General features: G+C 72.2%; 58 protein-coding genes and 1 tRNA gene (2 of these 59 cut by a window edge). 26 read left to right on the plus strand and 33 right to left on the minus strand.

Annotated features, from left to right (window positions below; genetic code table 11):
- The 6 genes from K1Y72_RS21980 to rarD form a co-directional block, all read right to left on the minus strand.
- On the minus strand, positions 1 to 231 hold the 5' portion of the coding sequence (locus K1Y72_RS21980) for a DUF742 domain-containing protein (RefSeq protein ID WP_220168297.1). The gene continues 219 nt to the left of window position 1, outside the view; only the first 231 of its 450 coding nucleotides appear in the window; its start codon is at positions 229 to 231; its stop codon lies beyond the left edge, outside the window.
- On the minus strand, positions 228 to 656 hold the full coding sequence (locus K1Y72_RS21985; RefSeq protein WP_220168298.1) for a roadblock/LC7 domain-containing protein: 429 nt from the start codon (positions 654 to 656) through the stop codon (positions 228 to 230). The genes K1Y72_RS21980 and K1Y72_RS21985 overlap by 4 nt, the downstream gene beginning before the upstream one ends.
- Entirely contained in the window at positions 656 to 1003 is a 348-nt protein-coding gene (locus K1Y72_RS21990; protein ID WP_220168299.1) for a hypothetical protein, read from the minus strand. Before K1Y72_RS21990 ends, K1Y72_RS21985 begins: the two co-directional genes overlap by 1 nt.
- 204 nt (positions 1004 to 1207) lie before the next feature.
- A complete protein-coding gene (locus K1Y72_RS21995; RefSeq protein ID WP_308287179.1) occupies positions 1208 to 2824 on the minus strand; it encodes a prenyltransferase/squalene oxidase repeat-containing protein in 1617 nt (538 codons plus the stop codon).
- A gap of 419 nt (positions 2825 to 3243) precedes the next feature.
- Positions 3244 to 3639, minus strand: a complete 396-nt coding sequence (locus K1Y72_RS22000; protein ID WP_220168300.1) for a hypothetical protein — start codon at positions 3637 to 3639, stop codon at positions 3244 to 3246.
- A gap of 122 nt (positions 3640 to 3761) precedes the next feature.
- Positions 3762 to 4649, minus strand: coding sequence for an EamA family transporter RarD (rarD, locus tag K1Y72_RS22005; protein ID WP_220168410.1), 888 nt, complete (start codon positions 4647 to 4649; stop codon positions 3762 to 3764).
- 122 nt (positions 4650 to 4771) lie between these two features.
- Between rarD and msrA the strand changes: the two genes are divergently transcribed.
- Positions 4772 to 5425 (plus strand): peptide-methionine (S)-S-oxide reductase MsrA, encoded by a 654-nt coding sequence (gene msrA, locus K1Y72_RS22010; protein ID WP_220168301.1) that lies wholly within the window; start codon positions 4772 to 4774, stop codon positions 5423 to 5425.
- Positions 5426 to 5472: 47 nt separating this feature from the next.
- A complete protein-coding gene (locus K1Y72_RS22015; protein WP_220168302.1) occupies positions 5473 to 6054 on the plus strand; it encodes a hypothetical protein in 582 nt (193 codons plus the stop codon).
- Positions 6055 to 6316: 262 nt separating this feature from the next.
- On the opposite strand, the gene K1Y72_RS22020 is transcribed toward K1Y72_RS22015, so the two are convergent.
- Positions 6317 to 7000: a group II truncated hemoglobin gene (locus K1Y72_RS22020; protein ID WP_220168303.1), complete on the minus strand. Its 684-nt coding sequence runs from the start codon at positions 6998 to 7000 to the stop codon at positions 6317 to 6319.
- 200 nt (positions 7001 to 7200) lie between these two features.
- On the opposite strand from K1Y72_RS22020, the gene K1Y72_RS22025 reads away from it, so the two are divergent.
- The 4 genes from K1Y72_RS22025 to K1Y72_RS22040 all read left to right on the plus strand — a co-directional run bounded on the left by K1Y72_RS22025 (position 7201) and on the right by K1Y72_RS22040 (position 9800).
- Positions 7201 to 8229: a phytase gene (locus K1Y72_RS22025; RefSeq protein ID WP_220168304.1), complete on the plus strand. Its 1029-nt coding sequence runs from the start codon at positions 7201 to 7203 to the stop codon at positions 8227 to 8229.
- A 31-nt stretch (positions 8230 to 8260) separates the two neighbouring features.
- Positions 8261 to 8791: an SMI1/KNR4 family protein gene (locus tag K1Y72_RS22030; RefSeq protein WP_220168305.1), complete on the plus strand. Its 531-nt coding sequence runs from the start codon at positions 8261 to 8263 to the stop codon at positions 8789 to 8791.
- Positions 8792 to 8880: 89 nt separating this feature from the next.
- Positions 8881 to 9474: a hypothetical protein gene (locus K1Y72_RS22035; protein WP_220168306.1), complete on the plus strand. Its 594-nt coding sequence runs from the start codon at positions 8881 to 8883 to the stop codon at positions 9472 to 9474.
- Positions 9471 to 9800 (plus strand): hypothetical protein, encoded by a 330-nt coding sequence (locus tag K1Y72_RS22040; RefSeq protein WP_220168307.1) that lies wholly within the window; start codon positions 9471 to 9473, stop codon positions 9798 to 9800. The genes K1Y72_RS22035 and K1Y72_RS22040 overlap by 4 nt, the downstream gene beginning before the upstream one ends.
- A 6-nt stretch (positions 9801 to 9806) precedes the next feature.
- Here K1Y72_RS22040 and K1Y72_RS22045 read toward each other — a convergent pair whose 3' ends face one another.
- Together K1Y72_RS22045 and K1Y72_RS22050 are read right to left on the minus strand one after the other, a co-directional pair.
- Positions 9807 to 10115, minus strand: coding sequence for an AzlD domain-containing protein (locus K1Y72_RS22045; RefSeq protein ID WP_220168308.1), 309 nt, complete (start codon positions 10113 to 10115; stop codon positions 9807 to 9809).
- Positions 10112 to 10792: an AzlC family ABC transporter permease gene (locus K1Y72_RS22050; protein ID WP_220168309.1), complete on the minus strand. Its 681-nt coding sequence runs from the start codon at positions 10790 to 10792 to the stop codon at positions 10112 to 10114. The genes K1Y72_RS22045 and K1Y72_RS22050 overlap by 4 nt, the downstream gene beginning before the upstream one ends.
- A 67-nt stretch (positions 10793 to 10859) precedes the next feature.
- On the opposite strand from K1Y72_RS22050, the gene K1Y72_RS22055 reads away from it, so the two are divergent.
- From K1Y72_RS22055 to K1Y72_RS22065, 3 genes are all read left to right on the plus strand, one after another.
- On the plus strand, positions 10860 to 11417 hold the full coding sequence (locus K1Y72_RS22055; protein ID WP_220168310.1) for a helix-turn-helix domain-containing protein: 558 nt from the start codon (positions 10860 to 10862) through the stop codon (positions 11415 to 11417).
- A gap of 82 nt (positions 11418 to 11499) precedes the next feature.
- On the plus strand, positions 11500 to 13305 hold the full coding sequence (murJ, locus tag K1Y72_RS22060; RefSeq protein WP_258573234.1) for a murein biosynthesis integral membrane protein MurJ: 1806 nt from the start codon (positions 11500 to 11502) through the stop codon (positions 13303 to 13305).
- A 53-nt stretch (positions 13306 to 13358) separates the two neighbouring features.
- On the plus strand, positions 13359 to 13754 hold the full coding sequence (locus K1Y72_RS22065; RefSeq protein ID WP_220168311.1) for a thioesterase family protein: 396 nt from the start codon (positions 13359 to 13361) through the stop codon (positions 13752 to 13754).
- Between the two features lie 519 nt (positions 13755 to 14273).
- On the opposite strand, the gene K1Y72_RS22070 is transcribed toward K1Y72_RS22065, so the two are convergent.
- The 8 genes from K1Y72_RS22070 to K1Y72_RS22100 form a co-directional block, all read right to left on the minus strand.
- Positions 14274 to 15161, minus strand: a complete 888-nt coding sequence (locus K1Y72_RS22070) for an ABC transporter permease (RefSeq protein ID WP_220168312.1) — start codon at positions 15159 to 15161, stop codon at positions 14274 to 14276.
- The gene (locus K1Y72_RS22075; protein WP_220168313.1) at positions 15158 to 17683 is read right to left on the minus strand and encodes an alpha/beta fold hydrolase; all 2526 of its coding nucleotides are present in this window, start codon (positions 17681 to 17683) and stop codon (positions 15158 to 15160) included. Before K1Y72_RS22075 ends, K1Y72_RS22070 begins: the two co-directional genes overlap by 4 nt.
- Positions 17684 to 17761: 78 nt before the next feature.
- A complete protein-coding gene (locus K1Y72_RS22080) occupies positions 17762 to 18550 on the minus strand; it encodes a SecDF P1 head subdomain-containing protein (RefSeq protein WP_220168314.1) in 789 nt (262 codons plus the stop codon).
- Positions 18551 to 18694: 144 nt separating this feature from the next.
- The gene (locus K1Y72_RS22085; RefSeq protein ID WP_220168315.1) at positions 18695 to 19780 is read right to left on the minus strand and encodes a 2-oxoacid:ferredoxin oxidoreductase subunit beta; all 1086 of its coding nucleotides are present in this window, start codon (positions 19778 to 19780) and stop codon (positions 18695 to 18697) included.
- Positions 19773 to 21614, minus strand: a complete 1842-nt coding sequence (locus K1Y72_RS22090) for a 2-oxoacid:acceptor oxidoreductase subunit alpha (protein ID WP_220168316.1) — start codon at positions 21612 to 21614, stop codon at positions 19773 to 19775. Before K1Y72_RS22090 ends, K1Y72_RS22085 begins: the two co-directional genes overlap by 8 nt.
- Positions 21615 to 21901: 287 nt before the next feature.
- Complete coding sequence (locus K1Y72_RS37600) at positions 21902 to 22012, minus strand: putative leader peptide (protein ID WP_372452954.1); 111 nt, start codon at positions 22010 to 22012, stop codon at positions 21902 to 21904.
- A 68-nt stretch (positions 22013 to 22080) separates the two neighbouring features.
- Entirely contained in the window at positions 22081 to 23364 is a 1284-nt protein-coding gene (locus K1Y72_RS22095) for a hypothetical protein (RefSeq protein WP_220168317.1), read from the minus strand.
- Positions 23365 to 23457: 93 nt separating this feature from the next.
- Positions 23458 to 24735: a hypothetical protein gene (locus K1Y72_RS22100; RefSeq protein WP_220168318.1), complete on the minus strand. Its 1278-nt coding sequence runs from the start codon at positions 24733 to 24735 to the stop codon at positions 23458 to 23460.
- 156 nt (positions 24736 to 24891) lie between these two features.
- On the opposite strand from K1Y72_RS22100, the gene K1Y72_RS22105 reads away from it, so the two are divergent.
- From K1Y72_RS22105 to K1Y72_RS22120, 4 genes are read left to right on the plus strand one after another with little or no spacing between them, the layout of a single operon-like run.
- Complete coding sequence (locus tag K1Y72_RS22105; protein ID WP_220168319.1) at positions 24892 to 25263, plus strand: NADH-quinone oxidoreductase subunit A; 372 nt, start codon at positions 24892 to 24894, stop codon at positions 25261 to 25263.
- 42 nt (positions 25264 to 25305) lie between these two features.
- A complete protein-coding gene (locus K1Y72_RS37730; RefSeq protein WP_220168320.1) occupies positions 25306 to 26349 on the plus strand; it encodes an NADH-quinone oxidoreductase subunit B in 1044 nt (347 codons plus the stop codon).
- Entirely contained in the window at positions 26346 to 26897 is a 552-nt protein-coding gene (locus K1Y72_RS22115; protein ID WP_220168321.1) for an NADH-quinone oxidoreductase subunit C, read from the plus strand. Before K1Y72_RS37730 ends, K1Y72_RS22115 begins: the two co-directional genes overlap by 4 nt.
- On the plus strand, positions 26890 to 27855 hold the full coding sequence (locus K1Y72_RS22120) for a complex I subunit 1/NuoH family protein (RefSeq protein ID WP_220168322.1): 966 nt from the start codon (positions 26890 to 26892) through the stop codon (positions 27853 to 27855). Before K1Y72_RS22115 ends, K1Y72_RS22120 begins: the two co-directional genes overlap by 8 nt.
- Positions 27856 to 27859: 4 nt before the next feature.
- Here K1Y72_RS22120 and K1Y72_RS22125 read toward each other — a convergent pair whose 3' ends face one another.
- Positions 27860 to 28675: a ComEA family DNA-binding protein gene (locus tag K1Y72_RS22125; RefSeq protein WP_220168323.1), complete on the minus strand. Its 816-nt coding sequence runs from the start codon at positions 28673 to 28675 to the stop codon at positions 27860 to 27862.
- Between the two features lie 182 nt (positions 28676 to 28857).
- On the opposite strand from K1Y72_RS22125, the gene K1Y72_RS22130 reads away from it, so the two are divergent.
- The 7 genes from K1Y72_RS22130 (at position 28858) to htpX (ending at position 36331) form a co-directional block, all read left to right on the plus strand.
- Positions 28858 to 29340, plus strand: a complete 483-nt coding sequence (locus tag K1Y72_RS22130; RefSeq protein ID WP_220168324.1) for a NuoI/complex I 23 kDa subunit family protein — start codon at positions 28858 to 28860, stop codon at positions 29338 to 29340.
- Positions 29337 to 29879: an NADH-quinone oxidoreductase subunit J family protein gene (locus tag K1Y72_RS22135; protein WP_220168325.1), complete on the plus strand. Its 543-nt coding sequence runs from the start codon at positions 29337 to 29339 to the stop codon at positions 29877 to 29879. The genes K1Y72_RS22130 and K1Y72_RS22135 overlap by 4 nt, the downstream gene beginning before the upstream one ends.
- Positions 29879 to 30241: an NADH-quinone oxidoreductase subunit NuoK gene (gene nuoK / locus K1Y72_RS22140; RefSeq protein WP_220168326.1), complete on the plus strand. Its 363-nt coding sequence runs from the start codon at positions 29879 to 29881 to the stop codon at positions 30239 to 30241. Before K1Y72_RS22135 ends, nuoK begins: the two co-directional genes overlap by 1 nt.
- Entirely contained in the window at positions 30238 to 32412 is a 2175-nt protein-coding gene (locus K1Y72_RS22145; RefSeq protein ID WP_220168327.1) for an NADH-quinone oxidoreductase subunit 5 family protein, read from the plus strand. The genes nuoK and K1Y72_RS22145 overlap by 4 nt, the downstream gene beginning before the upstream one ends.
- A complete protein-coding gene (locus K1Y72_RS22150) occupies positions 32409 to 33911 on the plus strand; it encodes a complex I subunit 4 family protein (protein ID WP_308287180.1) in 1503 nt (500 codons plus the stop codon). Before K1Y72_RS22145 ends, K1Y72_RS22150 begins: the two co-directional genes overlap by 4 nt.
- Entirely contained in the window at positions 33911 to 35407 is a 1497-nt protein-coding gene (locus K1Y72_RS22155) for an NADH-quinone oxidoreductase subunit N (RefSeq protein WP_220168328.1), read from the plus strand. The genes K1Y72_RS22150 and K1Y72_RS22155 overlap by 1 nt, the downstream gene beginning before the upstream one ends.
- A 72-nt stretch (positions 35408 to 35479) precedes the next feature.
- Complete coding sequence (gene htpX, locus K1Y72_RS22160) at positions 35480 to 36331, plus strand: zinc metalloprotease HtpX (protein ID WP_220168329.1); 852 nt, start codon at positions 35480 to 35482, stop codon at positions 36329 to 36331.
- A gap of 160 nt (positions 36332 to 36491) precedes the next feature.
- Here htpX and K1Y72_RS22165 read toward each other — a convergent pair whose 3' ends face one another.
- A complete protein-coding gene (locus K1Y72_RS22165) occupies positions 36492 to 36980 on the minus strand; it encodes a YajQ family cyclic di-GMP-binding protein (RefSeq protein WP_220168330.1) in 489 nt (162 codons plus the stop codon).
- A gap of 199 nt (positions 36981 to 37179) precedes the next feature.
- Here K1Y72_RS22165 and K1Y72_RS22170 point away from each other — a divergent pair, with 199 nt between their 5' ends.
- Both K1Y72_RS22170 and K1Y72_RS22175 read left to right on the plus strand, forming a co-directional pair.
- Positions 37180 to 38040, plus strand: a complete 861-nt coding sequence (locus tag K1Y72_RS22170) for a CHAP domain-containing protein (RefSeq protein WP_220168331.1) — start codon at positions 37180 to 37182, stop codon at positions 38038 to 38040.
- Between the two features lie 65 nt (positions 38041 to 38105).
- A tRNA-Tyr gene (locus K1Y72_RS22175) sits at positions 38106 to 38187 on the plus strand.
- Positions 38188 to 38398: 211 nt separating this feature from the next.
- On the opposite strand, the gene K1Y72_RS22180 is transcribed toward K1Y72_RS22175, so the two are convergent.
- The 10 genes from K1Y72_RS22180 to K1Y72_RS22225 form a co-directional block, all read right to left on the minus strand.
- A complete protein-coding gene (locus K1Y72_RS22180) occupies positions 38399 to 39805 on the minus strand; it encodes a site-specific integrase (RefSeq protein WP_220168332.1) in 1407 nt (468 codons plus the stop codon).
- On the minus strand, positions 39802 to 39996 hold the full coding sequence (locus tag K1Y72_RS22185; RefSeq protein ID WP_220168333.1) for a helix-turn-helix transcriptional regulator: 195 nt from the start codon (positions 39994 to 39996) through the stop codon (positions 39802 to 39804). The genes K1Y72_RS22180 and K1Y72_RS22185 overlap by 4 nt, the downstream gene beginning before the upstream one ends.
- On the minus strand, positions 39993 to 41612 hold the full coding sequence (locus K1Y72_RS22190; RefSeq protein WP_220168413.1) for a replication initiator: 1620 nt from the start codon (positions 41610 to 41612) through the stop codon (positions 39993 to 39995). Before K1Y72_RS22190 ends, K1Y72_RS22185 begins: the two co-directional genes overlap by 4 nt.
- Positions 41613 to 41698: 86 nt before the next feature.
- Entirely contained in the window at positions 41699 to 43216 is a 1518-nt protein-coding gene (locus tag K1Y72_RS22195; RefSeq protein WP_258573240.1) for an FtsK/SpoIIIE domain-containing protein, read from the minus strand.
- A gap of 314 nt (positions 43217 to 43530) precedes the next feature.
- The gene (locus K1Y72_RS22200) at positions 43531 to 43818 is read right to left on the minus strand and encodes a hypothetical protein (RefSeq protein ID WP_220168334.1); all 288 of its coding nucleotides are present in this window, start codon (positions 43816 to 43818) and stop codon (positions 43531 to 43533) included.
- A complete protein-coding gene (locus K1Y72_RS22205; protein ID WP_220168335.1) occupies positions 43815 to 44081 on the minus strand; it encodes a hypothetical protein in 267 nt (88 codons plus the stop codon). The genes K1Y72_RS22200 and K1Y72_RS22205 overlap by 4 nt, the downstream gene beginning before the upstream one ends.
- Positions 44078 to 44542, minus strand: coding sequence for a plasmid replication, integration and excision activator (locus K1Y72_RS22210; RefSeq protein WP_220168336.1), 465 nt, complete (start codon positions 44540 to 44542; stop codon positions 44078 to 44080). Before K1Y72_RS22210 ends, K1Y72_RS22205 begins: the two co-directional genes overlap by 4 nt.
- A 154-nt stretch (positions 44543 to 44696) precedes the next feature.
- Positions 44697 to 45422 carry a GntR family transcriptional regulator gene (locus tag K1Y72_RS22215; RefSeq protein WP_220168337.1) on the minus strand — a complete coding sequence of 242 codons (726 nt, stop codon included), beginning with the start codon at positions 45420 to 45422 and terminating at the stop codon, positions 44697 to 44699.
- A 117-nt stretch (positions 45423 to 45539) separates the two neighbouring features.
- Positions 45540 to 45941 (minus strand): hypothetical protein, encoded by a 402-nt coding sequence (locus K1Y72_RS22220; protein ID WP_220168338.1) that lies wholly within the window; start codon positions 45939 to 45941, stop codon positions 45540 to 45542.
- A 236-nt stretch (positions 45942 to 46177) separates the two neighbouring features.
- Complete coding sequence (locus K1Y72_RS22225; protein ID WP_220168339.1) at positions 46178 to 46483, minus strand: hypothetical protein; 306 nt, start codon at positions 46481 to 46483, stop codon at positions 46178 to 46180.
- Positions 46484 to 46955: 472 nt separating this feature from the next.
- Here K1Y72_RS22225 and K1Y72_RS22230 point away from each other — a divergent pair, with 472 nt between their 5' ends.
- A complete protein-coding gene (locus K1Y72_RS22230) occupies positions 46956 to 48233 on the plus strand; it encodes an NsdA family TPR-like regulatory protein (protein ID WP_258573243.1) in 1278 nt (425 codons plus the stop codon).
- Here the strand turns inward: K1Y72_RS22230 and K1Y72_RS22235 are convergent.
- The gene (locus tag K1Y72_RS22235) at positions 48214 to 48873 is read right to left on the minus strand and encodes an HAD family hydrolase (RefSeq protein ID WP_220168340.1); all 660 of its coding nucleotides are present in this window, start codon (positions 48871 to 48873) and stop codon (positions 48214 to 48216) included. The two genes, K1Y72_RS22230 and K1Y72_RS22235, sit on opposite strands and share 20 nt — an antisense overlap.
- A gap of 334 nt (positions 48874 to 49207) precedes the next feature.
- Between K1Y72_RS22235 and K1Y72_RS22240 the strand changes: the two genes are divergently transcribed.
- Positions 49208 to 49723, plus strand: coding sequence for a DUF6932 family protein (locus K1Y72_RS22240; protein ID WP_220168341.1), 516 nt, complete (start codon positions 49208 to 49210; stop codon positions 49721 to 49723).
- Positions 49710 to 50669 (plus strand): hypothetical protein, encoded by a 960-nt coding sequence (locus K1Y72_RS22245; RefSeq protein ID WP_220168342.1) that lies wholly within the window; start codon positions 49710 to 49712, stop codon positions 50667 to 50669. Before K1Y72_RS22240 ends, K1Y72_RS22245 begins: the two co-directional genes overlap by 14 nt.
- 711 nt (positions 50670 to 51380) lie before the next feature.
- On the opposite strand, the gene K1Y72_RS37610 is transcribed toward K1Y72_RS22245, so the two are convergent.
- From K1Y72_RS37610 to K1Y72_RS22260, 3 genes are all read right to left on the minus strand, one after another.
- Positions 51381 to 51740, minus strand: coding sequence for a DUF4282 domain-containing protein (locus K1Y72_RS37610; RefSeq protein ID WP_372452960.1), 360 nt, complete (start codon positions 51738 to 51740; stop codon positions 51381 to 51383).
- Between the two features lie 591 nt (positions 51741 to 52331).
- The gene (locus K1Y72_RS22255) at positions 52332 to 53204 is read right to left on the minus strand and encodes a hypothetical protein (RefSeq protein WP_220168344.1); all 873 of its coding nucleotides are present in this window, start codon (positions 53202 to 53204) and stop codon (positions 52332 to 52334) included.
- Positions 53205 to 53997: 793 nt separating this feature from the next.
- Positions 53998 to 54168, minus strand: a complete 171-nt coding sequence (locus K1Y72_RS22260; protein WP_220168345.1) for a hypothetical protein — start codon at positions 54166 to 54168, stop codon at positions 53998 to 54000.
- 123 nt (positions 54169 to 54291) lie between these two features.
- On the opposite strand from K1Y72_RS22260, the gene K1Y72_RS22265 reads away from it, so the two are divergent.
- Positions 54292 to 54729, plus strand: the 5' portion of a protein-coding gene (locus tag K1Y72_RS22265; protein ID WP_220168346.1) for an SMI1/KNR4 family protein. The gene runs 90 nt beyond the window's last position; 438 of the gene's 528 nt are visible here — the first part of the coding sequence; it begins with the start codon at positions 54292 to 54294; its stop codon lies off the right edge, out of view.

The following is a 54729-nucleotide window of genomic DNA, read 5'->3' on the forward strand; positions in this document are numbered from 1 at the left end:
CCCGGGGCGCGCCTCGGGCTCGGGGCCGGCGGCGACGACCATCGTGATGAGGTCGAAGTGGCCGCGGGTCGGTTCGATCCGCCCGCTGGTCATCACGTAGGGGCGGACCATGGGGCCGGCGGCCTCGGCCGTCCACGGGTCGGCCTGCTGCGCGGCCGGCCAGGGCTGCGGCTGCGGCTGCGGTTGCTCCTCCGGCCAGCGCTCCTGCGGCGGGTCCTCGGGCGGCATCATGACGTGGGACGGCTCTCCGGTGCGGCGGTCTCGGAACGCGTGGGGGTCGACAGGTGGTGGCCCATGCTGGTGACGAGCATGGCCATCTCGTAGGCGATCAGGCCGACGTCGGCCTCCTCGTCGCTCAGCACGGCGAGGCAGGCGCCCTTGCCGGCGACGGTGACCAGCATGAACGCCGACTGCATCTCCACGATGGTCTGGCGCACCGCGCCGCCGCCGAACCGGGTGCCGGCGCCCTTGGCGAGGCTTTGGATGCCCGCCGCGACGGCGGCCAGGTGCTCGCCGTCGTCCTGCGACATGGCCGCCGAGGAGGCCATCAGCAGGCCGTCGGCGGACAGCACGACCGCGTGGCGGGCGTGCGGGAGCCGGCCGATCAGGTCGTCCAGCAGCCATCCGAGATCGGCCGCCGAACCCGCCTTCTGCATCACTGCTCGTCCTCGCCTTCAGAGCGCTCGGCCGTCGCCTCGCGGCCGCGGCGGATGCCGCGCTGGTAGGAGCCCATGATCCGCTTGATGTCCGCGGGCGACCGGGCGGGCTCGGGGGGGTTCTCGGTCGCGGGGTCGTCCTCGCGCAGCGGCGGGGCGAGACTCGTCTGCGGCACCCGGACGGGCAGGCCGGACGGGGTCGTCGGGTCATCGGGCACGGGGTGCTGCTCCTCCGGCTGGTCGGGGGCGGGCGGCACGGCGGTGCGCGGCGGGCCGGGACGGGCCGCGCGCGCCTCGGACGGCGGGGCCGCGCCGTCCGTCCAGGGGCGGTCTCTGCCGCAGTGCATTCAACAACCGACCCAACAATTGGTAAGGAGAGTCCGCGAACTCGGCCGGGCCGTTTTCAGGGTCGCGGGACACTTCGCGTGCGGGGGGTGGGGAACCTACGAGAAGGCTCCGCACAACGAAGAACCCTACCAACGTGAACAAATACACTCAAGGCGAACGGATGACTCCGGGACGTTTGTCGAGTACCTTCGTTGTGGTTTATTTCACTTATCCATAAGTCCGCTTGCGGACTCCAGGAGATGCGCGGCGGCCACGACCGCGGCCCGGACGATCGCGGTCGGGCGGTAGAGGTCCTTGTCGTGCCACATGGCCGGCGCGCCGTCCGTGCCGTCGCCGTCCAGCGCGGCGGCGAGGACGGGCGCGGCGCGGCGCGCGGCGTCCGTGCAGGCGGGGTCGGGGCCGCCGGTCATGAGCAGGATCTGCACCGCGTACGCGGTCTCCTCGGCGGTGCCCTGCCAGTGCCCCCAGGAGCCGTCGGGGCGCTGGGTGTCGAGCACCCACCTGCGCGCGCGCTCGACGGCCCCGCCGGCCGCGGCGCCGCCGAAGCGTTCCAGGGCGAGGGCGCAGCAGACGGTGGCGTAGTAGGGGGAGGCGTGCCAGCGGTCGGTCCAGCTGCCGTCGTCGCGCTGCTGGAGGCGGAGCCAGCCGGCGGTCTTGACGACGGTGGCGGCGTAGCGCGGGTCGTCGTCGGCGCCGCCGCTCTCCAGGTAGCCGCCGAACGCCTCCAGCACGTGGGCGTTGGTGGTGATGGAGAAGCCGTCCTCGCCGGTCCAGGTGCAGAAGTGGGAGGGCGTCTCGTACGCCCAGAGCGCGTCGGGCCGGTGCGGGGCGCCGAGCAGCGCGAGCGCGTACAGGGCGCCCGCGGTGGTGTCGGCGTCGGCGGGCAGCCCGGCGGCGGCGGGGGTGCCGCCCTCGCCGATCGGCGCGGTCAGGCTGAGGACGAGCTCGGGCGGGACGTGCACGGGGACGCCGGCGCGCGCCAGCCAGGCGAGGACCCAGCCGCGCTCGAACACGGTGAGGGGGTAGCCGACGGGGACGGGCCCGCCGTGCCAGTCCGACACCGTCTCCAGGTGCCAGCGCGCCGGGTGGCTCGGGTCGGCGGGCGGGCGGTCGCCGAGCCAGGCGGCGGTCGCGGCGGGGGAGGCGCCGATCGTGCCGGTCTGCTCGGGGCGGACGCCGGGCAGGCCGCGGGCGGCGTCCCCGGCGATCTCCAGGGCGTGCAGCAGCTTCTGCGGGATCTGGACGCCCGCGGCGAGCGCGGTGCGGATGTGGCCGATCTTCTCCTCGCCCATCCCGGCGGGGAGCGGCAGGACGAGGCCGCGCCGGTGCGCGAGGCCGGCGGGCGGGTCCGCGAGGTGGCGGGCGATGCGCGCGGCGAGCGACGGCACGATCAGCTCGATCGCCGGCATGTCGGGCAGCCGGTCGCGGCCGGGGCCGGGCAGCATCGCGGCGAGCTTGGCGAGGCCGCCCTCGGCGGCGGCGATCACGGCCGGGTCGGCGCCGCGTCCGGGCCGGTGCGCGACCGACAGCAGCGCCTCGACGGCGCTGAGGGTCGGGACGAGGGCGTAGCCGTCGTCGGGGGCGCCCCAGCCGCCGTCGGTCCGCTGCTCGCGCAGCAGGTAGGCGACGCGCTCGCCGTCGCCGGTCAGCCAGGGGACCAGCGTGACGAGCCGGCCCGTCTCGTAGACCGAGGGCGCGACCTGCCCCCAGGGCCAGGCGACGAGGCCGCGGACCAGGTCGGCGGCGGCGCCGGCGATCCCGGCCGCGGCGGCGGCGGGGGGAGTGTCGGGGTACCGGGCGGTGCCGGCACCGTCGATCACGGGCGGATCCGTGCGGGGGGAGGGGTGACGGGCGGGCCGTACCGGCCGCTGATGCTGGTGCTGGCCACTCTGTGCTGCCCCTCGCGCTGTGCCGTCGGTTGCTCGGGCGGGCTCGCGCGCATCCCCGGTTTTGGGGTGCTTGCGCAATCCCTGGGTGTTTTGAGCGTTTCGACGGAAGTATCACATGGCAAAAAACACTCCTCAAGGAGCGCGATGGTAGAAAGTTCACCGACCGGTGTGTGACGCTCGTCACCCTGCCCGCCATTGCGCGACCGGCCGGTCGGTACCGCGCATCCCCGGGTGCCGGTCCATGCGAAAAGCGGCCGTCCGGAGAGGGCGGCCGCCTTTTCTTTTCGGTAAATGCGCCGGTGGTCGGGAACAAATGCGCCGGGGGTGCCCGCGCGCCAATTGCGCGGCGTTCAGCGGGTGGCGCTCGGGTCCAGCGAGCTGGAGAGCACGGCCGGCCAGGTGCGCCGGTTGGTGACCTTCACCGTGCCCGTGGTCGCACGCGTGCCGCACCGAGCGGTGATCTTGTACGTCCCGGGCCGCGCGTCCGAGCGCAGCACCGCGGTCCCGCGGCCGGCGCCCGTCCCCGTGCTGAGCTGCGCGTCCGCGACGAAGGCGGCCGAGGAGGCCAGGTGCCGCCGCGCGCCGTCCGGGCAGGCCGGCGCGGTCAGGCTGATGCGCTCCCCGGGGCGGGCGAGGCCCGGACCGGCCTCGACGCGGCCCTTCGCGGTGGCCTCGCCGTTCGCCGGCGCCGCCATCCCGGCGGCGACGATCGCCACCCCGATCGCGGTGATGCTCAGCAGGCGCACAGGGCTACTCCTCGGTAGACGGGGGGTGTGGCGTCCGGCACTTTAGTGCGTGCGGGCCGTCCTCTCCATAGATGTCTACGAAACGGGAAAAGTTGCTGTAGTGCGACATGTGACAGCGACTGTCAGGACGCCGTCCCCGGCACCGGCCGCGCCGCCCGCCGGGCCCGCCGCCCGCTGCGGAGCCCGTCCCACGTCAGCGTCACGAGCGCCAGCCAGACCAGCAGGAACCCCGCCCAGCGGCTCGGCGGCATCTCCTCGTGCTGCACCAGCAGCCCGATGAGGAACTGCAGGACGGGCGCCAGGTACTGCAGCATCCCGATCGTCGTCATGGGGACGCGGACCGCCGCGGCGTTGAACAGCAGCAGCGGCACCGCCGTCACCACGCCCGCCCCGACCAGCAGCAGCGCCTGCCCGGCGCCCTCGTGGCCGAACGTCGCGTCCCCGCGCAGCTCCAGCGCGGCCGCGAAGGCGAGCGCCGGGACGAACATCACCGCCGTCTCGACCGTCAGGCCCTCCGCGGACGGCATGTCGGCGAACTTCTTGACCAGCCCGTAGGTCCCGAACGAGAACGCGAGGACGAGCGCGATCCACGGCGGCCGCCCGTAGTCGACGGTCAGCACCAGCACCGCCGCGGCGCCGAGGCCGACGGCCGCCCACTGCCAGCGCCGCAGCCGCTCCCGGAAGACCAGCACCCCGAACACCACGCTGATCAGCGGGTTGATGAAGTAGCCGAGCGCGGCCTCGATCGTCCGCCCGGCGTTCACCGCGTAGATGTAGGTGCCCCAGTTGACGCTGATCACCAGCGCGGCCGCCGCCAGCAGCCCCACGCGGCGCCGCGTCAGCGTCCGCAGCCAGGCCCACTGCCGGCGGACCGCGAGGACGGCGAGCACCGCGACCAGCGACCACATGACGCGGTGGGCGAGGATCTCCAGCGCCCCGGCGGGCTTCAGCAGCGGCCAGTAGAGGGGGAACAGCCCCCAGAGCACGTAGGCGGCGACGCCGCACACCATTCCGCGACGGTTCAGCACGCGCGCCAAGCTATCAGGACGTAAGCAGTCAAAAGCGGCACGGGACTGACAAGTCGCCGCGCCCGGGGCATGAGCCCGCGCGCCGCGCGAGCTAACCTGAAGCCATGTTCGGCTTCGCGAAGACCAAGATGGTGTCCCCCGACAAGGCCCTGCCGGGCCGGTCCCAGGCGATCCCGGTCCCCGAGCGCCACGTCGTCCTGGACACCCCCCTCGCGCCGCCCTACCCGGCCGGCACCGAGATCGCCGAGTTCGCCCTCGGCTGCTTCTGGGGCGCCGAGCGCAAGTTCTGGGAGACGCCGGGCGTGTACTCGACGTCCGTCGGCTACGAGGGCGGCCACACCCCGAACCCGACGTACGAGGAGGTCTGCAGCGGCCTCACCGGCCACACCGAGACCGTCCGCGTGGTCTACGACCCCGCGAAGGTCTCCTACGCCGACCTGCTGAAGGTGTTCTGGGAGTCCCACGACCCCACCCAGGGCATGCGCCAGGGCAACGACGTCGGCACCCAGTACCGTTCGGCGATCTTCACCCACTCCGCCGCCCAGGCGAAGGAGGCCGACGCCTCCCGCGCCGCCTACCAGAAGGTCCTCGACGGCGCCGGCTACGGCCCCGTCACCACCGAGATCACCGAGGCGCCGGAGTTCTACTTCGCCGAGGACTACCACCAGCAGTACCTGTACAAGAACCCCGGCGGCTACTGCGGCATCGGCGGCACCGGCCTCTCCTGCCCCGTCGGCGTCGCCCGCGCCGACGGCTGATGCCCCCATCCTCCGGCTGGGTGTGGTCGTCCGATCTCCGCCCGTCCATGGAGATGGTGTCGGAGGTCGTCGGCTACGACTTCGACGACTCCTACCCGCTGGTGGGGCGGCACGAGCTCGAGGTTCGCCTCGCGCAGGCGGTGGACGGCAACGAAGTGCCGGTGGAGATCGACACGTCCGACGAACGCGTCCAGGACTCGCTCTCGCTGCTGTACGCGGTGTTCTCCCGTTACCAGGTCGTCCCGTCCACCGCTGACCGTCGATGCGGGCGCTCCACCGGAGAACGCGATCATGCAGGGGCGGGCGGGCTCCGTCCGCGCCTCCTCCAGCGGATTCGTCGAGGCACTGCTCATCCGGAGAGCGGCTGCCTGCCTGGGGGCATGAGCACGCGCAACGTCGGGCGACGGTTCCGGGAAGTACGCAAGCGGCGGGACCTGACCCAGCGCGAATTCGCCCGTCGCGCCGGCGTGGTCGGTCGGGTACGACGCGCAGGCGAAGAGGACGGTCGCGCTGCGCTTCCAGGACGGACGCTGGGTGCGCCGGCGGACCCCGGCGCCCATGATCAGCGGCTACACCTTCGCCGTCCGGTCGACGCGGGACGTCTGGATCGCCTGCACGTGCGACGTTGATGTCGGAAACCCGCCAGTCCTCTTGGGCGCGCCCCTCTAGCGTCGCCGGCATGTCGCAGTAGAGCCGAGAGATCGTCCAGAACGCCTGGAAAGCCTTCGCCACCCACGACGCCGACGACTACTGCTTCGTCTTCGAGCTGGAGGGCGGGCGGATCCACCGGGTCCGCGAGTACATGGACACGGCTCGCGGGCACCGCATGGTCTTCGGCGAGCGCCCGTAGCTATCGGTCGAACGAGCGCCCGGCGTTCCGGCGGACGCGGATCAGCCCTGGCAGGGCGGGGCGGCGCCCCAGCCCCAGCGGGGGACGGGGGCCTGCCGGACGGGGGAGGCGTCCGGCTGGGATTTGGCGACGGCCAGGCGGGTGCCCCACTCGATGCAGTCCATGAAGGCGGTGCGGAACTCCGGGTCGGCGGGGAGGCCGACGTCGTCGGCGGCGACGGCCAGGAGGTCCACCCAGCGGCGGCGCCGGGCCTCGGTGATGCCGCGGCCCAGGTGCTGGGCGAGCATGTGCGCGTAGCCGCCGCGTCCGGTGGTGTAGCGGGGCGCGCCGCCGAAGACCTCGGCTAGCCACATGGCGACGTGGCGGGGGTGGCCAGGGTCCATGCGGGCGAAGAGCGGGCCGACGACGTCGTCGGCCAGGACGCGGTCGTAGAACCGGCGGGTGAGCTCCTCGAACGCCTCGGCCCCGCCCGCCCGCTCGTAGCGGCGCATCTCCTCGACGGCGTCGACGTAGGGGCGGATCTCGGCGAGGAAGCCCGGGAAGTGCTCGCCCATGCGGAACCCGTCCGGGTGGTCGCCGGCCGAGGTCCAGGTGATCCGCAGGATGTGGGAGGCGGGCTCGTCGGTGCAGCGGCCGAGCTCGTAGCCGACGCACTGCGGGGCCTTGGCGAGGAAGGCGGCCGCCCGGTCGTCGGGGACGCGGTAGCGGAGGTACTCCACGATCATCGGATGCCCTTCGCCGTGCGGTGCCGTGCCCGATGTGGAGGTGATCATGTGATCGGAGCGTTCACATGGTCTCGTGGGACATCGTGCCGGGCGGCCGTGGTGATCAAGGTGGTGGGCGGTGTTCATCCGGCGTTCGCCCGGGGAAGGGCAGGGGGTCCTATTTTCGGGGTGTTCGTCCCCCCTCCGAATGAAGGACGCCCATGCTCTCTCCCACCCGGCGGCTCCGCCTGCTCGCCGTCCCGCTGACGGCGGGGGCGCTCACCGCCCTCGGTCCCGGCGCGTCGGCCGCGGCGCCCGACGTGGACGTCACCGCGACCGTGGAGACGGCACCGGTCGCCCACAGCGGGGACGCCGCCGACGACCCGGCGATCTGGGTCGACAAGGCCGCGCCCGCGAACTCCGCCGTCATCGCGACCGACAAGAAGGGCGCGCTCAACGTCTACGCGCTGAACGGCTCGCTGATCCAGAGCATCGCCGGCGACTACGGCAACAACGTCGACGTCCGCGACGACATCGTCATCTCGGCCGACGACGAGGCCAACGACGGCGACGGCGCCATGCACATCTACCGGATCAGCGCGTCGACGCGGAGGCTGACGCTGCTGAAGACCGTGAACACCGAGGTCACCGCGCACGGGATCTGCATGTACAAGTCCCCGGCGACCGGCAAGATCTACGCCTACCCGAACTCGACCTCCGGCCGCCTGGAGCAGTGGGAGATCGCGGTCAGCGGCAGTACCGTGACGGCGACGTCGGTGCGCCTGTTCGACGCCGGCACCGCCGTCGAGGGCTGCTACGCCGACGAGACGACCGGCAAGCTCTACCTGGGTGAGGAGGACGTCGGCGTCTGGGTCTACGGCGCCGAGCCGACCGCCGGGACGGTCCGCACGAAGCTGGACGCGACCGGGTCCGCCGGCCACATCACCGCCGACGTGGAGGGCATCACGGCGGCCGGGACGCACCTGTTCGTGTCCTCGCAGGGCAGCAACGACTACACCGTCTACGACCGCGGCACCGGCGCCTACCAGGGCCGCTTCTCGGTGGTGAACGGCACCGCCGCCGACGACTGCGAGGACACCGACGGCATCGACGCGACGGCGTCCGCGCTCGGCACCGCCTTCCCGAAGGGCCTGTTCGTCTGCCAGGACGGGTCCAACGGCGCCCCCGGCACCAGCGGGAACCAGAACTTCAAGTTCGTCCCCCTGGAGCGCATCACCGCGTCGTTCTGACGATGTCGGAGGCCGGTGCCATCATCGGGCCATGAACGATCATGACGAGCTGGTGCGGCGGGTCGCCGAGCGGGCGGGCGAGGAGGCCGGGGCCGCGCTCGTCCCCGCCACCGCCGGGCAGGTGGCGGAGGCCGAGGCGGCGCTCGGCTTCCCGCTGCCGCCGCTCCTCGCGCGGCTCTACCGGGAGGTCGGCGACGGCGGCTTCGGGCCCGAATACCGGCTCCTGCCGCTGATCGATGGGGCGGGACCGACCGCCGTCGGCACCTACCGGGAGAAGCGCGCCCCGGGACGGTGGCCGGCCGGCGTGCTGCCCATCCTCACCTGGGGCTGCGCGATGTACGCCGCCGTCGACTGCACGGACCCCGCCGCGCCCGTCCTGCTCTTCGAGCCCAGCGCCGTGACCGACGACTGGGAGCACGCCTGGTTCCTGGACGCCGGCGACCTCGCGGACTGGCTGCGGACCTGGCTCGCGGACGCCGGCTGGTACGAGGAGGAGATCATGGAGGATCCGAGCTTCGTCGGCCCGCAGCCCTGGCCGGACGCCGCCCGCCGCCTGGCCTGAGAGTCAGACGCGGCGCTCGACGGCCTGCCGCCGGCCGATTCCGCCGATCTCGGTCGGGGGCTCCGCTAGGTTCGGGGCGGGAGGCGGACATGGGTGACTATTTCGTGGCGGTCGTGGACGTCGAGGCGACGCCGCGGGACGCGGAGCGGCTGGCGGCGGACGTGCGCGCGTGGCTGGTCGCGGAGGGCGTCGTGGCGGCCGAGCGCACCGAGTGCGTCATCGGGAGCGCCACCGGCCATGCGCCCGGCCCGCGCGCCGGCGAGGCCGTCGACGGGTCCGGCCGGGACGGGTCCTGGCGGGACCTCTGGCACAACGGCGTGGACGTCCGGGCCGGCCACCGCGTCCACGACGCCGGCCAGGGCGACCCGACGGGCGTCGCCTGCCCGCACTGCGCGCACGAGATCGACCTGATGGACGACGGCTACGAGCTGGACCACGAGGCGTGGGCGCCCTTCGCCGCGGTCGTCCACGGCTGGGACGAGGGGCGCGAGGTCGTCCTGGACTGCCCGTCGTGCGGGCGGCCGGTCGAGCCGACCGCGTGGAAGTGGACCGACGACTACTTCGTCCTCGCCCACCTGGGCGTCACCTTCTGGAACTGGCCGCCGCTGCGCCCCGCCTTCCTGGCCGGCCTCGCGCGCCGCCTCGGCGGCCACCGCGTCACCGTCCTGGAGGGCAAGCTGTGAGCGGCGCGGGCTGGTACGGCGTCCGCTGCGTGATCAGGCACGGGGAGCGCGACGAGCCGTCCTACGAGGAGACGATCACCATCTGGCGGGCCGCCTCCCCCGAGGAGGCGATGGCGAAGGCGGAGGCGGAGACGGCCGAGACCGCCGAGATCCTCGGAGCCAAGGCCCTCGGGATCGTCCAGAGCTACTTCATCGGCGACGAGGAGACCGTCGGCGAGGGGACCGAGGTGTTCTCCCTCATCAGGGAGAGCGACCTGGACGCCGACGCCTACCTCGACGCCTTCTTCGACACCGGCCGCGAGTACCAGCGCAAGACGGACGGCTGAGCGCGGTCAGGGGACGCCGGCGAGGCGGAGGAGGGCGGTGGTGGCGGCCGCGGCCAGGACGATGGCGGGGAAGGGGGCGCAGCGCCAGGCCAGGGCGGCGGCGACGGCGACGCCGGCGGGGCGGGCCCAGCCCGCGAAGGCGTGGCCCTCCAGGAGGGCGGACGTGGCGACGAGGGCGGCCAGCAGGACGGCGGTCGCCGCCGTCAGGAGCCGCTCGGCGCGCGGGGGGACGGTGACGCGGCCCGCGAGGAGCGGGCCCGCGACGCGGAAGGCGTAGGTGCCGGCGGCGAGGGCGAGGACGGCGAGGAGCGTCATCGGGCGGCCTCCGTCCGGGCCGGGCGGAAGAGCAGCAGGGCGAGCGGGGCGAGCAGGACGGGCAGGCCCGCGGGCAGGAACGGGGCCGCGGCGACGGCGGCGGCGGCGCCGAGCGCGGCGGCTTTGCGGACGGCGGGGGCGGCGAGCGCCGGGAAGATCAGGGCCAGCAGGACGGCGGGGAAGGCCGCGTCCAGGCCGAGCGCGTCCGTGGAGTGCAGCGACCGCCCGGCGAGCGCGCCGGCGGCGACGGCGAGGTTCCAGCAGGCGAACAGGGCGAGGCCGCAGAGCCGGAAGACGGCGCGGCGGCCGGCCGGGTCGCGCCGGCGCAGGGTGAAGGCGAGCGCCTCGTCCATGATCAGGTGGGCGCCGAGGTAGCGGGTCCAGCGGCCGCCGACGACGTCGGACAGCGCGAACCCGAACAGCAGCAGCCGGGCGTTGAGGACGAGGCCGGTGGCGACGGCGGCGAGGGCGCTCCCGCCGGCGAGGACGACGCCGAGGGCGGCGAACTGGGCGCCGCCCGCGAAGACCAGCAGGGACAGGGCGATCGGGAGCCACGCGGGCAGGCCGCCGGCCGTGGCGATGGCGCCGAAGGACGCGCCGACCAGCGCGTCGGCCGCGCAGACCAGGGCGATGTCGCGGAGCGTCGCCCGATCGATCGTTCGGTGCAAAGAACGCATGTTCACTAGAATGAACGTATGCCAGAATGTTCGTCAAGCCGAACGATGCGACCTCTGGAGCGAACACATGGGCGAGCAGGCCGAGCTGGGCGCGGTGATCGCCGCGTCGCTCCGGCGCGAGCGGGAGCGGACCGGGCTCAGCCTGAGCGCCCTCGCGCAGCGGGCGGGCGTCGCCAAGTCGACGCTGTCCAAGCTGGAGTCGGGCGGCGGCAACCCGAGCGTCGAGGTGCTGTGGGCGCTCGGCGTCGCGCTCGGCGTCCCGCTCAGTCGCCTCGTGGACCCGCCGCGGCCGCGGGTGCGGGTGCTGCGCGCGGGCGAGGGGCCGATCACCTACTCCGAGCGGGCCGACTACCAGGCGACGCTGCTCGCGTCCTGCCCGCCCGGCGCGCGCCGCGACATCTACCGGATCGCGGCGCAGCCCGGCACGGCGCGCGCCTCCGACCCGCACGCGCCCGGTACCGTCGAGCACGTCCTGATCGGCGCCGGGCGCGCCCTCGCGGGCCCGGCGGACGAGCCGGCCGAGCTCGGGCCGGGCGACTACATCACCTACCCGGGGGACGTCCCGCACGTCTTCGAGGCGCTCGCCGCGGACACCGGCGCGATGATCGTGATGGAGCACGTCTGACCGCCGCGCCGCGGAACCCTGCCCCGGACGGTACCGGTCGTGGTATATCCGGCTTGTCGTCCATCGCTCCTGGAGGGCCCCCTTGACGCAGGAACCCCGCCCGCGCCCCGCGGACGCGACCCGGCCCGACGGCTTCCGGCCGGACGGCCTCCCGCGGCCCGCCCCCGGCGGGTACGCGCCGGACGCGACGGTGCCCGACATCGCGATCCCCGACACGGTGACGGACGCGGTCGACCAGGCCGCCGAGGCGCCCGAGGGCGGGGGCGGGGGCGGCGGCCTGCTGCGGTCCAGCGCCGTCATGGCGCTCGGCACGCTCGCCTCCCGGCTCACCGGCTTCCTGCGGACGATGATCCTGGTCGCCGCGCTCGGCACGCAGGCGCTCGGCGACACCTTCAACACCGCCAACACCATCCCCAACATCATCTACGACACGCTGCTCGGCGGCGTGCTGACGGCGGCGCACGTGCCGCTGCTCGTGCGGGCCCGGCAGCGGTCCCGGGAGTACGGGGAGCAGTTCGAGCAGCGCCTGTTCACGCTGCTGCTCGGCGTCCTCGCCGTACTGACGCTGCTCGCGATGGCCGCGTCGCCGCTGCTCATCGACCTGTACGCGAGCGGCTTCACCGCCGCCCAGCGGCACCTGGCGATCATCTTCCTGCTGTTCTTCCTGCCGCAGATCTTCTTCTACGGCTTCAGCGCCGTCGCGAGCGCGTCGCTGAACGCCCAGGAGCGGTTCGCCGCGCCGATGTGGGCGCCGGTGCTGAACAACGTCGTGGTGAGCGCCGTCGGCGTCGTGTTCATCATCGTGACGACCGGGCCGGTGACGCCGGAGAGCATCACGGACGGCGAGATCACGCTGATCGCGCTCGGCACCACGCTCGGCGTCGTCGCGCAGGCCCTCGGCCTGCTGCCCGCGCTGCACCGGATGGGGTTCCGGTGGCGGCCCCGGCTGAACTTCCAGCCCGGCGAGCTGAAGTCGATGGGCAACGTCGCCGGGTGGACGCTCGCGCTCGTCCTCGCCCAGCAGGCCGGCCTGGTCTTCTACACCAACATCGCCAACCGGGCCGGGGTGCGGGGCCTGAAGGAGGGCCTGGACTACGGCGTCGGCCTCACCCCGTGGACGAACGCCTACCAGTTCTTCCAGCTCCCGTTCGCGATCGTCGCCGTCTCGGTGATCACCGCGCTGTTCCCGCGGATGAGCCGCGCCGCCGCGCAGAACCGGCTGGACGGCGTCGCCGACGACCTGGCGACGGGCCTCCGGCTCGCGCTCATCATCATCATCCCGGCGGCGGCGCTGCTGTTCGGGCTGAGCGCCGAGATCTGCGTGGCGTTCTTCGCGCACGGCAACTCGGGCGTCCCGGACGCCCTGATGATCTCGAACGTGCTGCGGGTGTTCGCCGTCGCGCTGATCCCCTTCACCGCGCTGCAGCTCCTGCAGCGCGGCTACTACGCGCTCGCCGACACCCGCACGCCCGCGCTCGTCGGGTTCGTGACGACGGCCGTCAGCGTCGTGCTCGCCGTCGCCGGGTACGCGAAGCTGCCGACCGACCGCATCGTGCTCGGCATCGCGTTCGCGCAGGGCGCGTCGTGGGCGCTCGGCTGCGTCCTCATCGCGGTCCTGCTGCGCCGCCGCCTCGGCACCCTGCACGTCCGGGAGATCGCCGGGCCGATCGGCAAGGCGGTGGTCGCGGCGGTGCCGGCGCTCGCCGTCGCGCTCGGCGCGCACGAGCTGGTGGTGCGGACGGCCGGCGAGGGCTTCTGGCCCGCGCTCGCCGCGGTCGCCGTCGCCGGCGCGCTCGGCACCGGCCTCTACCTCGCCGCCGCCCGGCTGCTGCGGATCGACGAGATCCTGCTCCTCGGCCGCCAGATCGCCGCCCGCCTCGGCCGCTGACGGGGGCGCCGCGCGCCCGCCACGGCCGGGAGGAACGCGACTACTTTGGGTGCATGGCACTGGAAGCCGGCCTGCGCGCCGAGACGCTGATCACCGTCGACCGGGCGGACACCGCCGAGCAGGTGGGGAGCGGGGACGTGCCCGTGCTCGCCACGCCGCGCCTGCTCGCGCTCGCCGAGCAGGCGACGCTGAAGGCGATCGAGGGGCGGCTGGGGGACGGCCGGACGTCGGTCGGCACCCGGCTGGAGCTGGAGCACCGGACGGCGAGCCCGGTCGGCGCCGAGGTGACGGTCGGCGCGGAGCTGGTCGAGGTGGACGGGCGGCGGCTGGTGTTCGCGGTCGCGGCGACCGACCGGGCGGGCGCCCTGGTCGGCTCCGGGCGCATCGAGCGGCTCGTCGTGGACCGCGCGACGTTCCTGTCGGGCGCGGCCGCGCGGGCCGCGGGCTGAGCGCGAACGCGCGGGGCCCCGCCGCGACCGGAGTCGCGGCGGGGCCCTGCGCGTGAAGGCTGCGGGTTCTCAGTACGGCAGGAGGCGTCCCGAGGGCGTCCTGAGATCCATGGGGCTCGGTTGACGTGGCGGTCTCGGGCGCTTGATGAGCTGCTGCCGTGCCATGGTGATCATCTCCCCCGTCGTGCCGGAATCTAATCCCGGCGGAGCGAGCCGATGTCGCGCGTGTTTCCCTCTGACGTCCCTGTCCTTCGGAAGGTTCGCTGAGCTTATGCGACGGCCTGCGGCCGTTCGACCGATTTCACAGGACGAGAGCTGACTTCGCGTGCCGAACCGGGCGCAAAGGGTAGCGGCCGGACCTGGCCACGGGTCGCCTGAACCCCCACCGCACAGGCGCTCCCGCGCACTTCAGCGAGATGCCGGCGGAACCGCGCGAGGCGCCGGATTTTTTACCTGCGGCCCGCCGCCGGACGCCCGCGACGATCCGGACGCGCCGGAATTCCCGGACGCCCCCGGGAGTCAGGAGACGATGTCGCGGGTGCGGAAGCGCCGGAAGGCGAGCGCGAACAGCACGAGCGAATAGGAGACCGACAGCGCGGTCCCCTTGGCCATGCCGGTCCACTGGATCTGCGGCTGGAGGGCGTCCATCCACGAGTACATCCAGTGCGTCGGCAGCAGGTCGCGCCAGGAGCCGAGCGCGGTGACGGCGTCCAGGATGTTGGAGACGATGACCAGGCCGACGGCGCCGCCGACCGCGCCGAGCGGCGAGTCGGTCGTCACCGACAGCAGGAACGCGAGCGCCGCCACGACGAGCTGCGCCACCAGCGAGTAGGCGATGATGACGCCCATCCGGCCGAGCGCCTGCCCGGTCGGGAAGGTGCCGCCGGTCGGCAGCGACACCGCGCCCCAGCCGAACCCGGCGGTGCCGGCGACCAGCGACATCAGCGGCAGCGCGAGGACCGCGACGGCGGCGTAGCCGAGCGCGACGGCGAGCTTCTGGCGGAGCAGCCGGCCGCGCGGGACGGGCGCGGCGAGCAGGTAGCGGAGCGAGGACCAGCCCGCCTCGCTCGCCACGGTGTCGCCGCAGAACAGCGCGACGGCGACGACGAGCAGGAACCCGGTCGCGACGAACAGCGCGAACAGCGCGAAGTTCAGCCCGGAGGCGGTCGCGACGTCGACGAGGCCGGGCGCGCCGCCCTCCCGCCCCGGATCGCCGCCGATCTTGAAGGCGCCGACCAGGATCCAGGGCAGCATCAGCAGGATCGCGAAGGCGACCAGGGTGCGGCGCCGCCGGAACTGGCGGACCGCCTCGACGCGGAGCGGCAGCGTGCGCCGCACGTCGTAGCCGGGCGCGCCGCCGTCGCGCGCCGCCGCGGCCGCCGTCGCGCCGCCCTGCTCCCCGCTCACGGGCCCTCCCCGATGATCTCCAGGAAGGCGTCCTCCAGACGCCGCCCCGATCCGGTGATCTCCGCGACCGGTCCGGCGGCGACCCGCCGGCCGCCCGCCATGACGACCGCGTGCGTGCAGGTCTGCTCGACCTCGGCGAGCAGGTGGCTGGACACGATGACGGTGCGGCCGGCCGCGGCGTAGCGGACGAGCACCTCGCGCATCTCGCGGATCTGCGGCGGGTCCAGGCCGTTGGTCGGCTCGTCCAGCACCAGCAGGTCGGGCAGCCCGAGCATGGCCTGCGCGATCGCGAGGCGCTGCCGCATGCCCTGGGAGTAGGTGCGGACGGCCCGGTCCAGCGCCGCGCCGAGGCCGGCGATCTCCAGGGCCTCGTCCAGGTGCGCGGCGTCGCGCGGCCGGCCCGTCGCCCGCCAGTACAGGTCGAGGTTGTCGCGGCCGGTCAGGTGCGGGAGGAAGCCGGGGCCCTCGACGAACGACCCGAGCCGCGACAGGACCGGCGCGCCGGGCGTGACGCGGTGCCCGAACAGGCGGATCTCGCCGGCGTCGGGGTGGATGAGGCCCATCAGCATCCGCAGCGTCGTCGTCTTGCCGGCGCCGTTCGGGCCGAGCAGCCCGAGCACCTGCCCGCGCTCGACCGTGAACGACAGGTCGGCGACGGCGAGGTGCCCGTTCTTGTACGCCTTGGTGAGGCCGGTGATCTCCAGCGGGACGTCCGCGCGGTCCGCGTCGAACTCGCCCGCCGCGCGGCGCCGCCCGCGCCCGGTGAGCGCGATGGCGAGGGCGGCGGCGAGCGCGGCGGCGGGCAGCGCCCACACCCAGGCGGGCAGCGGCGCGGCGGGCGCGCGGAGCGCCGGGACGGCCGGCACCGACAGCCCCGACACCGCGGCGACCTTGTAGGCGGCGGGCTTGGCGGGGGTGGCGAAGCCCATGTCGGTGGTGGAGACGACGACGCGCAGCCGGTGCCCGGCGTCGAACCGGTAGTCCATCGCGGGCAGCGTGACGTCGGCCTCGCCGCCCCGCGCCGTCGCGTCGATACGGACGGGGTCGGCGATGCGGCGGGCGGGCGACGCCGCGCCCTGCCCGGTGACGTCGTAGAGCTTGGCGAACAGCGGCGCGCCGTCCTGCCCGGTGCCGCTCGCCCCCGACACCCTGATGCGGACGGTCGCGGCGCCGGTCAGCCGGAACGGCTCGGCGAGCGGCGCGGTGTCGAACGTCGCGGACTGGCCGGGCATGTCGACGGCGAGGCCGCCGCCCGCGAGCGCGCCCGCGCCGAGGTCGCCGAGGCCGCCGAGCGCGCCGAGGCCCGGCAGCGCGGAGATCGAGGCGGGGGAGCCGCCCGCCGGATTGTTGATCGGCTGCTCGCGGCCCGACAGCGGCAGCGTGCGGAGGTTCGCGCGCAGGCCCGGGTAGGCGCGGGCCGTCGCGGCCTCCACGCTCACCTGCTGGGTGGAGGAGTCGATGCCGCTCGCGCGGGTGACGGTGAACCCGGCCGGGCCGCCGCCCCGGCCGCGCAGCCGCTCGTCGAAGAAGGACCGCAGGTAGCCGCGGACGCGCGCGGTCTCGGCGTCGCCGCCGTCGTGCCCGCCCTGGTACCAGACGACCGACACCGGGGCGCCGTTGCGGGCGATGCCGCGGGCGTTGGCGTCGCCCTGGTCGAGCGGGAACAGCGAGTCGGCCTGGCCCTGCACGACGAGCGCCGGCACCTTGATCCGGTCGATGACCGACGCGGGGCTGGAGCGGCGCAGCGTCGCGATCGCGTCGTCGTCGGGCCGGCCAGCCTCGGCGACCCGCTGGTAGAGCGCGCACATCGACGGCAGGAACCGGCCGCACGCGTCGCCCTGGCGCTGCCCGCCGGCGGAGAAGAAGATCCCGGCCCACAGCCTCTTGAACACGCCGGTGGCCGGCCCGCCGCCCGCGTAGTTCGGGAACAGCACGTCCGGCAGGCTGTTCCAGGTGATCTGCGGGGCGATCGCGTCGACGCGGCGGTCGTAGGCGGCGGTCATGAGCGCGATGGCGCCGCCGTAGGACTCCCCGGCCATGCCGAGGCGCGGGTCGCCGGGGCCGTCCAGCGCGACCTCGGGCTGCCGGGCCACCCAGTCGATCAGCTGCCGGGCGTCCTTGACCTCGTAGTCGGGGGAGTTCAGCGCGATCTGCCCGGTGGAGCGGCCGAAGCCGCGCGCCGACCAGGTCAGCACGGCGTAGCCGTCGCGGGCGAGCGCCTCGGCGTCCGCGCGGACGTCGTCCTTGGACCCGCCGAACCCGTGCCCCAGCATGATCGCCGGGCCTTTCCCGCCGCCGGCGGGCGGGAAGAAGGTCGTGTCGAGGGCGACGCGCTGGTCGTCGTGCGGGCCGTCCACGACCCGGACGGTCTGCGCGCGCGAGCGCACCGGCGCGTCACCGGCCGCGAGCCCCCAGGCGGCGGCGCCGCCGGCGAGGACGAGCGCGGACCCGGCCGCCGTCCAGCGGGCGGCCCGCCCCGTGCCGTCCCAGCGCTCGCGGAGCCGCGCTCCCCCCAGCCTCATGCGCCGAGCCTATGCCGCGCGGGGCGGGCGGGACCGCCGACCCGCTGAAGATCACCGCCGGGGGGGTCGCCGGCCGGGTCAGCGCCCCTTCAGCTGGGCGACGATCTGGTCGGCGCCGGCGCGCGTCGGGGTGCCGACGATGACGATCCGGCCGTCGGTGATCGCGGTGTCCACCCGCGGCACCGTGACGAGCCGCGGGCCGACGACGAACGCCAGGTTGCGGCCGAGCGTCGCCCGGGTCAGCGCCGCGAACGCCTTCTTGTCCGACGGCCGCAGCGTCACCGCCACGTCGTACCCGCCGCCGCTCCGCGACCGCTGCACCCGCAGGTCGGACACGCGGCGGATCGCGATGCCCTGCGTCAGCCCGTAGCAGACCGGGCCGGTCGCGGTCTGCCCGGTGACGCCGCGGGTGCCGGCCGCGCACGCGCCGGGCGTCGCCGCCGCGACCGGGTAGACGTGCAGCGGCGTGCCGAGGGTGATCGGCCGGGTGTGCCGGACCGCCGCGAACATCGCGCCGGTCACCGCGACCGTCGCGATCAGCAGGCCGAGGGCCAGCACCATGACCAGCAGCGCCGAGCGCCGCTCGGCCTCGGCGCGGGTGCGGCCGGCCCGCCGGGCGCGCTCCTCGCGCAGCCCGGCGCGGCTCCGCTTCACCTCCGCCGCGGTGCGCTGCCGCCGCGCGGCGCGGGCGCGGCGCCGGGCGGCCTCGTCGTCCGGCGGCGGGACGGGCGGCGGCGCGGGCGCGGGGGCCCCGGCGGGGGAACGCTCCTCCGCGCCGGGCGCGGCGGGCGCCTCGTCCGGCGGGGACGCCTCGTCCGCGGGGCCCGCGTCCTCGCGGTTCTTGCTGCGGCGCGGAACGACCCGCATCGTCACCTCCCGGCGTGATGATCTCCAAGTCTTCCAGGAATCACCGCGCCCATGCACGGCCGGGCGGACCGGACCCGGACAGCACGAGGGCCCGGCCCGCCGCGCGGCAGGTCGGGCCCTCGGGAGCGCCGGGACCGGCGCCCGCTAGTCGATCCGCCAGGTGTCGCCGCCGGCGATCAGCGCGGCCAGGTCGCCCGGCCCCTGCCGCTCGGCGGCCTCCTCGACCTGCGCGCGCATCAGCTCGTCGTAGGACGGCCGGTCCACGTCGCGGAAGATGCCGATCGGGGTGTGCTCGAACGCCGGCGAGTCGAGCCGCGACAGCGCGAACGCCGCCGACGGGTCGGGGTTCGCCGCGTCGTGCACGACGATCCGGGACGCGTCCACGCTCGCCGTCGGCACGACCTCCAGGCCGCCGCCGGCACCGCGCACGACGGCCTTCTCGCCCTCGCGCCCGAACACGATCGGCCGCCCGTGCTCCAGCCGGATCGTGATGTCGTCGCGGACGGCGGCGTCCTTCAGCGGGTCGAACGCGCCGTCGTTGAAGATGTTGCAGTTCTGGTAGATCTCCACCAGCGCGGTGCCGCGGTGCTCGGCCGCCGCCCGCAGCACCGACTGCAGGTGCTTGCGGTCGGAGTCGATGGTGCGGGCCACGAAGGTGCCCTCCGCGCCGACCGCGAGCGAGATCGGGTTGAACGGCGCGTCCAGCGAGCCCATCGGCGTCGACTTGGTGATCTTGCCGGTCTCCGAGGTCGGCGAGTACTGGCCCTTGGTCAGCCCGTAGATCCGGTTGTTGAACAGCAGGATCTTCAGGTTGACGTTGCGGCGCAGCGCGTGGATCAGGTGGTTGCCGCCGATCGACAGCGCGTCGCCGTCACCGGTCACCACCCACACCGACAGGTCGGGGCGGGAGGTGGCGAGGCCCGTCGCGATCGCCGGGGCGCGGCCGTGGATCGAGTGGAACCCGTAGGTGTTCATGTAGTACGGGAACCGCGACGAGCAGCCGATGCCCGACACGAACGTGATGTTCTCGCGCTTCAGCCCGAGCTCGGGCAGGAACGACTGGACGGCCGCGAGGATCGCGTAGTCCCCGCAGCCGGGGCACCAGCGGACCTCCTGGTCGGTCTTGAAGTCCTTCAGCGTCTGCTCGGCGTCGGTCTTCGGCACCAGCGACAGCGCCGAGCGCCCGTTCGCGTGCCCGTTCGCGTGTCCGTTCACCTGGTCGTCACTCACTGTCGATCACATCCTGGATGACGCCCGCCAGCTCCTCGGCCTTGAACGGCAGCCCGCGCATGCGGTTGTAGCCGATCACGTCGACGAGGAAGCGGCCGCGGAGCAGCAGCGCGAGCTGCCCGAGGTTGATCTCCGGCACGATCACCCTGTCGTAGGCGCGCAGCACCTGCTCCAGGTTGGCCGGGAAGGGGTTGAGGTGCCGCAGGTGGGCCTGCGCGACGTGCTGCCCGGTCTTGCGGACGCGGCGCACCGCCGCCGAGATGGCCCCGTAGGTGCCGCCCCAGCCCATGATGAGGACGCGGGCCTCGCCGGACGGGTCGTCGACCGCCAGCGGCGCGATGTCGTTCGCGATGCCGTCGACCTTGGCCTGCCGGAGGCGGGTCATGAGGTCGTGGTTGGCGCCGTCGTAGGAGATGTTGCCCGACCCGTCGGCCTTCTCCAGGCCGCCGATGCGGTGCTCCAGCCCCGGGGTGCCCGGCACCGCCCAGGGGCGGGCGAGGGTGTCGGGGTCGCGCTTGAACGGCTGGAACTCCTCGTCGCCCGCCCGCGCGAAGCCCGGCTCGATGACCGGAAGGCCGGCGGTGTCGGGCAGCTTCCACGGCTCGGAGCCGTTGGCGAGGTAGCCGTCCGACAGGACGATCACCGGGGTGCGGTACTTCACCGCGATCCGGGCCGCCTCCAGCGCCGCGTCGAAGCAGTCCGACGGGGACCGCGGCGCGACCACCGGGACGGGCGCCTCGCCGTTGCGGCCGTGCATGGCCTGGAGCAGGTCGGCCTGCTCGGTCTTGGTCGGCAGGCCGGTGGACGGCCCGGCGCGCTGCACGTCGATCACCACGAGCGGCAGCTCGGTCGCCACCGCCAGGCCGATGGCCTCGCTCTTCAGCGCGATGCCGGGGCCCGAGGTGGTGGTCACGCCGAGCGAGCCGCCGAACGAGGCGCCGATGGCGGCGCCGACCGCGGCGATCTCGTCCTCGGCCTGGAAGGTGCGCACCCCGAACCGCTTGTGCTTGGACAGCTCGTGCAGGATGTCCGACGCCGGGGTGATCGGGTAGGAGCCGAGGTAGACCGGCAGCCCGCTCCGCACGCCGGCCGCGACGAGGCCGTAGGCGAGCGCGGTGTTGCCGGTGATGTTGCGGTAGAGGCCCGCCTCGTGCTCGGCCGGCTTGATCTCGTACTGCACCGAGAACGCCTCGGTGGTCTCGCCGAACGACCAGCCCGCCTGGAAGGCGGCGATGTTCGCCTTCATGATCTCGGGCTTGGCGGCGAACTTGCGCTCCAGGAAGGCGAGGGTGCCCTCGGTGGGACGGTGGTACAGCCAGGACAGCAGCCCGAGCGCGAACATGTTCTTGGCCCGCTCGGCGTCCTTCTTCGACAGGTCGAAGTCGGCGAGGGCCGTCACGGTCATGGAGGTGAGCGGCAGCGCGTGCACCCGGTACCCGGCGAGGGTCTCGTCCTCGACGGGGTTGGTCGCGTAGCCGACCTTGGCCAGGTTGCGCCTGGTGAACTCGTCGGTGTTGACGATCAGGTCGCCGCCGCGGGGCAGGTCGCCGATGTTGGCCTTCAGCGCGGCCGGGTTCATGGCGACGAGGACGTTCGGGGCGTCGCCGGGGGTCAGGATGTCGTGGTCGGCGAAGTGGAGCTGGAAGCTGGACACGCCGGGCAGCGTGCCCGCGGGGGCGCGGATCTCGGCGGGGAAGTTCGGCAGCGTCGACAAGTCGTTGCCGAAGGCCGCCGTCTCCTGGGTGAAGCGGTCGCCGGTCAGCTGCATGCCGTCACCGGAGTCCCCGGCGAAACGGATGATGACGCGGTCGAGCTGCTGGACCTGTTTGGTCACAGAGGAAGACCTCCTCGACGCGCAGCACCCGATCCGGGGGAGGCACCCGGGATCGTGGTGCTACTTAGGCTTACCTTCATGGTATGTCCGGGAAGGGATGCTCTTCTCGGGCTCTGCGGGAGTCAGGGGTGTCGAACCGGGGAACGGTGGCGCTCCGTTCCCGCCCCGCCGCCGGACGATCGCGGTCCCCTGCCATCAGGGGTACCACTCGGCGCGCCGGAAGGCCCGGCGCTCCCCGGATTCGGGTGGGACCTATAGGCGGCGGTGACCGGGACGGGTCTCCCGCGTCATACCGGACACAGGCAGCTGGCCATGCGGCACAGGTCGACGTGGAGGCGCCGCACCAGCCACTGGGGGAGGGGCGGGGAGCCGGAGCCCCCCGAGGGCACGGAAGTCACGCCCCGAACTATAGGCAGGCGGAACCGGCGGCGATCCCACCGCCCCCCGGCGCCGCCGGGCGCGGCCGTCAGCGCTCGCGGTCGACCCGGTTCAGCAGGTCGGTGACGCCGCCGGGCGCGACGGCCTCGCCGACGACGCGGGCGGTCGCCCGGTAGGGGTGGGAGCCGGGGGTGTCCAGGGCCCGCTCCATCCAGGTCCGCCACGCCTTGCCGGTGACCGTGCAGCCGAGGGTGAGCGAGCGTCCGGCGGGGACAGCCGCGGACGCCGTGCACGAGCCGAGCGCGCGCGTCCCCGACACGATCGTGGCGCGCAGCGCGGCGCGGGCCCCGGACGGGACGCCGTCGGTCGGCGCCGACAGCGTGACGGGCACCCGGACCGTGCAGCCGCTGGTGTTCTCGTTGCAGTTCTGGAACGCGGGCCGGCCGACGGTGAAGCGCAGCCCGGCGTCGACGGCGCCGCCGAGCGCGGCGACGCGGGAGCGCAGCTCGGCGCGCAGCGCGGCCCCGTCGGGGACCTCGGCGACGGTGAGCGCGGGGTCGCCGTGCCCGGCGGTCCGCACGCCGGCCAGCCGGTAGGGCGCGGCGGCGGAGACGGTGTAGTCGGCGCGCGCGGTCCGCACCCGGTGGCCGGAGGCGGCCGTGCGGGTGAGGAGCCGCGCGACGGCGGACGGGGCGAGGACGTCCCGCACGTCGAGGTCGAACAGGGACGCGGGGGCCTTCGTCCAGCGGCCGGCGTAGTTGCCGGGCTGGGCGGTCTCGCCGCCGTAGGTGCGCCAGAACCGCGCGTCCGCCTTGATGTAGGTGGTGCCGTCGACCGTGACGAGGGCGGCGCGGTGGCCGCCTGCGGTCAGCGTTCCGGTGGCCGAACCGGCGCGGGTGACGCGGAGGGAGAGGGCCATGGGCCCGGCCTTGGACGGCAGCGCGCCGGTGTAGGCGACGCCGGGGGCGGCGAGGAGCGCCGCGGCGGCGTCCTTGGCCCAGGCGGGGCCGGGCTTGCCGGGGGCGGCGGCCTCGCGGTCGCCGTGCCCGCTATCGCGGGTCACCGCGTAGACGCCGGCGGACGCGCCGGCGAGGAGGACGGCCGCGCCGGCGGCGAGCACGATCGTCCGGCGGCGGCGGGACGGCGGCGCGTACTCCTGCCGCGGGGGCGGCGGCTGCTGCGGGGGACCGTACTGCTGGGGGTGGTCGTACTGCCGGGGGTGGTCGGGGGAGGCCCACTGCCCGGCCGGCGGACCCTGGGGGGCGAGCGCCTGCCGCGGGGACATGGCCTGCTGCGGCGGGAACGGCTGCGGCCGCTGCTGCGGCGGCTGCCCGGAGGAGGCGGGCGGCGTCCCGCCGTGCTCGACGCTCACCCGGCGCTCACTCTGCTCACGGGAACGGACGGTACCGCAGACGCGGACCGGCCGCGGTGGCGAGCGCCACCGCGGCCGGTCCGGACGGGCGCGTCAGTCCTGGTCGAAGCCGCTCTGCAGCGACGACAGCTCGCTGTCGCTGATGCCGGTGACCTTGAAGTCGCTGTGCTGGTAGTAGGTGCTGGTGGAACCGCGGGAGAACGCCGCCCACTCCGAGCTGCGCACCGAGCACTCGGCCCAGGTGCCGTCGCTGCCGCTGACGGTCACCGAGGTCGTGCACGACCCGAGGTCCTTGCCGGTGTAGGACGAGCCGGTGAGGCTGTAGCGCACCTCCACCTTGACCGGGCCGCCGCTGCCGAGCAGCACGCGGACCTTGCCGCGCACCCGGCAGCTCGACGAGTTGGCGTTGCACAGCTTGTGCGTGTACTCGCTGACCGTCGGCCGCACCGACGAGTCGAAGGAGTCGCGCAGCTCGCCCGCCTGGGAGCGGAGCGTCGAGACGTCCGACGCGCCGGCGGCGGTGTCCTTGACCTCGGTGTCGGCGGAGACGCGCGGGTAGCTGCTCTCGTAGCGCAGCAGCTTCGGGCTGTCCTCGTCGGTGATGTAGAAGGTCGACAGGGCACTGGTGAACTTCAGCGCCTTGCGGCCCTGGAGCGTCGCCTTGGTCGGCTTCACCCGCAGCGTCACGGCCTGGCGCATCTTGCTCGCCACCATCGCGGGGGTGAGCTGCTTGAAGTCCACCGTGAGGTCGGTGCTGCTCAGCCGGCCCCACTGCTGGCCCGACAGGAAGTAGGTGCTGCTGCTGCTGGACAGCTTGGTCTTCCAGTAGGTGCTGTCGGCCTTCACGAACGTCTTGCCGTCGGCGGTCAGCAGCGTGACGTTGCTGCCGCTCCAGCTGACGGCGCCGCCGGCGCGGCCGCTCTTGGTCACCGTCGTGTCGCCCTGCAGCGAGTCGGTGCCGCTGCTCAGCGTGCCCTTGTAGGTGATGGTGCGCGCGTTCGAGACGGTGAGCGCGGCGGTCCGCATCTTCTCGGTGGCGGACTTGCCGCCCGAGGCGACGACCACCACGACGACGACCAGCAGGAGCACGATCACGACGGCGCCGCCGACGAGCAGCGCGATCAGCGCGCCGCTGCCGGACTTCTTGGGGGGCGGCGCACCGTACATGCCGGGGCCGGGCTGCCCGCCGGGCGGCGGGTAGAACGGCGGCGGCGTTCCGCCGCCGCCGAAGCCCTGTCCGGGCGGCGGGGTCGCCTGGCCGCCGAAGCCCTGGCCGGGCGGCGGGCCGCCGGGCGTCGGGCCCTGTCCGGGCGGCGGCCACGTGGAGCCTCCGGGCGGGTCCCATCCGGGCGGAGGCGGGGGGTTGGTCATCCGGTCACGTCCTTCCAGGGCCACGGACCCCAAATGCGTCTCTAGTGTGCAGCAAAATGCGGGCAAAGTGATCCGGACCCCTTGGACGGATACGGCCGCGCGGCCGTTCCGGCCCGTCGGGGATACTTGACGGGTCGCCGTCCAGGAGGTCGCCCCGTGCAGGACTACTCGCACACCTACGCCGTCGTCGCCGCCCTGCTGCTGATCGGCGGCGGCATCGTCGCGGGTGGACTTGCTGCCAATCGCGGTCTTCGCCCCAATCGTCCCACGGTGGAGAAGCTGACCACCTACGAGTGCGGCGTGGACCCGGTCGGCGGCGGCTGGGCGCAGTCCTACGTGCGCTACTACGTCTTCGGCTACCTGTATGTGATCTTCGCCGTGGACGCGGTGTTCCTCTTCCCCTGGGCGACGGTCTTCGCCGCCCCCGGCTTCGGCGCGACGACGCTGGTGGAGATGTTCGTCTTCCTGGCGTTCCTCGCCACCGGCCTGCTGTACGCGGGCCGCAAGGGCGTGCTGTCGTGGGTCTGACGCCGCCCCGGCGCGGCCGGGCGGGCCTGTAAGAATGCTCCCGTGAGCACTGTCGATCTGCCCCCGCCGAGCGTCGGCCCGCTGTCGCGGCTGGCGCCCAAGCCGATCAAGTTCGTGCTCAACTGGGGCCGCCGCTACTCGCTCTGGGTGTTCAACTTCGGGCTGGCCTGCTGCGCGATCGAGTTCATCGCGACGTCGATGAGCCGGCACGACTTCATGCGCCTCGGCGTCATCCCGTTCGCGCCCGGCCCGCGCCAGGCCGACCTCATGGTGGTGTCGGGCACCGTCAGCGACAAGATGGCCCCGGCCGTCCGCCGCCTCTACGAGCAGATGCCCGAGCCGAAATACGTCATCTCCTTCGGCTCCTGCGCCAACTGCGGCGGCCCGTACTGGGACTCCTACTGCGTCACCAAGGGCGTCGACCAGATCGTCCCGGTGGACGTCTACGTCCCCGGCTGCCCGCCGCGGCCCGAGGCGCTGCTGCACGGCATCGTGCACCTCCAGGAGAAGATCGCCGGCGAGGCGCTCGGCGACCGCTACGCCGCGGACCGCGCCGAGCCGGTCGCGCCCGCCCCGCCGCCCCGGCCGCTTCCGGCCACCGTCCTGCGCCGGCCGCTGGTGCCGCCGCCGTCCGCCGACGACGTCGAGACGCAGGCCCTGCCGATCCTCCCGGACGCCGCCGAACCCGAGGCCGCGCCTTCGGACGCGACCGCGCCCCTCGCGGCCGTCCCGGCGGAGGAGGCGCCCGAGCCCGCCCCGGCCGCGCCGCCGGCGGGCGGCCCGGCCGACGTGACCGCCCCCCTGGCGGCGCTCCCCGAGGAGCCCGCGACGAGCGAGGCCGTCAAGGACGCGCCGGTGGACGGCGCGCCGGTGGACGGCGCGCCCGCCGGGGAGGGCGAGGCGAAGCCCGGCGACGCCGCGGACGACGGCCCGCGCGTCACCGAGCGCATGGGCGAGGAGCTGCGCCGCCGGCTGCCCGGCCTCGCCCGGCGCCCGAGGTCGGCCGCCCTGGACGACGACCACGACCCGACGATCGTCCCCGGGTTCGGCGGGGAGCCCGGCGGCGGCGCGGAGGACGGCCGGTGAGCGCCGACCTCACCGGCGCCTGGACGGGCCGGTTCGCCGACCGCGTCACCACCGAGGTGACGGCCGGCGGCCTCGCCGTCGGCGTCCCCGCCGACGAGTGGATCGAGGCGCTGCGGTTCGCCCGCGACGAGCTGGCCTGCGACTTCTTCGACTGGCTGACCGCCGTCGACGAGGGCGACGAGGGCTTCGCGATCGTCGTGCACGTGTACTCGCTGGAGCGCCGCCACCACCTGCTCGTCCGCACCCGCGTGCCGCGCGCCGAGCCCGCGCTGCCGACCGCCGTCGGCGTCTACCGGGGCGCGAACTGGCACGAGCGCGAGACGGCCGAGATGTTCGGGGTGGCGTTCGAGGGCCACCCGAACCCGCTGCCGCTGCTGCTGCCCGACGGGTTCGAGGGGCACCCGCTCCGCAAGGAGTTCGTGCTCGCCGCCCGCGTCGCCAAGGCGTGGCCGGGCGCCAAGGAGCCGGGGGAGTCGGGCCACGGGGCCCCGAGCCGCCGCCGCGTGCGCCCGCCGGGCGTGCCCGACGACTGGGGGCCGCATGCCTGACCTGCTGGTGATCGTGCTCAAGCTGCTGGCGGTCGCCGCCGGGTTCGCGGTGCTGCCGCTGCTCATCGGGCAGGCCGAGCACAAGGTGATGGCGCACATGCAGGGCCGCCTCGGCCCCATGTACGCGGGCGCCTTCCACGGCTGGGCGCAGCTCGTCGCCGACGGCGTGAAGTTCGCGCAGAAGGAGGACGTCGTCCCGGCCGCCGCCGACCGGCGGATCTTCAAGCTGGCGCCGGGCGTCGCGCTCGTCCCCTACCTGCTGGTGCTGCTCGTCGTGCCGGTCGGGCCGCACGGGCAGGTCGCCCTCGACCTCGGTCCGGGGCTGTTCTTCGCGCTCGCGGTGATGGGCGTCGGCGTCATCGGCGCGATCATGGCGGGCTGGTCGAGCGCGAACAAGTACGCGCTGCTCGGCGGCATGCGGGTCGCCGCGCAGCTCATGTCCTACGAGCTGCCGATGGTGTTCGCCGCGTCGTCGGCGGCGATGGCCGCGGGCACCCTGTCGCTGTCGGGCATCGTCGAGGAGTGGCACTGGTGGTGGCTGCCGTGGCAGGCGGTCGGCGCCGCGGTGTTCTTCGTCGCGGGCCTCGCCGAGCTGCGCCGCCCCCCGTTCGACATGCCGGTCGCCGACTCCGAGATCATCTTCGGCCCGTACACCGAGTACGGCGGCCTGCGCTTCGCGTTCTTCCTGCTCGCCGAGTACGCGGGCATCCTGGTGCTCTGCGCGCTCACCACCGTGCTGTTCCTCGGCGGCTGGCGCGGCCCGTTCCTGGACACCGAGCTCGGCTGGCTGTGGACGCTGGTGAAGGTGTTCGCGCTCGCGTTCGTCGTCATCTGGGTGCGCGTCAGCTACCCGCGGATGCGCGAGGACCAGCTCCAGCGCCTCGCCTGGGCCTGGCTCGTCCCCCTCTCGCTGGCCCAGCTCGCCCTCACCGGCGCCGTCCGCGTCCTGGCGGCGTGACGCCTCACGGCATGAAGATCGTGTATTCGGCGATGGCGGGCAGCAGGGCCGGCGGGACGTCGATGTCGACGGCCAGCTCCTCGGCGGAGATGAACCCGCCGTGCTCGTCGCGGTGGCGGACGAGGCGGTCGACGAGCGCGGGCGTCACGCCCGGCAGCCGGGCGAGGACGTGCGCCGGCGCGTGGTTGGCGTCGATCAGGCCGCCGTCGTCGTAGGTGCGCGGCAGGTCGGGGCGGCCGATGCGGAGCTCGTGCGCGAGCGCCGGGTCGCCCGCGGCGAGCTCGCGCGCCTCGTCGCGCAGCACCTTGCGGTAGCGGGCCATCCGGATCGCCTGCTCGTTGGAGGCGTTGCGCGGCGTGAGGCGCGGGAACACCGACGACCGGACGGCGAACGCGTGCCCGGCCCCGAGCACCCACAGCATCATCATCATGAGGACGCCGAGGGCCGGCGCCACCACCCCGCCGACGCCCATCAGCATCATCGCGCCGAGCGTGGCGACCCCGTACCCGGCGGCCGTCGCGGCCATCGTGCGCGACCGGCGCCGGAAGGCGGCGTAGGCGAACGAGAACGGCGTGCCGTAGCCGAACGTCAGCAGCGGCACGAACGCCCACAGGATGCCCTCCGGCGCGTCCCGCGGCAGCGGCGGGAGCTGGGGCGGCGGCGGGTAGGGCGGCTGGTGGGGGGACCGGTAGCCCCCCGCCCAGCCGGGCTGGACGGGCGGGCGGTGGTAGGGCGGCCGGGGCGGCCGCGGGGGCGGGCCCGGCGGGCGGCCGGGCGGGTAGGGACCGGGCCTGAAAGGGCCGTCGGTGTCGTAGTCCATGGGCAGCACCTCGCCTCCCGGCTCGCCGCGGGATGGGCCGGCCGAGACGCAGCCCACACCCTGTCAGACGTCCGGAGGCCCCGGCGCGTTCCCCCGGCCCCGTCCCGTACGGAATCATGGGCGCCGTGGGACGGCTACCAGGAGGCGGGCTGGCCAAGGGGCTGGCCGTCACGTTGCGGACGATGACCCGGCGCTCTGTCACGCGCCAGTACCCCGAGGTGCCCCCTGACCTGGCACCGCGCAGCCGGGGGGTGATCGCGCTGCTGGAGGAGAACTGCACGGTCTGCATGCTCTGCGCCCGCGAGTGCCCGGACTGGTGCATCTACATCGACTCGCACAAGGAGACGCTGCCCGCCGAGGGCGGCGGCCGGGCCCGCACCCGCAACGTGCTGGACCGGTTCGCGATCGACTTCGCGCTCTGCATGTACTGCGGCATCTGCATCGAGGTCTGCCCGTTCGACGCGCTGTTCTGGACGCCGGAGTTCGAGTACGCCGAGTACGACGTCAACGAGCTGACCCACGAGAAGGAGCGGCTCCGCGAGTGGATGTGGACGGTCCCGCCGCCGCAGGCGCCCGACGCGTCCGGCGAGCCGCCCAAGGAGATCGCGGCGGCGGAGAAGGCGGCGGCGCGCGCCGCGCGGCGGCCGGGCGGGGGGAGCGCATGACCGGCCAGGACCTCGTCCTGCTGCTCCTCGGCGCCGTCGCCGTCGGCGCCGGGGTGCTCGTGGTGACGACGCGGCAGCTCGTGCACGCCGCGCTCTGGCTCGTCGTGTCGCTCGGCGCCCTCGCCGGAAGCTACCTGGTGCTGACCGCCGAGTTCGTCGCCTGGGTGCAGGTGCTCATCTACGTCGGCGCGGTCGTCGTGCTGCTGCTGTTCGGGATCATGCTGACGCGGGCGCCGATCGGCGCGTCCGCCGACCTGGACTCGGGCAACCGGTGGGCGGCGCTCGCCGTCGCGCTCGGCACCGCCGCCGTCCTCGTCACCGTGACCGTCATGGGCTTCGGCTCCGCGCGCAAGCCGGTGGAGGCGGGCGGCGGCAGCGCCGAGGCGCTCGGCGCGAGCGTGTTCCGCACCTGGGTGCTGCCGTTCGAGGTGCTGTCGGTGCTGCTGCTCGCCGCCCTCGTCGGCGCGATCGTGCTGTCGCGCACCGACGTCGGCGGCCGGGCCGGGCGCGACGGGCGCGCGGGGGAGGAGGGCGGCTGATGCACATCGTCTACCCCGCCGTCGTGGCGTCGCTGCTGTTCGCGGTCGGCGTCTACGGCGTGCTCGCCCGCCGCAACGCGATCCTCGTGCTGATGTCGGTCGAGCTGATGCTGAACGCCGTCAACCTGAACCTGGTCGCCTTCGACGTGTGGTGGCGCGACCGGCTGCACGGCGGCCAGGTCCTCACCCTGTTCACCATCGTCATCGCCGCCGCCGAGGTCGGCCTCGGCCTCGCGATCGTGCTGATGGTCTACCGCAACCGCGCGACCGTCGACGTCGACGCGCTCCGCGACCTCGCCGAGGACCCGCCGCCCGCCGCCTCCCCGGAGGAGGCCCCGAAGGTGCCGGAGGGCGCCCCATGACCGCCCTCGCCGCGGTGACGATCCTGCTGCCGTTCCTCGCGGCCGTCGCCGGCATGCTCGGCGGGCCGCGGCTGTCGCGCGCGCTCCGCCCCCGCCCCCGCACCGCGTCCCCCGTGACTCCCGAGCCGGCCGCCGAACCGGCCGCGGAGCCCGCCGCCGAGGCGGGGCCGGACGACGTCACCCTCGTCCTCGTCCCCCTCCCCGACGGCGCGGACGGCGCCGGGCGCCCGGTCGAGCCCGCGAGCGGCGTCGAGCCCGTCGAGGGCGTGCAGCCGGTGGAGGGCGGCGGCCCGCGCGCGCCGAAGCGGTCGTGGCGCGAGAGCGCCGTCCTCGCCGAGCACTCGCCGCTCCGCAACGGCCCCGCGCTCCTCGCCTGCCTGCCGGTCGCGGCGGCCCTCGTCCTCGCGGCGATCGTCGCGGCCGCCTCGTGGAGCGCCCGCGGTGCCCGCACCGGCACCCTCGCGGTGATCCCGACGGGCGCCGTGCCCGTCCGCGTCGGGCTCCAGGTGGACGACCTCGCCGCCGTCACCGGCCTGATGGTGTGCTGCGTCGCGCTCGCCGTCCAGCTCTACTCGGTCGCCTACCTGGCCAAGGACCCGCGCTACTCCTCCTACGCGGCGTTCGTGTCCCTGTTCACCGCGGCGATGCTGCTGGTCGTCTACTCGCGCGACCTCATCGTGCTGTACACCGGCTGGGAGGTCATGGGCGTCTGCTCGTACTTCCTGATCGGCCACCACTGGGAGGACCGCGCGAACTCGCGCGCCGCCGTCAAGGCGTTCCTGGTGACGCGCGTCGGCGACGCCGGCTTCCTGCTCGGCATCCTCGTGCTCGGCGCGTCCGCGCGCACGTTCGACATCCGCGGCGTCCTCGCCGCCGCGCCGCACCTGCCGCACACCACGCTCGTCGTCGCGGCGCTGCTGCTGCTCGCGGGCGTCGCGGGCAAGAGCGCCCAGTTCCCGCTGCACACCTGGCTCCCGGACGCCATGGCGGGCCCGACGCCGATCAGCGCCCTGATCCACGCCGCCACCATGGTCGCCGCCGGGATCTACTTCGTCGCCCGCCTGTACGGGGTGTTCGCGCTGGACGCCCTGCCGCTCGCGGTGCTCGGCCTCCTCGCGGTGGTCTCCATGGTCGGCGCCGCGCTCGCCGCGCTCGCCCAGGACGACCTGAAGCGCGTCCTCGCCTACTCCACGATCAGCCAGCTCGCCGTCATGGCCGCCGGCCTCGCCGTCGGCGCCCGCGACGCCGCGCTGTTCCACCTGCTGACGCACGCCGCGTTCAAGGCGCTGCTGTTCCTGGCGGCGGGCTGCGTCATCCTCGCCGCCGGCTCGAACATGCTCCGCCAGTACGGCGGCCTGCGCCGCCGCATGCCGGTCACGTTCTGGTCGATGACGGTCGGCTTCGCCGCCCTCGCGGGCGTCCCGCTGACGTCCGGCTGGTTCTCCAAGGACGCCGTCATCGAGGCCGCCCAGCACGCCGCCCTCCACGGCGACGAGCTGCCCGCCAAGTACAGGGAATTCACGGCGGAGACGGCGGGCGGTCCGAATGTCGCGTTCTCTGACCTGCACCCCCTCATCTCGCCGGGCATCGCCTGGATCATCTACATCGGGCTGCTGCTGACGGTGGCGCTCACCGCCGCCTACGCCGCGCGCGCTTGGCTGATGACGTTCTTCGGCGAGTACCGGGGGGAGGGCGACCCCGTCGAGGCGCCCAAGCTGATGTCGTGGACGGTCGCGGTCCTGGCCGTGCCCGCAGCGCTCCTCGGCTTCGCCGGACTCGGCAAGGAGGAGCTGCGCCCGCACGTCGGGTCGGCGCTGCTCGGACTCGTCCTGCTGCTCGCCGGCGCCGCCGCCGCATATTTGCTGTGGAATCGCGATCCGGCGGCCGATCCCGCGCGCGCGCTCGGGCGCGTCCGGTTCGTCCTGCTGGACGGGTTCGGCGTGGACGCCGCCTACCACCTGCTCATCGTCCGCCCCGTCTTCGCGGCGTCGCGGTTCGTCGCGGCGTTCGACGGGCGCGGCATCGACGCCCTGGTCGTCGGGACCGCCCGCGCCGCGCGGCGGACCGCGGGCCGCCTGCGGCTGCCCCGCGAGGGCGATCCGCAGGTCTACCTCACCGGCGTGCTCACCGGAGTCGTCGTCATCGCGGCCCTGGTGGTGGTCTTCTCGTGATCTTCCTGCTGATGATGGCGCTGCCGCTGCTCGGCGCGCTCGCGCTGCTCGTCCCCGCGTTCCTGCCGGGCGACGACGCGGTCCGCCGCTTCGGCGTCGGCGTGTCCGGCGCGACGCTGCTCGTCGCGCTGTCGGCGCTCACCGCGTTCGACTTCGGCGACCCCGCGCGGATGCAGCTGGAGGTGGACCGGGCGTGGGCGCCGTCCATCGGGCTGCGGCTGCACCTCGGCGCCGACGGCATCTCGCTGCCGCTCGTCGTGCTGACCGCGCTGCTCACCTTCCTCTGCCTGCTGTACACGGTGAAGCACCCGCCGGGGGACGGGCGGAGCGTCCGGCTGCTGGTCGCGCTGGTGCTCGTCCTGGAGGTCGGGCTGCTCGGCACCTTCACCGCCCTCGACATGATCGTGTTCTTCGTGTTCTTCGAGGTCGTGCTGATCCCGATGTACGCGATCATCGCGATCTGGGGCGGCGCGGCGCGGCGCGCGGCGGCGACCAAGTTCATCCTCTACACGCTGCTCGGCTCGGGCCTGCTGCTCGCCGGGATGCTGCTCGTCGCCGTCAACGCCGGGACGCTCGACCTCACCCAGCTCGCCCGCACGCACGGCGCCGGGGTGCCGCGCGGCGTCCAGCTCACCGCGTTCGCGCTGATGGGCCTCGGCTTCGCGATCAAGGCGCCGATGTGGCCGCTGCACACCTGGCTGCCGGACGCGCACACCGAGGCGCCGACCGTCGGGTCGGTGCTGCTCGCCGGCGTCCTGCTGAAGATGGGCACCTACGGCCTGGTCCGGGTCGCGCTGCCCGCCGCCCCGGCGGGCGCGGAGTTCTGGGCGCCCTGGCTCGGCCTGCTCGCCGTCGTCGGCATCGTCTACGGGGCGCTCGCCTGCCTCGCGCAGCGCGACCTCAAGCGGATGATCGCCTACTCGTCGGTCGGGCACATGGGGTTCGTGCTGCTCGGCATCGCCACCCTCACCCCCGTCGGCGTCAACGCGGCCCTGTTCGGCAACATCGCGCACGGCCTCATCACCGGCCTGCTGTTCTTCCTCGCCGGCGCGGTCAAGGACCGCTACGGCACCGGCGACCTGGACGAGCTCGGCGGCGGCCTGCTGGCCTCGGCGCCGCGCCTCGCGGCGCTGCTGACGTTCGCGTGCGTCGCGAGCCTCGGCCTGCCCGGCCTCGCCGGGTTCTGGGGCGAGATGCTCGCGCTGCTCGGCGCCTACCGGCCCGGCGGCGGCCTGCCGCGCGGCGTGTTCCTGGCGTTCACGGCGGTCGGCGCGGCGGGCGCCGTGCTCACCGCCGCCTACTTCCTGCGGCTGCTGGCCCGCCTCACCCACGGCCGGCCGGCGGGCCGGGCCGGGCCGGGCGGCGGCGCCGCGGTCTCGGCGTACGAGTACGCCGCGTGGGCGCCGCTGATCGCGCTCACCCTGCTGGTCGGCCTCTGGCCGAAGACGTTGCTGGACGTGACCACCGCGCCGGTGCGGGCGCTCCTCGGAGGCGGCTGATGATCCAGCACATCGACTACGCGGCCGTCGCGCCGCCGCTGATCCTCGCCGCCGCCGCGCTCGCGGTCCTGCTCGCCGACGCGTTCGGGCTGCCGCGCCGCGCGCTCGCCTGGGCGTCGGCCGGGTCGCTCGCCGCCGCGCTCGCCGCCGTCCTCGTGCTCGCCGCCGGCGACCGCCGCGCCACGTTCTGCCTGCCCGGCGGGCTGCGCGGCGGCGGCCCGGCGTCCTGCTCCTACGTCGCCGACCGGTTCACGCTGCTGTTCCAGGCCGTCGTGCTGATCGGCGCGATCGTGGTGGTGCTGCTGTCCGCGCAGGAGATCGCCGACGCCGACGTCCCGGCCGGCGAGTACCACTTCCTGCTGCTCGCCGCCGTCATCGGCGCCGTCACCCTCGTCGCCGCCCGCGACCTCGTGCTGCTCGTCGCCGCGCTGGAGACGCTGTCGCTGCCGGTGTTCGCGCTCGTCGGGCTGCGCCGCTACGACGGCGCGGCGTCCGAGGCGGCGCTCAAGCTGTTCCTGTTCTCGGTGGTCTCGGCGGCGGTCATGCTGTTCGGCGTCAGCCTCGTCTACGGCGCGACCGGCGCCCTGCACCTGGACCGCATCGCGCCCGCCCTCGACGCCCTCCCGGACGACCTGGACCCGGTCGCCGCCGTCGGCATCGTCCTCGTCCTCGGCGGGTTCGCCTTCAAGATCGCCGCCGTGCCGTTCCACTTCTGGGCGCCCGACGTCTACCAGGGCGCCCCGCTGCCCGTCGCGGCGTTCCTGTCGGTCGTGTCCAAGGCCGCCGGGTTCGCCGGCCTCGCCGTCGTCCTCGCCCTCGGCTTCCCCGCCTACGGGCACGTGTGGGGGCCGCTCGCCGGCGTCCTCGCCGCCGTCACCATGACCCTCGGCAACCTCATGGCGCTGCGGCAGCGCACCGCGATCCGGCTGCTCGCCTGGTCGTCGGTCGCACAATCCGGCTACATGCTGGCGCCCCTCGCCGTCGGCCGCGACCACCTGCCCGAGGCCGTCGCCGCGACCGCCTCCTACGTCGCCCTGTACGCCGTCATGAACCTCGGCGCGTTCGCCGTCCTCACCGGCGCCCGCCGCCGCGGCCCCGCGACCCCGCACGCCGACACCCTCGCCGACTTCGCCGGCCTCGCCCGCCGCGCGCCCGGCACCGCCGCCGCCCTCGCCTTCTTCCTCATCTGCCTCGCCGGGCTCCCGCCGGGCGTCATGGGGCTGTTCGCCAAGGTCGTGGTGTTCCGCGCGACGCTCGCCGGCGACGTCACCTGGCTCGCCGTCGTCATGGCGGTCAACACCGTCATCGGCCTGTACTACTACCTCGCCTGGGCCGTCCGCCTGTTCACCGTGCCCGCCGAGGGCACCGCGGACGCCGCCTACGCGGCGCGGCCCGGCCTGCCGGTGCGCGCCGCCATCGCGGCGGCGTTCGGCGGCGCCATCGTGCTGTCGATCGCGCCGCAACTCGTGCTGCAGACGGTCGCCGCCGCAGGCTGACCGGGTGGAACACCCCCGCCGCCCGATCCGTTGGACCTAGTGATCCTCGACCGGGCGGGAGTAAGGAGATCCGTGCAGCTCAACGGCGTCAAGACGGCGGCCCTCATCGGGGCGCTGTCGGCCCTGATGCTCGCCGCCGGCTACGTCCTCGGCGGCGAGGCGGGCCTCCTCGTCGCGCTGGTCATCGCGCTCGGGACCAACGGCGTCGCCTACTTCCTCAGCGACCGCATCGCGCTCCGCTCCATGCGCGCGCACCCGATCTCCGAGGTCGAGGCGCCCGGCCTCTACCGCACCGTCCGGGAGCTGGCGACGTCCGCCCGGCAGCCGATGCCGCGCCTGTACGTCTCCGAGACGCTCCAGCCGAACGCCTTCGCGACCGGGCGCAACCCGCGCAACGCCGCCGTCTGCTGCACCCGCGGCATCCTCCGCATGCTCGACGAGCGCGAGCTGCGCGCCGTCCTCGGCCACGAGCTGTCGCACGTCTACAACCGCGACATCCTCATCTCCTCGGTCGCCGCCGCCATCGCGACCGTCATCACCTACCTGTCCCACCTGGCGATCTTCCTGCCGATCGGGCGGGAGGACGACGACGACGGCCCCGGCGTCGTCGGCGCCCTGCTCATGCTGGTGCTCGGCCCGATCGCCGCCGCCGTCGTGCAGATGGCCATCAGCCGCACCCGCGAGTACCAGGCCGACGCCTCCGGCGCCCGGCTCACCGGCGACCCGCTCGCGCTCGCCGCCGCGCTCCGCAAGATCGAGGCCGGCACGCAGGCGATGCCGCTGCCCCAGGACCCCGAGCTGGCGTCCACCAGCGCCCTGATGATCTCCAACCCGTTCCGCGGCGGCGGCATCGGCCGGCTGTTCTCCACCCACCCGCCGACCGCCGACCGCATCGCCCGCCTGGAGCGGATGGCCGGCCGCTGAAAAGGGCGCCCGCCGATCCGAACCGGGCGCCCCCGCCGCGCGTCATAACGAGGGCCGGTGCGCGCCCGCCCTTCTGCGGGGGAGGGAACGGCGCGCCCGTCCGGACCGTCGCGCGGCCGGGTCACCAACCCCCCGGCGCCCCGGCCGCGCGACGCCTGGATCAGCGGTAGTTCACGAACTGCAGCGCGACGTCGAGGTCCTTGCCCTTCAGCAGCGCGATGACCTCCTGCAGGTCGTCGCGCTTCTTGCCGGACACGCGCAGCTCGTCCCCCTGGACCTGGGCCTTGATGTTCTTCGGCCCCTCCTCGCGGACGATCTTGCCGATCTTCTTGGCGTCCTCCTGGGAGATGCCCTCCTTCAGCGTGACGCCCAGCTTGTAGATCTTGCCCGACAGCCGGGGCTCGCCCGCGTCGATCGCCTTCAGCGAGATCTTCCGCTTGATCAGCTTGTCCTTGAACACGTCCAGGACCGCGTTGGCGCGCTCCTCGCTGTTCGCCTGGATCTCGATGGTCTCGCCGGACCACTTGATGCCCGCGTCGACGTTGCGGAAGTCGAACCGCGTCCCGACCTCCTTCACGGCCTGGTTCAGGGCGTTGTCGACCTCCTGCCGGTCGAGCTTGCTCACGATGTCGAAACTGGCGTCAGCCATCAGGCACCCATCCTTTTCACCTGCGTCAAGAGGCGGCCGGACGCACACCGGACGGGGTCCAGGCCGCCTCCCCAGCGTAGCGAGCACCGTCCGGCGCCGCGTGACCGCGCGTGTGTCCCGCCTGAGAAAGGACATGAAACCCCTCCGGCCGCGCCTATCCCGCGACTACGGTCATCTCCCCACCGTCCCGGAGGAACCGATGAAACCGACCGACGCCGAAGAGCTCTCCCATCTCGACGAGGTGGACCGGAACCCCGCCGTCCACCGCGCCACCGAGCCCGACGAGGACGCCGTCCTCGACGAGCTCTACGGGCCCGACTCCGTCCACACCGAGGCGACCGCCCCCGCGATGCTCGTGGAGGCCCGCAAGTCCCTCGGCCTGTCCGGCCGCCCGAACTACATCACCCGCGACTACGCCTCCCGCCACGGCAGCGAGTTCCTGTCCGCGTCCTGGTGCGACATGGCCGTCACCTACTGGGCCCGCGCCTCCGGCAACGCCGCCGCCGTCCTGCCCGGCGGCGACCGCGCCTACACCGTCTGGCACGCCCAGGACTTCCAGAAGGCCGGCCGCTGGCACGCCGGCACCACCGCCGGCGTGAACGCCGCACGCCCCGGCGACATCGTCTTCTTCGACTGGGACGCCTCGAACTCGGTCGGCGCGATCGACCACGTCGGCGTCGTCGAGGTCGCCCTCGGCGACGGCCGCGTCCAGACCATCGAGGGCAACACCTCCGACGCCGTCCGCCGCCGCGTCCGCGGCGCCTCCGTCATCGCCGGCTACGGCCGCCCCCAGTACACCGACAACGGCGGCGCGTCCGCCTGGATGGAGACCCTCGTGAAGAACCTGCCGCTGCTCAAGAAGGGCGCTACCGGCGAGAACGTCCAGACCCTCCGCGGCCTCCTGCTGGCCCGCTCCCACCCGGAGGTCAAGACCGTCGAGGGCCCCTTCGACGCCACCGTCGAGAAGGCCGTGAAGGCCGTCCAGAAGTGGGGCGGCGTCGACGCCGACGGCATCGTCGGCCCCCAGACCTGGCCGGTCCTCCTCCGCGTCCACGACTGACCGGATGTCACGTCCGCTCCCGGCTTCCGCTATTCTCAGTACTGCCATCGCGCGAGCGATGCCACGGCGGGTTGCCCGAGTGGCCAATGGGAGCGGACTGTAAATCCGTCGGCTTAGCCTACGCAAGTTCGAACCTTGCACCCGCCACACCAGTGGGAACGGCCTCTGACCAGCACAAACGGTCAGAGGCCGTTCGCGTTTCCAAGATCGCTGCCAGGCAGTCAGGCGCCACCGGATGCAGCCGTTTGCCACTGCTCCCGGAACATACGCGGAATGAGTCCGGGCGAGTCTCCGCAGGTCAGCCCAGGGAAGCCGAAGGGCCCCGGCGTGAACCGGAGCCCTGTCAGCGTAGGCCGGGTCAGTGGCCCAGCGCATCATCAATCCGCTTGTGCGTGTGGCCCTTCTGCCCTTCGATGCACTTCGCGTAGATGTCCAAGAGGACTTTGAGGCTGTGCCCTGCTTCCTCCGCCACGTCCGTTGCCGGGACACCAGCGTTCAGGCGCAGCGACACCCCCGCATGCCGCAGGTCGTACGGCCGCCGTGCCAGCAGGGAAGCGACCTGTGCCGGAGTGAGCGCCAGCGGCCGGGTTTCGGCCCACACGTCGCCGTAGGCGGTCGAGCCGACGACACCGCCCCGTTCCGTCTGGAAGATCCGCCCGTCCGGAGCCGTGCCGAACTCCGCGATGTGCTCTTTGATCATCTTCACCAGGACCGGAGGGACCGAGACCTTGCGAACCGCACCGACAGCGCGCCACTTGAGCCCGCGTTCGGCGTGAGTGGAGCCGTCGTCCGTCCAGCGTGCGCCCGACTCGGGGAGCGTCCTTGCGATCAGGAACTCACCCCAGCCGGTTTCGGGAAGCGTGCAGTCGTCTTCGTGCAGGGCCGCAGCTTCGGCGGGGCGAAGCATCGCGTAGTACAGACAGCCGTAGAAGGCCCGCAGCCGGCGGCCCCGCCCACGCTTGCCGACGTATGTGACGGCGGTCAGGCACTCGTCCATGTGTCGAGGGCCGATCACCACACGGGGGTCTACTTCTTCAGCCACTTGGGGTGGCGTCCACTTCACCTTGTCGAGAGGGTTGCCCTCGAAACCGGGTTCCTCCAGTTCAACGGCGTACTCGAAGGCGTTGTAGAACACCGCCCGCTTGCGGGTGACGGTGGAGGCGGCAGCCGATTTGCCGTCCAGCTTGCGTGACAGGGCGTTCAATGAGGCCCGGACGTTGGCAGCCTTCGCCACCTCGGGCATCTCCAGAGAGGCTTTGATGAGCCATGAGAGCGCCTCAGCGACCTCGGGAGGGCGAGGACGGTCACGATCCTGCGGAGCCAGGTAGTAGCCCCGTAGAGCCCTGCGGAGCACTTCCGCGTCCGGGGCTTCGGGAGCGTCGTCCCGCACGAGGGCGGGGGTAACGGTCGCGATCGTGTCCGTAAGGCCGTCGCGGCTCTTGGGAGCGACTCCAGGCCACTTCATGTCGATGTAGGCCAGGGAGAACTCAAGCCAGGTACGGGCGGGCTTCTCCTCTGCTTCCCTTGGAAGCATGGAGAGCGGAAGGCCCGAGTTCACGTCGAACTCTTCGCCTGCCTTCGCTGCCTGCCTCAAGTCGGACAGGAAGTTGGCAGCCTGCGCCGAACGCTGGAAGGTCTTGGACTTCTCCCGCCCATCGACCACCCATCGAGCCGTGTAGGAGATGACCTTCCCCGGCTTCCCGTCCTTGGACTTGCGCCGATTCGGGCGGACCTCCCAGAGCTTGACCTTGTACGACGTGTTCACGCCGCCTCCTGAAGGCTTCCGAGCCAGCGCATTAGCTCACTCCGCCAGATGCGAAGCTCATTGTTGGGCAGCCTGAGCGCTTCGGGAGCTTTCCCGAGTTCGCGCCATCGGTAGAACGTGCGCTCAGACACGCCCCCGAGTTCTTCGAGGACCTGAGCGACGGTCAAGAGTTCATCGCGACGGGTGCTCACGCTGCCTCCTGAGTTGCCGAAAGTTCGGTGAGGGTCTGTTGGGCTTGGTCGAGTTGCTGGCGTCGCTGCGCGCGTTCGTTGATCAGCAGTAGGAGCCGGTGTTCGACGGGCTTGACGTCGGGGTCACCGGGTCCGGCGCGTTCCCAGACGTGCGCGGCTGTGGGATCCGCCGGGTTGCTGACCGGGATTCCGGCCTCAGCCAGCCGCGCTAGCGCCCAAGCCGTGCGGTCGGCTTTGTGGTCGGCGAGGGTCTTGCCGGACCATTTGCGTGAGACCAGGACCCGCCGGCCGCCGTAGCCCAGGTGTTGGCGGCGGTGGGCTTTGCCCTTGCAGAACCCCGGGGTCAGGCCCTTGCAGGGGTTCTTGGGCTGGATGCCGTAGCGCAGCCAGTTCGCGCAGGTGGGTGAGCAGGGTTCGTAGCGCAGCGTCTCGGCCATCCGGTCGACATGCTGTCGTTGGGCTTCGGTTTCGGCTTCGTGGCATTCGGCGACGCCTTTGACCAGGTACTTGGTCAGGTAGCCGATGCAGCGCCGCGAATCCGGGGAGTCGGCGATGACGCCTTGAGCGTCGATCTGACGGCCGAACCGCACCACGTGCAGTGGCTCGGCGTTCTCGTCCTGGTCCAGGGCATCCAGAGCCTCGTCCCAGGTGGGCAGCACCTCACCAGTAGCAGGATCGACGTAGCCGCCTTCCTCGCTCGCGGCGGCGTCCCATACGGGCAGGTGTTCGCCGGAGTAGACGACGCGGTCGGTCGAAGGCCACCACACCTGGTGATACGTCGCGGCCACTACTTGGCGAAGCTCGGCGCGGGAGATGGTCCCGCGGATGGCCATGTGCAGGTGTGGGGCGAGTCGGCGTTGGGGTTCGACGGCGGCGAAGTACTGCACGTCGTAGCCGACGAACCGGCGCAGGTTCTGCACGAATCGGTCCACCAGCTTGGAGAAGTGCAGCGCATCGCGAGCCGCCCGAACGTAGTCGTAGCCGTCCGGATCAACCGGGGTGCCGTCCGCACGCACGCGGCCGTAGCTGTCCAGAGTCAGGGTGAGGAACAGCGAGGGCCGGAAGGTCTTGCCGTCCTTGCCCCGGTAGACCTTGCCGACCGTGCGGGCATCGACCGGCCGGCGGGGCAGGTCCGCGACATCCTGACGCCGCCGGGTGGACCGGGTACGCCGTGCCTTCTGCTCACTGGTCTTCAGCGTCCCGCGCACGCCGGAGCCTTCAATCTCGCCGTCCAGGCGGGCCAGGAGACCGTCCCAGAACTCGACGTCTTCTCCGTGCGCGGTTCCGTGCTGCTCGGCACGGTCGCGTTCGGCCTGAGCTTGGGCACGCAACTCCATGAGCGCGGCTTGCTCGGCGTCAGGGGCGGCGCGTTCGATGATCGGTTCGGTGTCCAGGTGCCAGCCCTGGCGGCACTGTACGGCCCGGAGCTTGCGCTTGCGCTCGGCACAGGTCGGGCAGACCGAGGCGAGGGTGTGGCCGCAGGGGACGTAGACGACGGTGGTTTCTCCGGTGTGCAGGTCGGTTCGGCGCATCGGGACCGGCCGCACGCACACGCCCTGTTCGACCGCCACGGCTTCCAGGACGCCACGAGCCAGCGGCGGCATGGTCTTGACCATGCGTGCGACTTCAGCGGGGGCCGGGGCGGCCGGGGGAAGGTCGGCGGTGCCGTCCGTCGACAACTGCCCGGCAATGGTGAGGGTGCTCATGCGGCGTCCGGGGTGGAGTCGTCGGGCACGGCGAGGGCGACCATCGCGCGGATGTCGTGGTCATCGACGAACGCGGCGCGGACCCGGATCGGGTCGGGGGAGGTCTCCAGCCGCACGAACCCCACCCCGGCGCCGATTGCGGGGACCGGTGAGATCTGGTCAGCGAGCGCGCCCCGGTCGCGGGCTCCGTCGCCGAGGACCATGTCGACCTGTTCGGATTCGTCCAGCCGGAGGGCGATGCGGTCGGGGAACAGGTTGCGCAGGTTGTTGACCTCTTTGCGGGCGTCCTGCTGCGCGCCGATCACGCAGTACCCCACCGAACGCCCCTGCGAGGTGAGCACCGCCAACGCGGCCTCTGCGCGCTTCCTGAGGTCGCGTTCGGGGCAGTAGGCGGTCAGGAACGCCAGCTCATCGACGATTACCACCCGGAACGGGTGCCGGTGCGACGGGGTGAAGGAGCGGACGACCCCGGCGAACTCGGCGGCACGCTCGTTCATGTCCGTTGCCGCGTCCTCCAGGAGCTTGACCATGCCGCCGGTCGGATCATCGGAGTACCGGCCATAGCGTTCGAACAGGGCCCGGCCGAACGACAGCTCCATCCGCTTGGGATCGACCGCCCACACCTCCACCAGCCCAGCCAGGACCAGCGGCAGCAGCGCACGCACGGTAGACCAGATGACCGACCCCTTGCCGGCCCCCGTCGCCCCCGCGATCAGAACGTGAGTCCCGAGCAACCGCAGCCGCCACGGCGAACCGTCTTCCTGGCGGCCGATGACCACGCCGCGTAGATCGACCTCGGAAGCCTCCAGTAGCGGCAGAGCCGGGAAGGGGACGGCGAGGGCGTCTTTGCGGACGAACTCCAGCCAGATCCGGCCGGGCTTGGGCACCTGGCGGCGAACCGGTGCCCCGTCCTGCCACGCCCACCGGTAGGCGGTGCCCTGGCGGACGCGGACGAGCTGCGCGCCGAAGCCGTGCGCGAGGTTGGGAGCCACCTTCTCCCAGGCATCGGGTGCCTGCCCTTTGAGCATCCGCACCAGCACCCGATCACACGTCGGACCGCAGCACACGCGCACGATCGAAGGCAGGTACTCACGCCGCTTGTGCGTCCGCGACAGCCCAGCGGTCGTCAGCACCGGTTGCCAGTCGCGCCGGTAGACGCGCACCAGCCGCCACCGCGCCCGGACCGGACGACCGACGTACCGCACGAACGAGGACCGGTCGAGGACCGCCCACGCGCCGAGGCCGAGCAGGGCCAGGACGACGAGGGCGGCCGGGAGCTGCCAGCCGAAGGAGTGCCCCAGCCAGGCCAGCGCCGAGGCGATCGACACGGGGACGATGTTGCGGATCAGGAAGACCAGGATGCGCACCAGGACGCGGACGACGTTGACGGCCAGGACGAGGAACTCCGGCATGTGCCACACCGGAGGCGCCCACTTGGGGGCGGCAAACGGGTCGGTCTGGGCCTCGACGGCGACGTTCTCACCGGGGCCGGTCTTGCGGAACTCCCATGCCATGATGGGCACGCCTCTTCTCTGACTCAGGGACCTTTGAGATGGAGAGATGCGCGGGGCGGCCGGAGATACCAGCTCCAGCCGCCCCACCTCGAATCAGCCGCCCGGGACGCGGACGCGAGCCGGAACCGGCAGCCGGGGAACCTCGCGTGACAGGCACCGCGACCGGCACACCCCGCATTCGCTGTCGCCGCAGAACCGCACCACCGTGTGAGCCCACCGGACGTCACGGCGCGTCTGGGCATTGAGGTACAGGGAGCGCAGACCGGCCACCGCTGCAGCCGTCAGCAGGACCAGGAGCAGGACCGCCAGGCCGATCACGCCGCACGCTCCGACCCGGACCCGCAGTCCCGCTCGTCGGCCGTGTTCTGCTCGGCGTGCAGCCGCTCGCACTCGGCCGCGTACGTGGTGACCGCCCGCAGCAGCTCCCGCGCGTTGTCCACGTCGCTCGCGTCGATGTCCTGACGCCCCTCCGGGGACAGGTGCAAGGTCACCCCGCTGGAGCTGATCGACAGAATCGGCGTCGCATGGGCGTAGACCGCGCAGTCGATCCGCGCGTCGTCGCCGATGCGGATGCCCAGCATGCTCCAGGTGCCGCCGCTCACGCCGCACGCCCCTTCCCCAGCCGGCCCGAGGCCGAGCGGTACATGCGTTCCACCTCGGCCGCGTACGCCGCCGCCTGCTCGGCCAGGTTCCGCGCGAACTCCACGTCTTCGGCGTGCAGCCGCTCGGGCAAGGTCAGGGTGACCAGGACCCGGCCCGCCGCCACCGAGAACAGCGGGGTACGCGACGTGAACGCCCGGAACTCGCTGGAGGCGTAACCGTCGATCGGCAGCGTCAGCGCCGACATCCGCCGCCCCGCCATCACGCCGCGTCCTTAGCCGGCCCCGACGCCGACGAGGCGGACGAGGAGGAGGCGGCCGGGCGGGCGGCGGCCTTACCCGGACCACTCGCCGGACGGACCCCACGCGCCCGCCACGAGTACGCCACCCGCGTCCGCACCCGCCCATTGCGGTCGGTCCCGGTCTCCTCCACGTACGGCGTCACCGTCAGCCCGTCGAACTCGCACGGACGGAACGGCCCGAACATCGGCTCCGGCACCACCGGGCACACCTGCGCGGCCACCTTGATCCGAATCGCGGAGTTCTTGTGACTCGCCTCGGGGTCGGCGTCGTAGACGTCCACCACCCACACCGGGAGCCCGGTGTCCTTGTCGGTCTCCTGCCGCTTGGTCTCGAAGTTCTCCAGCGGCACCGCCGGACCCGTCGCGAACACTCCGTGCGGGAACACATCCCCGAAGCTGACGGGGATTCTGCCCTGAATCGCCATGCGCGATCACCTCCGGTTTCACCCGACCACTTAACCGATCGAGTTGTTACTTAGATAGTACGTCGCACACTCGACCGGACAAGTGAACAAGACTGTGACCTGAGTCACATCAGTCAGGTTGGGGATGTAATCGCAGGTCAGCCGCTATGACCCCTCAGTCGGGAACGCCGTAGACGTCTTCCAGCTCATGCAGAGTGCCCGGCATGACGACCTCTACGACGAATCGCGGGGTATCGGCCGCATCGTGCAGTGATGCCAGCACGGACAGCACCGGATCCGAAGTGGAGAGCTTCAGCAGCTCAGCTTCGCTGCCCGAGGCCAGGCGCGCCGACAGTCGCTCGGTGACGTGGTCCAAGCGCAGATCCTTGACAGTCCGCAGATGCTCCCGCACGCCCGAGGGCAGCGGCTTATTGCGATCCAGATAGGTCCCCTGAACCAGAGCAGGCGGGAACCAGCAGGTCACGAGATCAGAGGCGATGCCGTCACGAACGTTCAGCCAGCGCCGCATCACGACCCGTTCACCGGCATCCAGGTTCAGCAGGGCCGCGACCTGACCTGGGGCTTCCACCGTGCCGACCGACAGGGGGCCGGCTGAATCCGACTGTTCGAGAACCGCCAGCCCCGGACGCGTGTGATGTTCGCGGGTCACCGGACGTCCCCGCACGAACGACCCGCGCCCATGCTCACGCGTGATCCAGCCGTCCTGCTGGAGGATCTGCAAGGCTCGCACGGCCGTACTGCGGCCGACCGCGAACTCTCGCATCAACTGCGTTTCAGAGGGCAGCGCATCGCCGGGCCGCAGCTCCCCTTCTTCGATCTGCCGCCGGATCTCAAGTACGAGCCGGGCGTACTTGGGGGGCTGGAACTCCAAACTCGACATCTCGACCGCCTGACGACTTCGCCGCTCGTATGCATAAGTGCATCCTCTGCGACTGTAACGCCAGCAGGGAGGAGAAATCACCTCCCTGGAGTCACGTACCCGTGCGCAGAGCCGGGTTTACCGCGCGACTCCACGCAGCAGCCGGAACCACAGGTCAACGGCCTTGCCGTGGCGGATCCGAGGTGACTCCGCAACCTCGTTGCCGGATGGCCCGCGCACCGTCCGGCGGATGAAGTAGTGCCCGCCCAGGCTGCACAGCTCATACAACGTCGCCCGGCATTCGCAGGTGTGCGCCAGCGTCCGCAGCCGCTCAGCAGGTCCAAGAACCGGGGCATCAGGTTCGCCGATCACCCGCCACTCAACCACTTCGAAGCCGGCCCGGCGCATCGCCACATGCGGCCCATGGAACTCCGCATCACCGCCCGGCGCCCAGGGCGTATCGGCGAAGAAGCCCGACCGCCACAACCGATACTGCGCCGCAGGCGACGCCCCCTTGTCCGGCTGCTTAGGAGAGGTCATCGACCTAGCCAGGCCGGATCAGCCGACGGACGCGCGCGGCCAACCCCGCGCCCTCTCAATGACCTGCGCCAGCTCCACAGGCGTCGGCGCCTCCACCAGCCGCCACCGCCCGCCCCACACCAGCGCCCACCAATGCCCGGTATGAGTGCCGTACCAGGGCTTCACCCCCGGATACCGCCGCGCGATCTCCCGGCAGACCCTCTCCACCTGACCGGCCGGAATGATGCCCACGCCCGTCATCGCCGCCCACCCGCCCGCACGTCATCGCTGTAAGGCAGGTCCTGAGCGAGGAACTCCAGCAACCGCAAGGCCGCCCCCGGAACATCGGTCACCGAGTGCCAGCCACCAGCCCGCCACCAGGCGAACATGCGCCGGTCGTCGATCACCACATAAGCCGACGCCCACCGCGGCCCGTCCCGCCGCACCGCGACCGCCAGCCCGGGAAAGTCGTCCGGGGGACGCACCCGCGCGCCGAGCCTGCTCAACGCCGCACCCAGCTCGACCAACAACCGGCGGTCGTCGTCCTCAGCGCTCCACCACACACCCGCGCTCCCTCCGCCAGGCATGGACGCGGGACCAGTGACGCGGGGACATGGCCGTCCGCCCCGCACAGCCCGAACGGGGAAAGGGCCGCACGAGAACCACCCACACCACATCACCGGCCCCGCAGCTCATCACGCCGCCGTGGCCTTCCGAGGCTCACGACAGGCGTCACAGGGTTGGCGCTTCGGTTCCGGTCCCTGCCCCGAGCCCTGCCGCGTCAGGAACAGGCCCCGCCGTGAAGAAACCCACTTCCAGCCCCGTCCGCCGCAGCGAAGGCACTTGACAGGCGAACCCGAATCGCTCATGGAAGCAGCATGGACTGTGGTTAAGGCCACTTGAAGGCCTTGAAGAGGTCTTCTGGAGGACGTTTAGCGGCCTTATTAGCCTCGAACGGCGGTCTGATGACCTCTTTGCGCCCGGATGCGGTTTAAGGTCAGAGCAGAGAGCAACGACGTATGGAGGTGCGATCTCATGCCCCGAACGGCTGGCAACGCGCGACTCAAGGCAGCGCGGCAACACGCCGGTTATGCCTCTCAGCAGGCATTCGTCGACGCTCTGACCGCCGCCGCCCCCGCCATCGGGCTACGCAACATGCAGGTGAGCGCCCGCCAGGTACGCCGATGGGAGTCCGCTTCGCCGCCCTGGCCCCGCGCCGACCATCAGCGGCTCCTGACTCACGTCCTGCAACTCCCTATGGAGCAGCTGGGCTTCACACCCCCGTGGAGCGACCAGGCAGCCCCCGCCACTTCGGGCACGATGAGCCCTCCCACTTCTACGCCGATCCAGGTCCCCGGGGCAGCCCTCCCGCTGCCCAAGGCCGCCGCCGCAGTGCAGCCGCCCACGGTCGGAGCGGACTTCGCCGCCATCAACGCCGCTCACCGTCGTCTGTACTTCAGCGTCCAGCCGGCCCAGCTCCACCCGACCGTGCTGGAACACACCCGCTTGGGCACGCAGCTCCTGGCCGAGACCACCGGCGTCCCCCGCCGGATCCTGGCAACGGCACTGGCCGAGTCCCTCCTGCTCGTGGGACGCATCGAGTTCTTCGACCTGCGCCAGCCCGAGGAAGCCGACGCGACCTATGTCCGCGCCCTCCAGGCCGCCGGGGAAGCCGATGACCCGCTACTGGGATCGGCGATCCTGGCACACGCCGCGTTCATCCCCGGATGGGACAACCGGCGCGACGAGGCGGCCGAGCGCATGCGCGCGGCCCGGACCTATGCCCGCCGCGGCCCCGCCTCCGCCGAATTCTGGGCATGGCTGGACGCCGTCGAAGCCGAGTGCGAAACCCTGTGCGGGCACCCGCGCGAAGCGCTGCGGCTGATCAGCCACGGCGAAAGCGTTCTCGCCGAGGGCAACGAGAACGCCTCACCCGAGTGGTTCAACTGGTTCTCGCCGGTCAGCCTGGCCGCGTTCAAGGGCAACACCCAGCTCAAGGCAGGCCAGCCAGCCCAGGCCAAGGCCACCCTTCAGCAGGTGCTCAGCGCGCTCGGCGACAGCAACGCCAAGCAGCGCTCGGTCATTCTCGGCGACCTGGCCGCCGTCGAAGTCGCCCAGGGCCACCCCGAAGAGGCGTGCGCCTACGCCGAGCAGGCCCTCGACCAGTTGGCCGTCACCTGGTACGCCACCGGCATGGACCGGATCAACGAAGTCCGCCGATCCCTACAGCGCTGGTCCGACCACGAATGCGTGCAGCGCCTCGACGACCGCCTATACGGCTGGCAAACGACGCTCAGCGCGCTCCAGCGTTGAACTCAGCCACACGGCCCGGAAGCTCGGCCAGCGAATCAATCCGCATCGTCGGAACGCGGTCGGCTTCCGGGTCGTCCTGCTGAATGATCCCCCACGGCCCCCGCCGGATCAGCGCCGTCAGCAACCCGACCTCCACCGCCGGCCGAACGTCGTTGTCGAGCCGGTCACCCACATACAGGATCTCGCTCGCCTCACACGGCGCCGCCTCCACCACCGCGCGGAAGAACCCCGGATCCGGCTTGGACACACCCCAGTCATCCGAGGTCGCGATCAGGTCATGAGGCAGGTCCAGCGACCGCAGGATCCCGCCGGCCCGCACCGTCTGATTCCCGGCGATGCCCACCCACAGGCCATCGTCACGCAGCTTCGCCAGCGTCGGCCGCGCATCGGGATACAGGTCCTCTTCCCCGAACGTCTCCGGCTGCCCGACCTCAGCGCGCTTGTCCCGCTGCTCGGTCAGATCGAAGCCCGGCGCGAACACCTGGAACGTCTCCCGGTAGTCCAGCCCCCGCGCGATCACCGCACCGAACATCGCCGAGAACGTATGCCGAGGCACCCCCAGCCAGTCAGCCCACGTCCCATACTCACGCGTCTCGTTGACGAGGCACTCGCCCACATCGAACACCACAGCCCGGATCATGCCCGCCACCCTACGAGACACCCTGACGAGGCCTCCCAGCCCAGCTCTCCAATGAGAACTTCTCTACATCATCAAGGGCAGCCCGTTTCGCGGCCCGCCGCGCGAACTCGTCGGCGGGCGGGCTGCGGGCTCTCCAGCCCGGTCCCGCCCGCCACGGCCCGCGCCGTTCGCCGATGCCTCCTCGCCTACGCCAGGTCCTGCTTCGCAAGGCATGCCCCTTGCTTGCCCCTTCGTTGCCGGAACCGCCGTCTTGGCCCAAAGTGGCCGTTGTCCAACGTCGAGCAGTCAAGGAGGCGATGATTCGCACATGCCTTCAGGAATGAGTCCGCCAGACTTGGTCGATGGGCACATCCCTCTCGGCCGGTGGGTTTGCACAGTCGAGGAGGCCGAGGCCCAATACATCGCTGGTCGGGGCGAACCGCACGAGCAGATCTGGGCCGACTGGAAGAACTTTACCTCCGCCCTGCGCCAAGTCCTCGGAGAGATCCCTGCCTGCTGGCTAGGAGGGAGCCTCTTCACGGACAAGCCAGACCCTGGGGACATTGACTGTGTCTATGTGATCGACGCCACAAGGCTCGCCAACCCCGCCATCGACAGTCCGCAGGCCCTGAACCTGCTTGGGGCGGTCCTGGAGAACCGCCTCAAGAAGGAGTTCAACCTGCGGATCGATTCGTTCATCTTGCCGTGGATACCTACCCCCGGTCCTATCCCAACGGCGCAGGCGGAGGGATACTTGCAGAGGCGCGGTTACTGGGACGACTTCTGGAGCAGGATCAGGGATCCTAACGACCGGCTCAGCTCGATACCACGGCGCGGCTACTTGGAGGTGATCATCGATGGCTACTCATGACCTCGCCTGGTTTCTGGAGCGTGCTCCCGAGCCGATCAACCCTCTGCCGACCGACCCGGACGAGTGGGGTCGTCGATCCCTAGAGGCCTTCATCGCCAGCCGAACCGACACTCCGCGCGCAGCTCATTCACGCGGAACACTGTGTTTGAGCGGCGCCGGGGTTCACCAGCACTCGGCGGCACTCACCGACGTCGGCATGATCACTACGGGATGGCAGCGCGCCGTATCCGCTGTCGGCGCTGCGATGGAGAAGGGGGCAAAAGCGCTGCGAGGCACCCTGCCCGCCGACATCGTCCAACGTACGACGCTCATCCTTAACGCCGCGCCTTCGGCGGGCTCGATCGTTTTGGCGATCGAACCGCAGAGCCAGCCACTCGACGAGACCGAGCCCGGCGGCAACATGTCGCTGATCCAAGATGCTCGGCCCCTCGCCGACCGGGCATCCGAAAAGTTGATCGATGTGCTGGCAGCCTTCGAGGCGGGCCACGTGACTATCGATGACAGCACGGCGACCACACTGCGCGAGCTGGGTCCGCGTGTGGGAAGTACCTTGACGAATCTCGCCGGAGTGATCAGTCGCGCAGACATCACCCTAGCTGCGAGCTGGGCGGAGCCAGGTGCTCCCACAGTCAGGGCGAACATCACTCCGCGGGCAGCCAAACGTATGAAGGAGTTCGTCGCCGGGAGAGGGCTCGACGCTGAAGAGCAGACACAGGTTGGGACGCTACACACCGTGAGCGACACCCAGGCCTGGCAGGTCACGCTTGCCGAGGGGGGCGAAACCGTACGGATGAGCCCCAAGGAGCTCCCACTCAGTGAAATACGCAAATGGCGGATCGGTGACATTGTCGAGATTCGGGCGCGGATAGCCTTGCGAGAACAGCCAGACGGACATGTTCGTCGGGACTTCACTATTCTCCGAGTCTCGGCGCTAGACGAAGCTTAGCCGACTCCGCCGGAGCAGGCCAACAAGGCCAATCCGTCCTCGTATGGCTGGATTGTCTATTATGTCGGTTGTCTGAGCTCAAAGCGAGGGCTTCGCAGCTCCCAGCCCCCCGCGAGCCGGAGCGCTCGTTCGTGCGAAGCTCGTCTACCGCAACGTCTCGTTCCTCGCGCGAACGAGCACTCCGGGCCGGGGTTGCGGTGGGGCCGGCGTGCTAACGCGGGAGCTAACAACGGCTCTGGACGGGGCTGGACGGGCTTGGAGCCTGGGGTGTCCGTGGAGGCGTCTCAATAGGTCAGTGGACATGTGTGGACGACTGTAAATCTTGCTCGCCAGACTCGTAATGAATAGCTTCGTTGCCGATTTCAGCTGTTTGGGATCAAGGGGCGGCGGCGCTCGCGCCGCTGCGCGGCCCGGCGCCGACGCCGCCCGGCGCGTGCGGCGTGGGCGCCGGTCACCGGCCGGCGGGCGTCGGGCCGCGCATCGTGCAGCCGCCGCCCGCTGCTCGGCGAACGGCGGTCACGGGGTCGCGCCGCCGCCGTGCAGCAGTACGTCAGGACGGTTGGTCGAGCCCGAACCAGGGGGCTACGCCGCCCCCTGGACCCCCGCGAACCGAAGCACACAATCGCGCGCCACTGTCTGTCACACCTGACGACCGTTCGCGCGATTGCGCACTTCGGGCCAGCGCGCGGACGTGCGGCCCTGCGGCACCTTCTACCTATGGCCAGGTTGGCGGGGCGGTGATCTATAGGCGGAGGGTTGCGGCATGGGGAACTGCGGTTGCCGAAACCTGGAGATCATCCGTTCGCAGGCGACCCGGACAACGAGAAGGGTGATGAGGCCAGCACCGATCACGATCGGTGCCGCCAGCCACATGGCCGCCCCCATCCATGAGGCCAGCGCCCAGACCCACAGCAAGCCGAACAGAACCGAGACGACGACGAGCACCAGGGTGCAACTGTAGATCCATCTGATCAGAGACGGGGTCACCTGGCGCTCAAGCTTGAGGTCCAGGAGTGCGCCGAGGGGCGGGCCGCGAGCTGGCGAAGGGCTGTGAGGCTGGCGGGGGTGCAGGGCACTGGTCTAGCGCATCTGTCCAGGTGAGGGCGGGAAGCAGGCCGTAGCGTGACAGCAACGCCACCCCTGGCAGGGCGCAACCTACGCTCTGAGCGCTAGGGAACCCAGGATTTCAAGATCCGGAACATGCGCGGAATGCATCCGGGGGTGAAGGGGAAGCCGGAGTGAGCCGACGCAGGTCGGCGGGGGAGTGCCACCCAAATCCGTGGCGCACTGTAAATCCGTCGGCTTAGCCTACGCAGGTTCGAACCCTGCACCCGCCACACCACGAAGCACGGCCCCTGAGCTGCACCTACGCGCCCAGGGGCCGTTCTCGTTCCCGGAGCGCAGGCGGTACGGACCCCGGCTTCGTTTCCAAGGGTTCCTTTGTACGTCGCTTGGTTGGACGCCTGCTCGTCACGCTTACCGACGATCTGCGTGACTGAGACGCCTACCGCTTCGATGTATGCCGGCACCTCGTCTCCATTGCTCTGGCCAGGGTCGGGTACGGCGTCTCCTTCATCCTGGCAGTCCCGCTTCTCGCTGAGCTGCACGAGCGCGCATGGTCGTCCCCGCCTTGCCCATGTCGGCGAGATAGCCGTCGACTGCTCACTGGGCTCGCGGACTTGTGAGGAGCCAGCCAAGGGCCATGAGGAGGTCCCTCCCTGCGCTGTTGAACTCTTCGTCCATCGTGCGCTCGGCGAAGAGTTCTGAGAGCGTGCCTGTGGTCTGTGCGGCGAGGCCAGGTCGAAGCGCCGCGTACTCCCGCTTGGAATGGCGGTGCAGGACTCCAGCCCGATCAAGGAGTGCTTCGGTCAAGCGCTTGGTGCGGACCAGCTGTACGGCTTCAGCCAGGCCAGACGTGCGCGCGATCAGGCCGTCTACCGTTATGAGCGCTCCAGGGGGACCGGCCGCGTGGATGAGCCTCGTCGATCGGAAGACGCTCGGCGGCTCGAACACCGCACGTGCCGCCGCCTCGAACTCATCACGTTTGGCCTCGCTCAACCGGCCGCCCTGATAGGCGATCTCCGTGAAGATGCGGATGAACCGGTTGCGCGCGGTATCCGATGCACCAGGGTGGTCCATCTGGTTGAGCGCGTCACGGGCGGCCCGATGACATGCCTCTTTGGGGGAGGCACCATCACCGCACCAGGTACTGAACGCCTTCAGCGCCTGGCGCAGCGGCACACACTCCTCGCCCCACCACAGCCAAATGTTCAACGGGATCAGCGCGAGCGCCGGCCTTTTCGGCATCTCCTCACGCTTGCTCAGCAAGAGCAAGAAGAGCCTCCGTTGATTCTCCGAGTGGAGACCCGGACGGGAACCGCGGCCGGCTCCACGCCTGACAGGACGATCGAGAAGCCCGCGACCGATCCAGTCGTGGACCGTGCGTTTCTCGATGGGGAAACCAGCCGCACGGGCATCCTCGACCATGTCGTCCAGGGTGCCCGGGCCCGTCGCCCTCTCCCATTGCCGTTCCACGCTCAGAAGTTACATCGAATCTGCGTCGAGGGGGCCTCGCTCTCGGCAGGCACCGGGGCATGCCCTCGCTAACGTCGAAGACAGGGGCAACTCCGCAGGCCACATGCTTGCCGGCCGGGTCTGCGGAGCGCCCACATCACATGAACACACCATCGTTGAGAGGAGAATCCATGCGTTCTGACTCTACGGGCGCTTGCCCGGATCGGTCGCGCCCTCTGGGCCGCTATCGCCGCTTCCTCGCCGTCAAGATCGCGGGCGGAGCATGCGGTGCCGTGGGCGCCGTCATCGTTCACGCTGCGTGGTACGCGATGAATCACCTCTGACCCGCAACCGCCCAGGCTGCCGTCGAGCAACTCCCAGCGGCGGCCACCTGGCGGTGGAGTGGGTCGCGGTGGATGATGAGGCGATGAGCGGTGGATCCGGCAAAGCGTGGACGATAGAGGAACTTCGGCGGGAGTACGAGCGCTACAGCGCCGAGGTCAATGCGGCCGATCTTCGTCCCAGCACCAAGAGCACCTACCTCAGCCACGCTGATCGGTTCGTGCGCTGGTTGGCCGGCGAAGCCCACATTGCGCCGACCAGGAGTTCGAGGTCGCCCAGGTAGCGGAGACCGAACGGACGCAGGATTCCGGCGGCCGGCCACGCAGTTCGAGCTCTGCACCCGCGATATCAACAAGAACGGCCCCTGAGCTGCATTCATGCGCTCGGGGGTCGTTCTCCTTACCCCGTGCGCCGACGCGAATCGCTTTGCAGGTGATCCAAGTCGGACGTGCCCGGCGTGGACATTCTTGGGTTATCTGGGTTGGCGTGGAGGGGCGTGACGGCTGGCGTGGCGGCGGGTCAGGGCCACTCGGGCCGCTACGAGCAGGCCGAGGACGACCAGCACGCCGATGCCGATCATCACCCAGTGGATGCCCTTGAGGTAGTAGGCCAGCGCGGCCTCGAACGCCATGATCAGTTTCATCTCTGCCCCCTGATCACGCCCTACCCCGGCCGTGGTCGTCTCACGCCCGGGCGGTCGCGGAGAGTGATGGGCGGTGTCGGTGATCTTCGGGTTTTTCCCGGGACGGCGGCCTAGCCTGGGGGGATGAGTGACGATCTTGCGCTTCCCGGGGCGCTCGCCGAGGTTGCGGCTGTCGGGTTCGAGTGGGAGTGGGACGAGGAGACCGACGAAGGGCGCGGGGTCGACTTCGAGGTCTACGAGCGGATCGAGGAGCCGGCCCGGACGGCGTGGTGGTTCCGGTTGTGGACCGGGAACCCCGAGGTCGACGGGGCGCAGTTCCGGTTCTTCGGGACGACCGGGGCCGGGGACTATGTGGGGTTCTGGCTGGTGCGGCCTGGGGCGGCGCTCGTCGAGCAGCCGGTCGTGTACATCGGGTCCGAGGGCGAGCGTGACGTGATCGCCAAGGATCTCGGGGATCTGCTGTGGGTGTTCGCGGCCGGGCTCGGGCCCGCTGAGGTCGAGGAGGGGGGTTCGGCGGAGCCTCATGCGGGGTTCCGGGCGATCGCCGAGCGGTACGCGCCG

It is taken from the genome of Actinomadura parmotrematis (genome assembly GCF_019458805.1).
Lineage (GTDB): Bacteria > Actinomycetota > Actinomycetes > Streptosporangiales > Streptosporangiaceae > Spirillospora > Spirillospora parmotrematis.

Excerpts from the sequence above, each read along its gene's own strand:
- K1Y72_RS21985 (WP_220168298.1), bottom strand. The coding sequence starts at position 656 with ATGCAGAAGGCGGGTTCGGCGGCCGATCTCGGATGGCTGCTGGACGAC.
- K1Y72_RS21990 (WP_220168299.1), bottom strand. The coding sequence starts at position 1,003 with ATGCACTGCGGCAGAGACCGCCCCTGGACGGACGGCGCGGCCCCGCCG.
- rarD (WP_220168410.1), bottom strand. The coding sequence starts at position 4,649 with ATGGTGTGCGGCGTCGCCGCCTACGTGCTCTGGGGGCTGTTCCCCCTC.
- msrA (WP_220168301.1), top strand. The coding sequence starts at position 4,772 with ATGTTCGGCTTCGCGAAGACCAAGATGGTGTCCCCCGACAAGGCCCTG.
- K1Y72_RS22015 (WP_220168302.1), top strand. The coding sequence starts at position 5,473 with ATGGAGATGGTGTCGGAGGTCGTCGGCTACGACTTCGACGACTCCTAC.
- K1Y72_RS22020 (WP_220168303.1), bottom strand. The coding sequence starts at position 7,000 with ATGATCGTGGAGTACCTCCGCTACCGCGTCCCCGACGACCGGGCGGCC.
- K1Y72_RS22025 (WP_220168304.1), top strand. The coding sequence starts at position 7,201 with ATGCTCTCTCCCACCCGGCGGCTCCGCCTGCTCGCCGTCCCGCTGACG.
- K1Y72_RS22030 (WP_220168305.1), top strand. The coding sequence starts at position 8,261 with ATGAACGATCATGACGAGCTGGTGCGGCGGGTCGCCGAGCGGGCGGGC.
- K1Y72_RS22035 (WP_220168306.1), top strand. The coding sequence starts at position 8,881 with ATGGGTGACTATTTCGTGGCGGTCGTGGACGTCGAGGCGACGCCGCGG.
- K1Y72_RS22045 (WP_220168308.1), bottom strand. The coding sequence starts at position 10,115 with ATGACGCTCCTCGCCGTCCTCGCCCTCGCCGCCGGCACCTACGCCTTC.
- K1Y72_RS22050 (WP_220168309.1), bottom strand. The coding sequence starts at position 10,792 with ATGCGTTCTTTGCACCGAACGATCGATCGGGCGACGCTCCGCGACATC.
- K1Y72_RS22055 (WP_220168310.1), top strand. The coding sequence starts at position 10,860 with ATGGGCGAGCAGGCCGAGCTGGGCGCGGTGATCGCCGCGTCGCTCCGG.
- K1Y72_RS22065 (WP_220168311.1), top strand. The coding sequence starts at position 13,359 with ATGGCACTGGAAGCCGGCCTGCGCGCCGAGACGCTGATCACCGTCGAC.
- K1Y72_RS22075 (WP_220168313.1), bottom strand. The coding sequence starts at position 17,683 with ATGAGGCTGGGGGGAGCGCGGCTCCGCGAGCGCTGGGACGGCACGGGG.
- K1Y72_RS22080 (WP_220168314.1), bottom strand. The coding sequence starts at position 18,550 with ATGCGGGTCGTTCCGCGCCGCAGCAAGAACCGCGAGGACGCGGGCCCC.
- K1Y72_RS22100 (WP_220168318.1), bottom strand. The coding sequence starts at position 24,735 with ATGACCAACCCCCCGCCTCCGCCCGGATGGGACCCGCCCGGAGGCTCC.
- K1Y72_RS22120 (WP_220168322.1), top strand. The coding sequence starts at position 26,890 with ATGCCTGACCTGCTGGTGATCGTGCTCAAGCTGCTGGCGGTCGCCGCC.
- K1Y72_RS22125 (WP_220168323.1), bottom strand. The coding sequence starts at position 28,675 with ATGGACTACGACACCGACGGCCCTTTCAGGCCCGGTCCCTACCCGCCC.
- K1Y72_RS22130 (WP_220168324.1), top strand. The coding sequence starts at position 28,858 with ATGACCCGGCGCTCTGTCACGCGCCAGTACCCCGAGGTGCCCCCTGAC.
- K1Y72_RS22135 (WP_220168325.1), top strand. The coding sequence starts at position 29,337 with ATGACCGGCCAGGACCTCGTCCTGCTGCTCCTCGGCGCCGTCGCCGTC.
- nuoK (WP_220168326.1), top strand. The coding sequence starts at position 29,879 with ATGCACATCGTCTACCCCGCCGTCGTGGCGTCGCTGCTGTTCGCGGTC.
- K1Y72_RS22145 (WP_220168327.1), top strand. The coding sequence starts at position 30,238 with ATGACCGCCCTCGCCGCGGTGACGATCCTGCTGCCGTTCCTCGCGGCC.
- K1Y72_RS22155 (WP_220168328.1), top strand. The coding sequence starts at position 33,911 with ATGATCCAGCACATCGACTACGCGGCCGTCGCGCCGCCGCTGATCCTC.
- K1Y72_RS22165 (WP_220168330.1), bottom strand. The coding sequence starts at position 36,980 with ATGGCTGACGCCAGTTTCGACATCGTGAGCAAGCTCGACCGGCAGGAG.
- K1Y72_RS22170 (WP_220168331.1), top strand. The coding sequence starts at position 37,180 with ATGAAACCGACCGACGCCGAAGAGCTCTCCCATCTCGACGAGGTGGAC.
- K1Y72_RS22190 (WP_220168413.1), bottom strand. The coding sequence starts at position 41,612 with ATGGTCAAGACCATGCCGCCGCTGGCTCGTGGCGTCCTGGAAGCCGTG.
- K1Y72_RS22195 (WP_258573240.1), bottom strand. The coding sequence starts at position 43,216 with ATGGCATGGGAGTTCCGCAAGACCGGCCCCGGTGAGAACGTCGCCGTC.
- K1Y72_RS22210 (WP_220168336.1), bottom strand. The coding sequence starts at position 44,542 with ATGGCGATTCAGGGCAGAATCCCCGTCAGCTTCGGGGATGTGTTCCCG.
- K1Y72_RS22215 (WP_220168337.1), bottom strand. The coding sequence starts at position 45,422 with ATGTCGAGTTTGGAGTTCCAGCCCCCCAAGTACGCCCGGCTCGTACTT.
- K1Y72_RS22220 (WP_220168338.1), bottom strand. The coding sequence starts at position 45,941 with ATGACCTCTCCTAAGCAGCCGGACAAGGGGGCGTCGCCTGCGGCGCAG.
- K1Y72_RS22230 (WP_258573243.1), top strand. The coding sequence starts at position 46,956 with ATGCCCCGAACGGCTGGCAACGCGCGACTCAAGGCAGCGCGGCAACAC.
- K1Y72_RS22235 (WP_220168340.1), bottom strand. The coding sequence starts at position 48,873 with ATGATCCGGGCTGTGGTGTTCGATGTGGGCGAGTGCCTCGTCAACGAG.
- K1Y72_RS22245 (WP_220168342.1), top strand. The coding sequence starts at position 49,710 with ATGGCTACTCATGACCTCGCCTGGTTTCTGGAGCGTGCTCCCGAGCCG.
- K1Y72_RS22260 (WP_220168345.1), bottom strand. The coding sequence starts at position 54,168 with ATGAAACTGATCATGGCGTTCGAGGCCGCGCTGGCCTACTACCTCAAG.